This is a genomic window from Bifidobacterium vespertilionis (assembly GCF_008698145.1).
Classification (GTDB): Bacteria; Actinomycetota; Actinomycetes; order Actinomycetales; family Bifidobacteriaceae; genus Bifidobacterium; species Bifidobacterium vespertilionis.
Genome location: NZ_RZNZ01000006.1, coordinates 1 through 57671 on the forward strand (window position 1 = coordinate 1; position 57671 = coordinate 57671).

General features: G+C 64.8%; 44 protein-coding genes, 2 tRNA genes and 1 pseudogene (1 of these 47 running past the window's edge). 14 read left to right on the forward strand and 33 right to left on the reverse strand.

The window, feature by feature from the left end:
- A pseudogene (locus EMO90_RS12125) lies at positions 1-230 on the forward strand (glycoside hydrolase family 25 protein); the annotation flags it as partial.
- A gap of 1130 nt (positions 231-1360) precedes the next feature.
- Here the strand turns inward: EMO90_RS12125 and EMO90_RS05230 are convergent.
- The 8 genes from EMO90_RS05230 to EMO90_RS05260 all read right to left on the reverse strand — a co-directional run bounded on the left by EMO90_RS05230 (position 1361) and on the right by EMO90_RS05260 (position 13190).
- Positions 1361-2767: a Maf family nucleotide pyrophosphatase gene (locus tag EMO90_RS05230; RefSeq protein ID WP_150354497.1), complete on the reverse strand. Its 1407-nt coding sequence runs from the start codon at positions 2765-2767 to the stop codon at positions 1361-1363.
- 219 nt (positions 2768-2986) lie between these two features.
- Positions 2987-3985 (reverse strand): homoserine kinase, encoded by a 999-nt coding sequence (gene thrB / locus EMO90_RS05235; protein ID WP_150354496.1) that lies wholly within the window; start codon positions 3983-3985, stop codon positions 2987-2989.
- Between the two features lie 69 nt (positions 3986-4054).
- Entirely contained in the window at positions 4055-5365 is a 1311-nt protein-coding gene (locus EMO90_RS05240) for a homoserine dehydrogenase (RefSeq protein WP_150354495.1), read from the reverse strand.
- Positions 5366-6478: 1113 nt separating this feature from the next.
- Positions 6479-8104, reverse strand: a complete 1626-nt coding sequence (locus tag EMO90_RS05245) for a diaminopimelate decarboxylase family protein (RefSeq protein WP_150354494.1) — start codon at positions 8102-8104, stop codon at positions 6479-6481.
- A 151-nt stretch (positions 8105-8255) separates the two neighbouring features.
- Positions 8256-8420 carry a hypothetical protein gene (locus EMO90_RS12130; RefSeq protein ID WP_190972055.1) on the reverse strand — a complete coding sequence of 55 codons (165 nt, stop codon included), beginning with the start codon at positions 8418-8420 and terminating at the stop codon, positions 8256-8258.
- Between the two features lie 607 nt (positions 8421-9027).
- Positions 9028-10854, reverse strand: a complete 1827-nt coding sequence (argS, locus tag EMO90_RS05250) for an arginine--tRNA ligase (protein ID WP_150354493.1) — start codon at positions 10852-10854, stop codon at positions 9028-9030.
- A 442-nt stretch (positions 10855-11296) separates the two neighbouring features.
- Positions 11297-12643: an amino acid permease gene (locus tag EMO90_RS05255; protein WP_150354501.1), complete on the reverse strand. Its 1347-nt coding sequence runs from the start codon at positions 12641-12643 to the stop codon at positions 11297-11299.
- Between the two features lie 157 nt (positions 12644-12800).
- The gene (locus tag EMO90_RS05260; protein WP_150354492.1) at positions 12801-13190 is read right to left on the reverse strand and encodes a Rid family detoxifying hydrolase; all 390 of its coding nucleotides are present in this window, start codon (positions 13188-13190) and stop codon (positions 12801-12803) included.
- 1131 nt (positions 13191-14321) lie between these two features.
- Here EMO90_RS05260 and EMO90_RS05265 point away from each other — a divergent pair.
- Entirely contained in the window at positions 14322-14939 is a 618-nt protein-coding gene (locus EMO90_RS05265) for an NADPH-dependent F420 reductase (protein WP_150354491.1), read from the forward strand.
- Between the two features lie 66 nt (positions 14940-15005).
- On the opposite strand, the gene EMO90_RS05270 is transcribed toward EMO90_RS05265, so the two are convergent.
- Both EMO90_RS05270 and EMO90_RS05275 read right to left on the reverse strand, forming a co-directional pair.
- Positions 15006-15584, reverse strand: coding sequence for a GNAT family N-acetyltransferase (locus EMO90_RS05270; RefSeq protein WP_190972054.1), 579 nt, complete (start codon positions 15582-15584; stop codon positions 15006-15008).
- Positions 15585-15699: 115 nt separating this feature from the next.
- Positions 15700-15772: transfer RNA gene (locus EMO90_RS05275), tRNA-Arg, on the reverse strand.
- A gap of 487 nt (positions 15773-16259) precedes the next feature.
- Between EMO90_RS05275 and EMO90_RS05280 the strand changes: the two genes are divergently transcribed.
- Positions 16260-16880, forward strand: a complete 621-nt coding sequence (locus tag EMO90_RS05280; RefSeq protein ID WP_150354489.1) for a CYTH domain-containing protein — start codon at positions 16260-16262, stop codon at positions 16878-16880.
- A gap of 26 nt (positions 16881-16906) precedes the next feature.
- On the opposite strand, the gene EMO90_RS05285 is transcribed toward EMO90_RS05280, so the two are convergent.
- The 3 genes from EMO90_RS05285 to EMO90_RS05295 all read right to left on the reverse strand — a co-directional run bounded on the left by EMO90_RS05285 (position 16907) and on the right by EMO90_RS05295 (position 20378).
- The gene (locus EMO90_RS05285; RefSeq protein ID WP_150354488.1) at positions 16907-17878 is read right to left on the reverse strand and encodes a tetratricopeptide repeat protein; all 972 of its coding nucleotides are present in this window, start codon (positions 17876-17878) and stop codon (positions 16907-16909) included.
- Between the two features lie 186 nt (positions 17879-18064).
- Positions 18065-19090, reverse strand: coding sequence for a hypothetical protein (locus tag EMO90_RS05290; RefSeq protein ID WP_150354487.1), 1026 nt, complete (start codon positions 19088-19090; stop codon positions 18065-18067).
- Position 19091: 1 nt separating this feature from the next.
- Positions 19092-20378, reverse strand: coding sequence for a hypothetical protein (locus EMO90_RS05295; protein ID WP_150354486.1), 1287 nt, complete (start codon positions 20376-20378; stop codon positions 19092-19094).
- 91 nt (positions 20379-20469) lie between these two features.
- Between EMO90_RS05295 and EMO90_RS05300 the strand changes: the two genes are divergently transcribed.
- Entirely contained in the window at positions 20470-21444 is a 975-nt protein-coding gene (locus EMO90_RS05300) for an FKBP-type peptidyl-prolyl cis-trans isomerase (RefSeq protein ID WP_150354485.1), read from the forward strand.
- A gap of 1063 nt (positions 21445-22507) precedes the next feature.
- Here EMO90_RS05300 and nucS read toward each other — a convergent pair.
- From nucS to EMO90_RS05350, 10 genes are all read right to left on the reverse strand, one after another.
- Positions 22508-23251, reverse strand: coding sequence for an endonuclease NucS (nucS, locus tag EMO90_RS05305; protein WP_150354484.1), 744 nt, complete (start codon positions 23249-23251; stop codon positions 22508-22510).
- A gap of 300 nt (positions 23252-23551) precedes the next feature.
- Positions 23552-23836: a F0F1 ATP synthase subunit epsilon gene (locus tag EMO90_RS05310; protein ID WP_223849793.1), complete on the reverse strand. Its 285-nt coding sequence runs from the start codon at positions 23834-23836 to the stop codon at positions 23552-23554.
- Positions 23833-25320 carry a F0F1 ATP synthase subunit beta gene (gene atpD, locus EMO90_RS05315; protein WP_150354482.1) on the reverse strand — a complete coding sequence of 496 codons (1488 nt, stop codon included), beginning with the start codon at positions 25318-25320 and terminating at the stop codon, positions 23833-23835. Before atpD ends, EMO90_RS05310 begins: the two co-directional genes overlap by 4 nt.
- 8 nt (positions 25321-25328) lie before the next feature.
- A complete protein-coding gene (locus EMO90_RS05320; RefSeq protein WP_150354481.1) occupies positions 25329-26237 on the reverse strand; it encodes a F0F1 ATP synthase subunit gamma in 909 nt (302 codons plus the stop codon).
- A gap of 3 nt (positions 26238-26240) precedes the next feature.
- Complete coding sequence (gene atpA / locus EMO90_RS05325) at positions 26241-27887, reverse strand: F0F1 ATP synthase subunit alpha (RefSeq protein WP_150354480.1); 1647 nt, start codon at positions 27885-27887, stop codon at positions 26241-26243.
- Between the two features lie 57 nt (positions 27888-27944).
- On the reverse strand, positions 27945-28763 hold the full coding sequence (locus EMO90_RS05330; protein ID WP_150354479.1) for a F0F1 ATP synthase subunit delta: 819 nt from the start codon (positions 28761-28763) through the stop codon (positions 27945-27947).
- Between the two features lie 39 nt (positions 28764-28802).
- A complete protein-coding gene (locus EMO90_RS05335; RefSeq protein WP_150354478.1) occupies positions 28803-29306 on the reverse strand; it encodes a F0F1 ATP synthase subunit B in 504 nt (167 codons plus the stop codon).
- Positions 29307-29365: 59 nt separating this feature from the next.
- A complete protein-coding gene (atpE, locus tag EMO90_RS05340) occupies positions 29366-29596 on the reverse strand; it encodes an ATP synthase F0 subunit C (RefSeq protein WP_150354477.1) in 231 nt (76 codons plus the stop codon).
- Positions 29597-29653: 57 nt separating this feature from the next.
- Positions 29654-30463, reverse strand: coding sequence for a F0F1 ATP synthase subunit A (gene atpB, locus EMO90_RS05345; protein WP_150354476.1), 810 nt, complete (start codon positions 30461-30463; stop codon positions 29654-29656).
- A gap of 443 nt (positions 30464-30906) precedes the next feature.
- The gene (locus EMO90_RS05350; RefSeq protein ID WP_150354475.1) at positions 30907-31941 is read right to left on the reverse strand and encodes a homoserine O-succinyltransferase; all 1035 of its coding nucleotides are present in this window, start codon (positions 31939-31941) and stop codon (positions 30907-30909) included.
- Between the two features lie 414 nt (positions 31942-32355).
- Between EMO90_RS05350 and EMO90_RS05355 the strand changes: the two genes are divergently transcribed.
- The 5 genes from EMO90_RS05355 (at position 32356) to EMO90_RS05375 (ending at position 38434) form a co-directional block, all read left to right on the forward strand.
- Positions 32356-32432, forward strand: a tRNA-Met gene (locus tag EMO90_RS05355).
- A 373-nt stretch (positions 32433-32805) separates the two neighbouring features.
- Positions 32806-33519 (forward strand): NUDIX hydrolase N-terminal domain-containing protein, encoded by a 714-nt coding sequence (locus EMO90_RS05360; RefSeq protein WP_223849792.1) that lies wholly within the window; start codon positions 32806-32808, stop codon positions 33517-33519.
- A 787-nt stretch (positions 33520-34306) separates the two neighbouring features.
- The gene (locus EMO90_RS05365; RefSeq protein ID WP_395952889.1) at positions 34307-36625 is read left to right on the forward strand and encodes a maltotransferase domain-containing protein; all 2319 of its coding nucleotides are present in this window, start codon (positions 34307-34309) and stop codon (positions 36623-36625) included.
- Positions 36626-36742: 117 nt separating this feature from the next.
- Positions 36743-37237, forward strand: coding sequence for an inorganic diphosphatase (locus EMO90_RS05370; protein ID WP_150354473.1), 495 nt, complete (start codon positions 36743-36745; stop codon positions 37235-37237).
- Positions 37238-37858: 621 nt separating this feature from the next.
- Positions 37859-38434 (forward strand): manganese efflux pump MntP, encoded by a 576-nt coding sequence (locus EMO90_RS05375; protein ID WP_150354472.1) that lies wholly within the window; start codon positions 37859-37861, stop codon positions 38432-38434.
- Between the two features lie 132 nt (positions 38435-38566).
- On the opposite strand, the gene EMO90_RS05380 is transcribed toward EMO90_RS05375, so the two are convergent.
- Positions 38567-39319: a hypothetical protein gene (locus EMO90_RS05380; protein ID WP_150354471.1), complete on the reverse strand. Its 753-nt coding sequence runs from the start codon at positions 39317-39319 to the stop codon at positions 38567-38569.
- 134 nt (positions 39320-39453) lie between these two features.
- Between EMO90_RS05380 and EMO90_RS05385 the strand changes: the two genes are divergently transcribed.
- The 4 genes from EMO90_RS05385 to valS all read left to right on the forward strand — a co-directional run bounded on the left by EMO90_RS05385 (position 39454) and on the right by valS (position 45497).
- Positions 39454-40314, forward strand: coding sequence for a winged helix-turn-helix transcriptional regulator (locus tag EMO90_RS05385; RefSeq protein WP_317909001.1), 861 nt, complete (start codon positions 39454-39456; stop codon positions 40312-40314).
- 4 nt (positions 40315-40318) lie between these two features.
- Positions 40319-40978 (forward strand): endonuclease III, encoded by a 660-nt coding sequence (gene nth, locus EMO90_RS05390; protein ID WP_190972053.1) that lies wholly within the window; start codon positions 40319-40321, stop codon positions 40976-40978.
- A gap of 96 nt (positions 40979-41074) precedes the next feature.
- Complete coding sequence (locus tag EMO90_RS05395) at positions 41075-42661, forward strand: ABC transporter substrate-binding protein (protein ID WP_150354469.1); 1587 nt, start codon at positions 41075-41077, stop codon at positions 42659-42661.
- 79 nt (positions 42662-42740) lie between these two features.
- The gene (gene valS / locus EMO90_RS05400) at positions 42741-45497 is read left to right on the forward strand and encodes a valine--tRNA ligase (RefSeq protein ID WP_150354468.1); all 2757 of its coding nucleotides are present in this window, start codon (positions 42741-42743) and stop codon (positions 45495-45497) included.
- Positions 45498-45886: 389 nt separating this feature from the next.
- On the opposite strand, the gene EMO90_RS05405 is transcribed toward valS, so the two are convergent.
- From EMO90_RS05405 to EMO90_RS05415, 3 genes are all read right to left on the reverse strand, one after another.
- Entirely contained in the window at positions 45887-47914 is a 2028-nt protein-coding gene (locus EMO90_RS05405) for a hypothetical protein (protein WP_150354467.1), read from the reverse strand.
- Positions 47915-48048: 134 nt separating this feature from the next.
- Complete coding sequence (locus EMO90_RS05410) at positions 48049-48480, reverse strand: chorismate mutase (RefSeq protein WP_150354466.1); 432 nt, start codon at positions 48478-48480, stop codon at positions 48049-48051.
- A gap of 24 nt (positions 48481-48504) precedes the next feature.
- Positions 48505-48930 (reverse strand): Lrp/AsnC family transcriptional regulator, encoded by a 426-nt coding sequence (locus EMO90_RS05415; RefSeq protein WP_150354465.1) that lies wholly within the window; start codon positions 48928-48930, stop codon positions 48505-48507.
- A 231-nt stretch (positions 48931-49161) separates the two neighbouring features.
- On the opposite strand from EMO90_RS05415, the gene EMO90_RS05420 reads away from it, so the two are divergent.
- The gene (locus EMO90_RS05420; protein WP_150354464.1) at positions 49162-50412 is read left to right on the forward strand and encodes a pyridoxal phosphate-dependent aminotransferase; all 1251 of its coding nucleotides are present in this window, start codon (positions 49162-49164) and stop codon (positions 50410-50412) included.
- 147 nt (positions 50413-50559) lie between these two features.
- On the opposite strand, the gene rho is transcribed toward EMO90_RS05420, so the two are convergent.
- The 6 genes from rho to gatC form a co-directional block, all read right to left on the reverse strand.
- Positions 50560-52668 carry a transcription termination factor Rho gene (rho, locus tag EMO90_RS05425; protein WP_150354463.1) on the reverse strand — a complete coding sequence of 703 codons (2109 nt, stop codon included), beginning with the start codon at positions 52666-52668 and terminating at the stop codon, positions 50560-50562.
- A 272-nt stretch (positions 52669-52940) separates the two neighbouring features.
- Positions 52941-53255: a DUF2469 domain-containing protein gene (locus EMO90_RS05430; RefSeq protein WP_150354462.1), complete on the reverse strand. Its 315-nt coding sequence runs from the start codon at positions 53253-53255 to the stop codon at positions 52941-52943.
- Positions 53256-53259: 4 nt separating this feature from the next.
- Complete coding sequence (locus EMO90_RS05435; protein ID WP_150354461.1) at positions 53260-54291, reverse strand: GNAT family N-acetyltransferase; 1032 nt, start codon at positions 54289-54291, stop codon at positions 53260-53262.
- A 194-nt stretch (positions 54292-54485) separates the two neighbouring features.
- Positions 54486-55985 carry an Asp-tRNA(Asn)/Glu-tRNA(Gln) amidotransferase subunit GatB gene (gene gatB, locus EMO90_RS05440; RefSeq protein ID WP_150354460.1) on the reverse strand — a complete coding sequence of 500 codons (1500 nt, stop codon included), beginning with the start codon at positions 55983-55985 and terminating at the stop codon, positions 54486-54488.
- A 39-nt stretch (positions 55986-56024) separates the two neighbouring features.
- Positions 56025-57557: an Asp-tRNA(Asn)/Glu-tRNA(Gln) amidotransferase subunit GatA gene (gatA, locus tag EMO90_RS05445; RefSeq protein ID WP_190972056.1), complete on the reverse strand. Its 1533-nt coding sequence runs from the start codon at positions 57555-57557 to the stop codon at positions 56025-56027.
- A gap of 13 nt (positions 57558-57570) precedes the next feature.
- A protein-coding gene (gene gatC / locus EMO90_RS05450; protein WP_150354458.1) for an Asp-tRNA(Asn)/Glu-tRNA(Gln) amidotransferase subunit GatC crosses the window boundary here: on the reverse strand, positions 57571-57671 show its final stretch. 199 nt of this gene lie beyond the right edge of the window; the window shows 101 of its 300 coding nt (coding positions 200-300); its start codon lies off the right edge, out of view; its stop codon occupies positions 57571-57573.

Below are 57671 nucleotides of genomic sequence, written 5' to 3' on the forward strand. Positions count from 1 at the left end.
CGCACCATTTCACGCTGGACCCCGAGGAGTACGAGTATCTCAAGACCCAGGGCTGGACCCAGGAGGGCGAGGCCTGGTACGCGTCCGACACCCAAGGCTCCGACGTGTACCGTCTGTACAACCGGTACACGGGCGAGCATTTGTGGACCACGAGCCAAGGGGAGTACGACTACCTGGAGTCTCAGGGCTGGACGAAGGAGGGCGTGGCGTTCAAGGCCTACCTGGCCTAGCGTCCCGCTGATCCCGGAGTCCTGCTGAGGGGCCTGTGGTTGGTTGCCGAGCGCGGCCGGCCACGGGCTCCCTTTTCTTGTCATTGCGCGCGGGTCCACCGGGTGCGCAGGGTTAAGGATCCTTCGCTGCGCTCGGGATGACGAATCAGCAACCCCGTCATCCTGGGCGAGCGCGATGGTTTCCCGTGGGACAGATCAAGGGCGGGACACGCCACGTGTGGCGGTCAGTCATCCTGGGGGTCACCGCGCCGGCCGTCGTTTCCATTATCGCCGGTCGGCCCAACCGGTCTAACCAGTATCAACGTCATCCTGAGCGAGCGGAGCGAGTCGAAGGATCCTTGGCCATTTCGCACAAAGTCATAGTGCGGTGAGGTTAAGGATCCTTCGCTGCGCTCAGGATGACGTGAGGCTGCTTAGTCATCCTGAGCGAGCGTAATGGTTCCCCGTCATCCTGAGCACTGAGCCGTTAAGCGGACAGCCCGGTGGGCTGTCCGTAGGCAAGCCGAGCCGTGAAGCGAACGCCGGCGGCGTTCGCAGGCGAGGGCGAACGACAGTGAGCAAATACAACCGCGGCCGCAGGCCGACCGCAGTTGCGGTCGAGCCGCCGCCAAGGCGGCGACGGTCCGGCGCAGCCGGACACCGTCAGGGCGCAGTCGAAGGATCCTTAATTCCCGGCATTGTGACTTTGTGCGGAATGCCGAAGGATCCTTCGCTGCGCTCAGGATGACGAAGAACCCCCGTTCCGACTTTGCGCGTCACCGGGCGCGAACCGACCGTCACGCGGCGCGGATGGCGTCACAGGGTGCGACCGCTCCACGTGACGCCATCCGGGAGGCCTTGTGCCGCAACGGTTTTCGAGGTGCGTCACCGGGTGCGACCGCGCCGTGTGACGCAGGTCGCTCCCCGTGACGCATCATCCGCTCCCCGTGACGTCCAACGCGCCGCACGCCCAACCAGTCTGCACGCGCAACACCGCGCGCCCAGCCCCGTACCTCACCGGCACATACAAAATGAGCAGATCCGCTGCGGTTCGCACCCCCATAAGGAATCCCAGGGAATCCCACGGAACACCACAGGGGACGCTACGCAACGAATCTGCTCAATCTGTGTACTGTGTACGGACACTCGCCTTACCGCGCACCCTCGGCTGCAGAGGCGTTGGCGGCATCGGCAGCGGCATCAGCGGCGGCCTTGCGATCGCGCTCGGCCATCTCGGCGGAGATCTTCTTGAGGCGCTCCACGAACTGCGGCCAATCGCGCTGCATGGCGGAGATCAGCGTGTAGTTGCCGATCGCGTTGAGCGGCACCCACTTGACCTCGGTGCTTTCGTCGTCATTGGCCCTCGGATTCACGGTGTGACCGGGCTTCTCGAAGGCGAACACGGTGGTGTAGCCCCACGGGCCATGATCCTCAAGGTACGAGCCAACCACCTCGATGTCCTCGGGGCGGATGTTGGCTTCCTCATAGCTTTCGCGCAGCGCGCCCTCGAGCGGGCTCTCGCCGTCGGCCGTGGCGCCGCCCGGGGCTCCCCAGGTGCCGCCCTCGGCGCTCCACTCGGCGCGATGCTGCAGCAGCACCTCGGTCACGTCGCCGGTGTGCGCGTCTCGGCGGGCCAGCAGCACGCCGGAGGCGCCGTTGACGCCCCAGTGCCGCTTGCCGCACGCGCAGTCGATCCAGCCGTCACCCGGCTGGTGCACGTTGTCCTTGGGTGCCTTGGGATCGTTCGACTTCGGCTCGTCCTTCACCTCGCCGGTCTGGCGCGAACGATCGAGGTTCCATAGATCGGTGATGCTGTAGCCCAGCTGGCCCAGCAGCCGGCGCAGCGTGGGCAGGCTCAGACCGATGATCCCGGACGGGTCTCCCTGGATCGAATCGATGAACGATCCGCCGAAGCCCTCCAGCGTGAACGATCCGGCCACCTCCAACGGCTCGCCGGTGGCGATGTAGCGCCGGATTTCCTCCTCGGTGAATTCGCCGAAGCGCACCTCGGCGTGGCTCACGGCGCGCACGGTCTGGCCGGTGGCCGCATCGATCACGCAATGGCCGGTCCACAGCGTGCCGGTCTGGCCGCTCATCTTGATCAGACGCTCGCGGGCGTGCACGGCGTCATGCGGCTTGCCATATGCCACGTTGTTCATGCAGAACATCGAATCGCAGCCCACGATCACCGGTCCGCGCGCGGCCGCGGCCATGCCCCCGTGGCGCTCGATGGCCTGCTGGATCGGCTCCCGCTCGGCGATCACATCGAAGCCCTCCTTCAGAGGCCTGCACACATGCAGCTCGCCCGTCGCGGACGCCGCGGTCCCGCGGATCTCCCGGTACGTGTCGTAGACGGCCTGCGCCTTGGCCTGCGCCAGAATGAGCACCTGGCTCTGCACCGGCAGCTCGTCCACGGTCATGCCCAGTCGCGTGGCTTCGTGCAGCACCACGGCGGGTTCGTCCACGTGCGAGACGCGGATGGTCGGGCAAATACCCGCGCTGTACAGCACGTCCCGGCGCGGGCGCGACTTGGACGCGAGAATCAGCGGAACAGACATAGCAACACCAACTTCCTTGTACGTGAGTTCCTACCTGAACTTTATCGCACTCAAGGGCATATGTAACGATTGACGGCATGTCGGCAAGCCTTTTCGACACGTCTTCCGTCGCCAAGCCACCTAACCGTCGTCAAGCAGCCGAGCCAAAGCCGAGCCGACGCCAAACAGCCAAACAGCCAAACAGCCGCCAATCGCCATCTGCCCAAGGAGCGAGCCGGTTCAGGCCCTTTCGATCTGCACACCGGCCGCATCGATCGGCAGGTGCAGCATCCTCCAATGTCCGGAGACGAGTTCCTCGGCCGCCAGCGACTCGATCGCCGCCACGGCGTCCCCGTAATGCAGCACCAGAACGCACGGGCCGGCTCCGGAGACCGCGGCCGCGAATCCCGCGCGACGCAGCTTGGCGATCAGCGCGGTGGACGGGGGCATCAGGGGCGCGCGGTACGGCTGGTGCAGACGATCCTGCGTGGCCGCGAACAGCAGCGCGTTGGCCGCGTTCGGGTCGCCGATCGACGACGGGTTCATGGCCGCGGGCATGAGCCCCACGCGCGAGATGTTGTACACGGCGTCCGCATGCGCGATCTTCGCCGGCAGGGCCTCGCGCGCCTTCTCGGTGGACAGCTCGTAGTCCGGCACGAACACGAAGGCGTTGATGGCCGGATCGACCGGGTAGTTCACGGCATGGAACCCGCGGCGCAGCGGCTCGGATCCGGAGATGGCCACCGAGCCCACGCCCTCCGGGGTCTCGAAGTCGTAGGAGACCGTGAGCCCGCCGTAGACGGCCGGCGCCACGTTGTCCGGATGGCCCTCGATGTGGGCCGCAAGGTCGAAGATCGCCGCCCGGTTGAGCTCACCCCGATGCGCGAAACCGGCGGCCGCGGCGATGCCCGCCACGATCGCCTCGGCGCTGGAGCCCATGCCGCGCGCCTGCGGAATGCGGTTGTGGGCCACCATCGTGAAGCCGAACTTCCTCAGGCCGAACGTCTCGCAGGCCTTGCGGAAGGTGGAGACCACCAGATGCGTCTCATCGCGCGGCAACGTATGCTCGCCCTCGCCGTGGATCTCGATGTGCGCGGACAGGTCCTCCGGGTTCGCGTTCGTGGTGAACTCGATCTCGTCGTGGTAGTCGAGAGCCAGGCCCACGGTGTCGAAACCGGAGCCCAGATTGGCGCTGGTGGCGGGCACGCGGACCCGTACGGAATGGATGTCAGGCATCATGATGGTCTCCTCGATCAAATCGAATGCATTCGCCGCGAATCGGTCCGGACGATTCTATTCCGTCCGGCGTCAGTCCAGCACGCGCAGGATGGACGGCTCGCCGGTCACGAAATCGAGCTCCTGCACGGCCTTGACCGTGTTGCGCAGGGTCACCTCGTCGGTCGGGTGGGTCACGATGCGCAGCTGCTGGATCTCGCCGTCATAGCCCGGGTCCACCGCGGTGGGCTTCAGATCCTGATTGACGCCGTTGATCGACACGCCGTTCTTCGCGAACTCGGCGGCGATCGCGGCCAGCACGCCCGGCTTGTCGTGGATCAGGAAGCGCACGGCGAACGCGGCGCGGGAGGCGTCGGCCGGGGCGAACGGCAGGTTGTTGTACAGCGGGATCTCCGGACCGGTGCAGCCGGCCGCGATGTGACGGGCCTCGGTGACCACGTCGCCCACCACGGCGGAGGCGGTCGGATCGCCGCCGGCGCCGCGGCCATAGAACATAAGATCGTCGGCCGCCTCGGCCTTGACGAACACGGCGTTGAAGCTGCCGTGGACGCTGGCCAGCGGGTGGCTGTCCGGCAGCAGGGCCGGGTAGACGCGCGCGGAGACGCCGGCCTCGGAACGCTCCACCACGGCGAGCAGCTTGATGACCTTGTGCTCGGCGGTGGCGGCGGCGATGTCGTCGGCTGTGATCTTGGTGATGCCCTCAACGCTCACGTCGTCGATCGTCACGTTGGTGTGGAAGCCGAGCGTGGCCATGATCGCGGCCTTGTTGGCGGCGTCGTAGCCCTCGACGTCGCCGGTCGGGTCGGCCTCGGCGTAGCCCTTGGCCTGGGAGTCCTTGAGGACGTCTTCGAACTGGAGGCCCTTGGTGGTCATTTCGTCGAGGATGTAGTTGGTGGTGCCGTTGACGATGCCCAGCATGCTGACGACCTTGTCGCCCACCAGGGACTCGCGCAGCGGGCGCAGGAACGGGATCGCGCCGCCCACGGCCGCCTCGAAGTAGATGTCCACGCCCTTGTCCGCCGCGGCCTGGTAGATCTCCGGGCCGTACTTGGCCAGCAGGGCCTTGTTGGCGGTGACCACGGAGGCGCCCGATTCGATCGCCTTGAGCACGAAGGTGCGGGCCACGGTGGTGCCGCCGATCAGCTCGATCACGATGTCCGCCCTGGTGCACAGGCCGGCGGTGTCCGTGGTGAGCAGCGACTTGTCGATCCACGGGTAGTTGACCTCGTCCGGATCCAGGCAGGCCACGCCCACGAGTTCGATCTGTCGGCCGATGCGCTTGCCGAGCTCCTCCTTCTGCTCGACCAGCAGGCGGGCGGTTGCGGAACCGACGGTGCCGGCTCCCAGCAGTGCGACGCGAATAGGGGTGGTGTTCTCGGCCACGCGATCCTCCTAAAGTTGAAACGATGATAACCCCCTTCATCCTACGGGTTCCCCTTGTCAGGAGAACGATTGGGGTCCGCTTCCCGTTCCGCCCGCTCCTCCCACGCAAACTGGGCACGCTGGGCACGCTGAGCGCGCTGGTGGGCGCTAGGGTGCGACGATTCACGAAAGCGGTTCGCGGACAACTCGCGGGCCAGAAATACGGGCTGTGCGGACCGATTCCGGCTTTTCACAGCACTTTCGGGCCGAAATTCGCCCGAAAAACGACCCGATCGCGCTGTGAATCGCGGATTTCGGTCCGCGCAGCCCGTATTTTCGCGCGCATACCGCCGAGCACCGGAGCGCCAAACCCGCGAGCGCAGAATGAGCACATCCGATGCCTCACAAGACAACGACAGCCGGCATAGATCGAATAATGGCTTAATCATTCCAACCTACGCCCCAATTTCCGCAGATTGGAAGAAATCTGCAGATTGGAAACCCAATTGAGGCCATTAGACGCAGATTCCTTCCAACCTACGATTTTGAGAGCGCAGGTTGGAATGCAGATTGGGGCCAAACAGCATTCAGCAATGAATCTGCTCAATCTGCGCCGGACCTGTGGCAGAATGAGCAAATCAGATGGCGGCAGGACCCAGACCGAGCATCTCGAGACATGGCCGCCATCCAATCCACTCATCCTGACGCGCCGAATCCGCAAAATGAGCAGACCCAATGCCCTGAAGACCCAAACAGGGCTCCACCGCATCGAATCCGCTCAATCTGCGATAGTCGATGCGCAGAATGAGCAGATCCGATGCCTTAGTGGCCCCTAATGGGACCCACCGCACTGAATCCGCTCATTCTGACGCGCCGGACCCGCAGAATGAGCACATCCGATGGCAGCAGGATTCCGATCAGTCCCCGCTCGGGCACCCCAAGACACCGCCGCATCCGATCCGCTCATCCTGACGCGCCCAAATCGCAGAATGAGCAAATCCGATGTCCTGAAAGCCCAAACAGGGCCCAAACAGGGCTCCACCGCATCGAATCGCTCAATCTGCGACATGTCACACGCAGAATGAGCGGATCCGATGGCTAGGACTCCCCGCGCCCAGCCGGCCCGCGCCCGGCTCACTCGCTCACGTCGAGCGAGAGCAGGTCGTCGATCGTCTGGCGGCGGATCATCACATGCGCGCCGGACTCGGAAACGGCCACGACGGCGGGGATCAGCGCCTGGTTGTAATTGCTGGCCATCGTGCGCCCGTATGCGCCCGTGACCGGCACGGCCAGCACATCGCCGCGGCGAATGTCGGCGGGCAGCTGGACGTCGTGCACCACAATGTCGCCCGACTCGCAGTGCATGCCCACCACGCGGCACAGCATGGTCTGCTCATCCCCCGCGCGATTGGCCAGACGGGCCGTATAGGCAGCCCCGTACAGGGCCGGGCGGATGTTGTCGGACATGCCGCCGTCCACGGACACATAGGTGCGCGTGGTGCCGTCGGCCAGATGCACGGGCTTGACCACGCCCACGCGGTACAGGGTCACGCCGGCCGGGGCCACGATCCAGCGGCCCGGCTCGAAGCTGATGGACGGGTCGGGCATGCCGAGCGCGCGGTTCACATTGTGCACGGCGTCGGCGAGCCTGCCCAACTCGCGCTCGACGTCCATGGAATCCTCGCCGTCGGTGTAGGCCACCGAGTAGCCGCCGCCCAGATCGACCTCGGGCACGGTGATCGCGTCGGTGGCGTAGAAGGTCTTGCGCAGCAGCATCATGCGCTTGGCGGCCTGGATGAAGGCGTCGGCGTCATGGATGTTCGATCCGATGTGCGAGTGGATGCCCACCAATTCCAGGTCTTCGGAGCGCGCGGCGATGTCCTTGAGCACGGCGAGGGCGGGGCCGTCGGCCACCACCTCCATGGCCGCGGCGAGGGCGCGATCGGACGCGCTGACCTCCTCGTGGCTCAGATCGTACGGGTACTTGACGTCATAGCGCAGCGTGCGGCCGTGGTGCGCGGGCTCAGCGGCATCGGCCCGTCCGGCGGTATCGGCCCGGTCACCCGCATCGGTCTTCTCGGTCACGCGCGCGTTCGATCCGGCCGGGGTCACGTCCGTCAGATCATCCAAGACGCCCAGCACGGAGGCATCCGCCCCGGCGGGCATGAGTGGCACGCCGAACTTCTGATCCTCGTGCGCGGTGGAGATGTATTCGTGACCGCCGGCGTGGATGCCGGAGGTGACGCGCAGCATCACACGGGCGCGTTTGCCCAGCCTGTGCGCGATGGCGGCGATCCGGGCGGGCTCCCCCGGCTCGTCCACCACGATCTTGGCGAAGCCTTGTTCGATCGCCAGCGCGATCTCCTCATCCGACTTGTTGTTGCCGTGCAGCACCAGACGGCGACCGGGAACCCCTGCGGCGAGCGCGATGCGCATCTCGCCCATCGTGCAGGTGTCCACGTACATGCCGGCGGCGGTGACGATGTGCACGATCTCCTTGGACAGGAACGCCTTGCCGGCGAAGCTGACGTGCGTGGTGGAATTGCGGAAGGCATCCGCCGCCGCCCTCACAAAACGATGAGCCCTGTTGTTGACCTCGTCGACGTCGATAAGGTACAGGGGCGAACCGAATTCGTCCAGAAGGCTTTCGGCCGTGCGGCCATGGAAGGTCAGGGCACCGGTCGTGGCACTGACCGCGGTGGCTTGGGGCCAGATGGGACTTGGACGGGTCTCATCCGGGGTATGCTGCTGATCGCTCATCTTGCGCTCCTCTTGGTCGGGCCGCGTGAACGCGGTCGCATCAACTGCTTTGTGATACGACCAGAGTACGCGACACCGGCCTTCCAAGGGTTCATCCGTCCATTCGCGCCCGTTGCGCAAATGGAACCATGTACGATCAGCGTGAAATGATTCAGTTCTCAGCCACGGCCGGCTTCGGCTGCTTGCACTCCACCTGCTTGGCGGAAGGCAAACGAACCTGACCGTAGATCAGCGCCCTCGTAAAGTGCATCGGGCACAGGCCCTGCGACTCAACCGGCTCGCTGCAGCCGGCGATCCTGCATATGTGTTCCGCCATCGGAAGCTCCTCTCGCTTTCTTTTCGGAAGGTCCCGGGGCCTCTTCATTACGGCCCCGATCAACCCTTTCACTTATTGACGCTAGCCGTCTCACATGCCGGTCGCAAGCGCGAGTTGTCAAAAGTTTCCTCTTTTGTGAATCTGTTAGCGCTCACTGTGACAAATATCACAATTGTGCCACATTGTGGGAAAACGGGCTACAAATTGCACTTATATCGTCCTTGATAGTGGAACACTCAAGTTCATGGCGTTATAATACGCGATCTTGCGATTCTGTGTGTGACAAGTTAAGGATCCTTCGGCTACGCCCTGCGGGCTTCGCTCAGGATGACGGGGCGGGCCTTCCGTCATCCTGAGCGAGCGCAGACGCTCCCCGTCATCCTGAGCGAAGCGCGTAGCGCGAAGTCGAAGGATCCTTAATTCCCCGCACCAATCCACCCGCACGCCAATCCCCACACACAAGAAAAGGGCCCCCAATCGGGAGCCCTTTCAATCCGCCAGGATTCGCTACATTTTCTCGGGACGAACGGTCCAGTGGACCGTTCGTAGCCGGCGCGACACCACGGAGCGCCGCGCACAAACACAGCAGCGAATCCGAACGGATTCGCTACATCTTGGTCGGCGCGCTCACGCCCAGCAGATCCAAACCGGCGGCGATCACCGTGCGCACAGCGTCGTTGAGCTTCAGTCGGGCCGCCGCGCGCTCGGGCGACGGGTTCTTGGCGATCTCCAGCGCCTCACGATCGGCGTCGGACTGACGGTTCTCCAGTTCGGTCAGCGCCATCGGCACCACGCGCTCCACGTTGTACCACTTGTGGTACGCGGCGGCCAGATCCTCCAGATAGCGGGCCACACGGTGCGGCGCGCGCAGATCGCCGGCCTGCGCCACGGTGGCGGGCCACTGGGCGAGCGCGGCCAGCACCTCGCCGTCCACCGCGGTGTCCAGCAGGCTCGGATCGGCCTTCGAGGCGTCGATGCCGGCGTCGGCGGCGTTGCGGTCCACATTGCAGGAACGGGCGTGCGCATACTGCACGTAGTACACCGGGTTGTCATTGGTGTGGCTGGCGAGCAGGTTGAGGTCGATGTCGAGCGGCGAGTTGTAGTCGGAGCGGGCCAGCGAGTAACGCGCGGCGTCCACGCCGACGGCCTCCGTCAGATCGTCGATCGTGACCACGTTGCCGGCGCGCTTGGACATGCGCACGGCCTTGCCGTCCTTGAGCACGTTGACCAGCTGGCCGATCAGGATCACCATGTTCTCGCCCGGCTTGTCGCCGAACGCCTCGCACATGGCCATCATGCGGCCGATGTAGCCGTGATGGTCCGCGCCGAGCATGTAGATCGCCACATCGGCGGGGTTCTGCGGGCGGTGGCGCTTGTTCCAGTAGTACGCGATGTCCGCGGCGAAATACGCGAACTCGCCGTTGGACTTGATGATCACGCGGTCCTTGTCGTCGCCGTGCTTGGTCGACTCGAACCAGGTGGCGCCGTCCTTCTCGTAGATGTCGCCGCGCTCGCGCAGCTCGGCGATGGCCTTGTCCACCTCGCCGTCCTGGTACAGGCTGTTCTCGTGGAACCACACGTCGAAGTTCACCTTGAAGTCCTTCATGGACTTCTGGATCTCGGTGAACATCATCGGCACGGCGCGCTTGCGGAACTCCTCGCGCACCTCGGAATCGGACTCGCCCACCGGCTCGCCGTTCTCGTTGAGGCCCTGATCCTCATGCTGCAGCGCGGTCAGATCCACGCCGTCGGCCTCGGCTTCGGCCTGCACGCGGCGGGCGATCTCGTCGATGTACGCGCCCTTGTAGCCGTCGAACGGGGTTTCGGTCTGGTAGCCCTTGTCCCCCAGGTTGTTGTCGTGAGCCCAGGCGGCCACGAGCGACTTGGCGAAGCGGTTGATCTGCTCGCCGTGATCGTTGAAGTAGTACTCGCGCACCACCTTGGCGCCGTTGGCCTCGAGCACGCGGGCCATGGAGTCGCCCACGGCCGCCCAGCGGGTGCCGCCGATGTGGATCGGTCCGGTGGGGTTGGCGGAGACGAACTCGAGGTTCAGGGTCTGGCCGCCCAGATGATCATTGCGGCCGAACGCGGCGCCCTGTTCCAGCACGGTGTCCACGATCGCCGCGGCGGAGGCGGAATCGAGCGTGATGTTGATGAAGCCGGGGCCGGCCACCTCCACGGACTTGATGCCCGGATCGGCGGCGAGCGCGGCGGCGAAGGGTTCGGCCAGATCGCGGGGCTTGAGACAGGCCTTCTTGGCCAGCTGCATGGCGATGTTGGAGGCCCAGTCGCCGTGCGCGCGATCCTTGGGACGCATCACGGCTAACTTCTCGACGGGCGGGATCAGATCCTCGGTAAGCTGGCCGGCCTTTCCTTCGGCGACCAGCTCGTGCGCGATCTTGGAAATCAGTTCACTTAAAGCTTCAGGACTCATTCTTCCAAGGATACCGTCGCGTCTGACAGGCCGGGGACAAGGTTGGGACGCGGACGGAGCGATGCCGGAACGATGTCGAAGCGATGTCGAAGCGTCCCGGCCAAACCCGTCGTTTGCGTATACGTGTATACGCTTTTGACGGTTTCAACCCCTTCTCGGCGCCCTAAGCGTATACACGTATACGCACAAGACAGTTTCGGGCCTTCTTCAACGTCGTTTGCATATACACGTATACGCTTCCGACGATTTCGGCCCTCTTTTGCTGTCGTTTGCATATACATGTATATGCAAACGACGGACGGCAAATCGGCAGACGGGCATCGGCACAGCACCCGCACACGACCGGCATCGGTCCGCACGCCCGACCGGCACCAGCCGGCACGCACCCAGCCACCGCACCCAGCCGGCACGCACCCATCGCGCGCCGATCAGCCGCCTCGCCTCACGCGGCCCGATTCCGCCGCCGCTCCAGCGCCCAGTACCCCGCGTAGCAGCACGCCACGAACGGGATCATGCAGTACAGCGTCGATCGCTGCGTCTCATCGAGCACCACCAGCACCAGCGCGCCCAGGCACATCGCGATCGCCAGCCACGGCAGCATCGGATACCCCGGCGCCCGGTACCCCAGCTCGGAGGCATCATGCCCCGACGCCTCCCACTCGCGGCGGAACCGGATGTGGCACACGCACACCGAGAACCACACCACCAGCGTCGCCAGTCCGGAGACCGCCACCAGCACCAAGTACACGGTCGACGCGGCCACCACCGAGGACAGCAGCGCCAGAAGCGACCCGCACATGCTGAACAGCACGGCCCACACGGGCACGCCGCGGAAGTTGGTGCGGGCGAACCGTGCGGGGATCAGGTGCTCCTTGGCGAGCGACCACACCATGCGCGAGCACACGTACAGGCCCGAATTGGCGGCGGACAGCACGGCCGTGAGAACCACGAAGTTCATCACGTCGCCGGCGAACGGCATGCCGATCGACTGGAAGACCAGCACGAACGGACTCGTCTCCACGCCGGCCGCATGCCATGGGATCAGCGCGGACATCACCGCGATGGACCCGATGAAGAAGATCGCCAGTCGCAGCACCGTGGTGTGCACGGCCTTGGGGATCGCTTTGTCCGGATCCTTCGTCTCGCCGGCGGCCACGCCCACCACCTCGGTGCCGGAGAACGCGAACACCACGGTCAGCAGGGTGGAGAACACCGGCGCGATGCCGTTGGGGAACCAGCCGTCGGCCGTGAAGTTGGCGAACAGGGGCGCGGAATCGTAGCCGGAAATCGGGATCACGCCAAAGACCGCGAGCAGACCGATCACAATGAACGCGACGATCGCGAACACCTTGATCGACGCGAACCAGAACTCCGCCTCGCCGTACAGCCGCACGGACAGGATGTTGAGCGCGAACACCACCGCGATGAACACGGCCGACCACACCCACGCGGGCGAGTCGGGGAACCACCGCTGCATGAGCAGGCCCGCCGCGGTGAATTCGGAGGCGAGCGCCACGGCCCAGTTGAGCCAGTAGAGGATCGCGATGGTGAACGCGGTGCCCGGGCCGATGAAGCGCTTCGCATACATGTGGAAGCTTCCGGCGTACGGCATGGCCACGGACAGCTCGCCCAGCGATACCATCACGCAGTAGACCAGCACCGAGCCGACCGCGTACGCGAGGATCGCGCCGAGCGGGCCGGCCTGGTGGATGGTGTAGCCGGAGCTGACGAACAGGCCCGTGCCGATCACCCCGCCAAGGGAGATCATGGTCAGATGGCGGGATTCCATCTTGCGCTCAAGGCCGGTTGGGGCCGTGGGGCCGGTGGCGACCGGACTGGGTGCGGGCGGGGTGGATGCGCCCGGACTGGATGCGTTCGAATTGGATGGATGGGTTGGGGTGCCGGTGTTCGTCATGCCTGGAATGTTTGCGTCTTTCCCACCGGCCTCACTGGGCGGCGATCGCGTCGATCTCCACCAGCGCGCCCTTGGGGATCATGTTGTTGCCGAACGCCACGCGGGCGGGCTTGACGGAGCCGATGAACACCTCGGCGTACTCGGCGTCCACCTCCTTGAAGTCCTCCACATTGCGCAGGTAGATGGTCGCACGCACCACGTGCTCGATGCCGGTTCCGGCGGCGTCGAGGATGCACTTGATGTTCTTCAGGGCCTGGGCGGCCTGCTGCCTCGCGGTCTCGCCCGCCAGCTCGCCGGTGGCCGGGTCGATGCCCAGCTGGCCCGAAACGAACACGAAGCCATTGGCCTTCACGGCCTGGCTGTACGCGCCCAGCGCCGCGGGAGCCTGCGAAGTCGCCACTTCTTCCATCTTTTCGCTCATTGCATGCCTCATTTCCTTGCGGTCGAGCCTCCCGGCCCGGCCGGCCTTGCATATTTGGGCTTTTCTTGGGCGGCGGCGATCGCCACCGTTGCCCCTCACTGTAGCCGTTCGCGCGAAGCTGGGCGGAGGACGCGCCCGACTGACGGACGGTTCCGCGGACGTTGGCCGGAGTGGTGGCCCGCACACAACTGACGCCTATCTGGCTCCTATCTGCATAATCAGGGGTTGTTTTCGCCGTCGACGGGCGACTATTCGCATAATCAGGGGCCGCATGTCTTGCACCATCCTGAATTGAATCGACTCAATTCCGGATTGAATCATATTGCATCGATTCAATCCGGACTTCGGCGGGGCGAATGGTCCCCGATTATGCAGATGGATGCCCACACAGATAACCGCCCGTCCACGGAACTCGAATTTCCCGGGCCAAGCATCGGGACCATGCCCTTCCGGAAATAAAATTCGAGTTCCGTGGACGCGGGAAGTAGGACACGAGAAGTAGGACAACTCTGGAAGCATGCCCCAAGCCCAAAAAACACCGAAAGCCCGGCGGTTGGGCCGGGCTTTCGACGGAAGAGAGAGAAGAAGAGAAGGGGTTCAATTATGCGGGCCATTCGGCCTGTTGACTTCATATAACCGCGTCAACCTAGACGTTTGCCCGGCGGTTTGCTGAAAGAAGTCTGAAAGCGCATGACTTGCTCGGCGACTGAAGGGCTTGTGAGCCGGTGTGCGCATTAAGGATCCTTCGGCTCCGCTCAGGATGACGGAGGGGGAGCGCCTGCGAACGCGCTCAGGATGGGAGCATCGGAAGGCCGACTCCCACACAGCGCACGGGACGGCGAAGAGCGGGACTCTGCCGCATACAGGACGGAAGACCTTCCGCTTCACCTTCCGCCCCACTCGGGGTGCCAGGAAATCCAACCCCAAACATATTTCAGATCGAGATATCTCAGAACGACACGCCGAGAGTGACTCAATCCATTCATCCGCAAATCGGCGGAATTCCAAGGACCCACCACACACACCACACTCATCTCGGGATATTTCAACTTGAAATATCTCGGAAGGAAATGTATCTTGATGGCATCAACGCACAGCGCACGAAGCGCAACCACACGAAAGGACAACATCATGACCACCATCACCGTTCTGGGCGCAGGCAACATCGGCTCCGCCGTCGCGGGCATCGCCGCCAAGTCGGGCGAGACCGTCCAGGTCATCGACCGCGACGCCGCCAAGGCGCAGACCGCCGCGGGCAACGGCACCGGCTCCGTTTGGGGCGCCGCCATCGAGGGCGACATCGTCGTGCTTGCGCTGCCCTACCCGGCCTACGCCGACGCGATCGCCGCCTATGGCCCGCAGCTCGCCGGCAAGGTCGTCGTCGATCCGTCCAACCCGATCGACTTCTCCACCTTCGACTCCGTGGTCCCGGCAGAGTACGGCTCCGCGGCCGCCGAGCTCGCCGCCAAGCTCAAGGACGCCAAGATCGTCAAGGCCTTCAACACGAACTTCGCCGCCACCCTGGCCTCCGGCGAGATCGACGGCACGCCCACCACCGTGGCCGTCGCCTCCGATGACGAGGACGCCAAGAAGGCCGTTGCCGGCTTCGTCCAGGCCGCCGGTCTGCGCACCGTGGACGCCGGTCCGCTCAAGCGCGCCGCGAACCTCGAGGGCATGGGCGCGCTGCAGATCTTCCTCGGCATCACCGAGCAGACCCCGTGGCCCGCTGGCTTCAAGATCGTCAAGTAGCTTCAGCGATTCCTTTAGCCAAATGGGGCTTCATATCAATCGATATGAAGCCCCATTTTTCATTGTTCAGCGCACCGAACCGCGCCATTGCCCAGCGGCGATGCGGCGGATGATCTCATCGCGGTACACATCGCCGAGCAGCTCCAGATGCACATGGCGAGCCGTGCGCACCGGCTCAAGGCCGAGCTTGTCCATCACGCGCGCGGACTTGGCGTTGTCGACGTCATGCCTGCCCCAGATCGCGGACAGATGCAGATCCCCGAACCCATGACGCAGCATCTCGCGCCCCGCCTCGGGAATCAGGCCGCGCCCCCAATACGGCTCACCGATCCAGTAGCCGATCTCACGCTCATCCGCAGGTTCGCGCCGACCGGGATCGATCGCGTCGGACAGGGGCGACAGACCGATGCTGCCGATCGGTTCCCCGGTCTCCCTCAGCACGACCGCATACGTCTCGGGCGCGTTGAGCACGTTGCGGATCACCTGCTGACTGTCCTCCACGCTGGTGTGCACGGCCCACGCGGCCGCCGGCCCCACGTTCGGATTGCTCGCATACCGATACAGCGCGCGGGCATCGTCCATGTCACCCACCCGCCACGGGCGCAGCAACAGCCGTTCCGTGGACATGATTGTCGCCTCAGTCATTCCCATACCTCCATGCTCCAGCCACGCACTGTACCAGCCATGCACCCGATGGTACCCGATGAACGAAAAAGCGGAATCCCATGGGTTGAAAACCCGCGGAATTCCGCCATTCTTGTGGGCTCGAAGGGGTTCGAACCCTCGACCTTCTGTTCCGGAGACAGACGCTCTATCCACTGAGCTACGAACCCGGAGCGCATGCGGCTTGCCGCTCGCGCAACTTCTCCATCCTACGGCATCTTGCGCGCATCGGCAACTTGGCCCAGCGCAAACCGGGCAAATCCGGTCGCTGGCACCCTTTCTCGTCACCCGAAGTCCGTTCCGTATCACCCTGAGCGGAGGCCGAAGGCTTTTTCCCCGTGTCATCCTGAGCGGAGGCCGTAAGGCCTTCCCCCCGTGTCATCCTGAGCGGAGGCCGTAAGGCCGGAGTCGAAGGATCCTTAATTCGTGCGTACAGTTAAGGATCCTTCGACTCCGCCGTTCCGGTGTCCGGTTGCGCCGGACCGTCGCCGCCTTGGCGGCGGCTCCCTTCGCCTACGGACAGCCCACCGGGCTGTCCGCTTAACGGCTCAGTGCTCAGGATGACGTTGAGGATGACGTTGCGGGCATCCGCCCAAAACGCCGTCGAAACGCAGCAAAAAGACCGCGCATCGCCCCCTGCGCCCATAGAATGATGTTATGCGAGACGATTTCGAGTACGAGCGCCGGTTCTTCTGCCACGAGCTGCCGGCGGAACTGGACGACGGCGCCCCGCCCATCCTCATTGTGCAGAGCTACTACGTGCACGCGGACAATTACGCGCTGCGCATCCGCCTGAAATCCAATACGGTGCGGGAGGCGATGACGCCGCGCACCGATGCGATCGACGTGCTCAACAACCATCGCGACGCCTTCTCGCAGGCATGCGTCACGGTCAAGGGGCCGTCGGTGGGCGGCACGCGGTATGAGGTCGAAAAGGACATCGACCCGGATATCGCCGCGGAATTGGTGTTGCGTGGGGGCGCGCCGATCGTGAAGAACCGGTTCAACGCATGGATCGGCGAGGACGGCTGGAGCATCGACGTGTTCGGCGGCCGCAACGCCCCGCTGGTGGTGGCCGAGGCGGAGCGCAGCAGCCCGGTGACGAACCTCATCATCCCCAGGTTCTGCGTGAGCGAGATCACCGACGACGTGCGGTTCTCCAACGACGGGCTCGCCGCGCGGCCGTACGCCGACTGGGCGGCCGACTACGCGCGCGAGCTCGAGGAGGACGGGCCGCGCCTGCTCACGTTCTTCGGCAAGAATCGCCGGGAGGAGTAAGCCGGGCCCGGTCCGCCCGCATCCGATCAGTACATCAGCGTGGCGAGGCGGCGACGGGCCCGCTGCAGACGCGGATCGGCGGGCTCGGGGATGGCGAAGTACTCGAGCAGACGCTGGCGCACCTGGTCAAGATCGGCCTTGTGGCCGGAAGCCAGAAAATCGAGCAGACGATCGAACGCATCTTGGATCTGGCCGCCGATCATGTCCACATCGGCCACGGCCAGCTGCGCCTCCACGTCGTCGGGATGGGCCGCGGCGGCGGCACGCACCTCGCGCACGTTCGCGGAGCCGGAGCGGGCCAGCAGCAGGGCCTTGGAACGCTCGCGGGCGGCGATCTTGTCGTTCGGATCGGACTCCAGCACCTGCGCATAGGCGGCCGCGGCACCGGCGTAGTCGCCCTGCATGGCGAGCGCATGGGCCTGCTGATGCTCCGGCGGCACCTGATCGGCACCGGACGCCCCAGCCGCGCCCGAACCATCGGCGTCGGAACCGTCGGAAGGACCATCCTGACGCGGCGCGGTGCCGGTCACACCGGACTGCTGAGCCATCTGGATGACCTGCGGAATGAGCGTATCCGTGATCTGGGCCATCTCCTCGTCGCTCGGCAGGCCCTGCAGAATGGGCATCGGACGGCCGTTGATGAGCGCGAACAGCGCCGGCGCGCCCTGCACGCGCAGCGCCTGGGCGATGGACGGATTGGCGGAGATGTCGATGCGGGACAGCTGGATCTGGCCGTTGAGCTTGTTCACGGCCTCGCCGAGCTTGCGGGCCATGTCGAACAGGCGGTCATCGGTGGGGATCCACAGCATGAGCAGGATCGGGAACGTGGCCGACGTGGCGACCATGGACTGGAAGGACGCCTCGGTGGTGTCGATCACGTAGCCGCCGGCCGCGGGCGCTCCCCCGGCCTGCCCCGGCTCGGACTTCACCTGATGCTTGAGCGATTCCAGATCCACCGCGCCCGCGAGCGAGACGCCCGGCTTGAACGGTTCGGCCATAGTTTGCACACCTTTCCTTGGCGAATACCTTCGCGTTTTGCCTTCATTCTAATGCGCGGGCCCGTTTCCGGACCCGCGCAACGTCATTCGCCGGCCGTCTGACGGCCGCTCAGAGACCAGCCAGCCGCCAGCCGGGCCGCCGCGTCCCGCCGCGATCCGCCGCATCCCGCCAGCGACGGCAGCGCCTTACTGCGCCTCCACCTTGACGGTCTGGCGCTCCGAGGCCACGGCCTGGATCTTCGCACCGGACGCCGCCTGCGGCACATACAGCGCGATCAGGTTCACATAGGTCACCTTGAGCGTGCTGGTGGGCGTGGCCCCGCCGAACAGCGCGGTCTCGTCGTTGGAAGCGGGCAGCGACTGGCGTCCCTCGCCGGCCTGGCGCGTCCATTCGGAGTTGATCTGCGCCACCACAAGGTCGCCGCCGTCGCTCGAGCGCATCACCTGGATGGCGTTGGGCTCCACGGAGAAGGTCTGCGACTGCGTGCCCTTGTTGGCCTCCATGCCCTGCTGGACCGTGGCCGTGGTGTTGGCCAGAGAGGTGCGGAAATCGTCGTCCGCGAACTCGCCGGCGAACTGGCTGTTCGCCCCGTTCGCGAGCAGATCCGCATAGTGGGCCACCGCGTCGGCCGGCGTGGCCACCAGCCCGGTGTCGTCCGTGCGTCCCATGGACGAACCGATCTTCGGCACGGCGAACTTGGGCAGCTGGACCTTGTTGTGCAGGCGCACCACGCCCCACAGCTTGTAGTTCTGATGGGCGGATGTCTGGGTCATGACCAGCAGTCGCTGGGTCTGGCGGTCCTCGGTGGTGGTGGTGATGGAGTACACCGTGCGCGGCCAGCCGGAATCGGTGGGGATGACGGTCTGTTCAATCTCCGAAGGAATGGTGGCGTTCTTGGTGAGCGCATTGGTCGCCTTCGCGATGTTGATTTGACTCGTGCGCACCGCGAGCGCCGGTCCGGTCACGCTGGACGCCAGCAGGCCGGGATCGCGCGCGTCGTCGGCCTGCTTGATGGCGTTGAGGATGTTGGTGCGGATCTTCGCCTCCTGATCGACGGTCAGATCCGGAGTCTTGGCGCTGGCGGTCGATTGCTCGGACAGCTGCGGGACCGGCCCCTCGCACGCGGTGAGGGCGCCCATGGATGCGACGGCGATCAGTGCGGCGGCGATGCGCATGACGGCGCGGCGGCCGCGGTTGATGCGGATGTTCATGTCACTCCTCCCCTTCGTTGTGCTCCGGCTCGGTTCCCTTGAGCCCCTTCGTGCCCGAGCCGCGCCCCTCCTCGGCGGCCTGCTCGGCGGCGAAGCGCGCGAAGTAGGCGGCCAGATCGGCGGGGCTGATCACGGATGTGGCGTCGGCGTCGGCCGGCTTGGCATTCCGCGCCGGTGCGGGCTTCGTCCCGTCGGCGGCCGCATCGGCCTGTGCGACAGCGGCCACGGTCTCCGCCTGTGTCTCCGCGCTGGACACCTCGAACGACGGGGCCGGCACGCCCGCGGACGATCCCGAGGCCGCGGCCTGCTCGGCCACCATGTTCTTGGCGGTCACGTCCACCACCTTCGGCCCATCGGACTGCGATCCGGAGGGCTGCAGGCCGGAGGACAGCGACCCCAGGGCCAGCGATCCGGAGGACAGGCGTTCAGACGCCGGGGCGATCGACGTCCCGGCCCGCCGTGCATGCCGCCTGTGCCGCTTCGATCCGCCGATGTGCAGCAGGGATGCGATGGAGCCGAAGAAGGATCCGATCGCGCCGAACACCAGATGCGGGATGGTGACCTCGATCTCCTCCGCGATGGGCGTCCTGGGCTCGTTCGCGTTCTTCTTGCGGCGCTTGGACGGGTGCATGGCGAACAACGAGGCGCACAGCACGGCTGCGACCGCGCACATGCCGCCGATGAAGTACAACGGGGTGGCGTAGTCGGGCAGGGTGGAGCGGGTCCAGTGCAGGGTGATGTTGAGTTTGCCGCCATCGGTCACGTTGGAGGCGGCGTCCGCGTTGGTGTCGAACAGCAGCGGCGTGGTGTTGCTCTCGGCCGGCCGCTCGATATGCACCGAACCGGTGCCGCAGACCACGCCGGTCCACATGTCCGATTGTTCGAGCGTCACGTCGCCGTCCTGGGGCTGGGAATCCCCGGAGGCCTTGGCCGCCTCGGTGGAGATCTGCGTCCACGACGACAAGCCGGTCAGACGGGTGTAGGTGTGGCCGGCGATCCACCCGCTGATGTCGCGGGACAGACCGGAAACCACGCAAAGTTTGGCATCGGATTCGGAGGTGACGTCGATGGTCACCTGATCATCCACAAGAGAGAGCATGCCCGGATCGGTAACGACGTATCGCGTGTCGGTTGCCGTCGTCGCCGCGATCTGCGCACTCGGCTTCCACTCGGTCGCATTGAGGACGCCCAGGAAGATCAGGGCGGCGGCAAGCAGACCGAAGATGGGCGTGACGACGCCGCGCATGATGGTGGCGCGACGCGGGTTCTTACGTTCCTTATCAGTCATAGCATCCCCCATTCTACAATCCCTTCACCATTCATTCACTGCCCAGCCATACTCCACCACAAAATCAGCCATTACCGCTACTGTGGGGCGTATGATTCATGACTTTACCAAGAAGACCCTCGTCAAGGGTCTCGCCGCATGCTGCGGCCTTGCGATGATGATCGGCCTCGCCGCGTGCGGCGGCGACGCCTCGGCCACCGCCTCTTCGTCCGCGTCCTCCTCCAGCGCCACCCCGTCCGCCTCCTCCACGCTCGCCGAAATGACCGGCATCACCGCTTCCAACGAGATCGGGCAGAAGCCGGCCATCAAGCTGCCCACCGTGCCCTACACCGTGCCGGACGGCGGCTACCAGGTCCTTCAGCAGGGCAACGGCGAAGCCCTGCAGGACGGCATGCGCATGTGCATGCACAGCGTCGCGGTCAGCGCCAAGACCGGCGCGGAGATCTACTCCAGCTGGGAATCCGCCCCCGACTGCTCGGTCTCGCTTGAGCAGTCCTCCCTGCGCAACGGCCTGTACGACGTGCTCAAGAACCAGAAGGTGGGTGCGCTGATCGCCCTGGGCGTCAACGACACCACCGCCACGGACGATGCGCAGAAGTCCTACATCATGGCCACCACGATCGTCTCCGCCTCGCACGATCTTACGCGCGCCGAGGGCCAGACCGTCACGGACATCCCGTCCAACCTGCCCAAGGTCACGCTGGACGGCAACGGCAAGCCGTCGATCGACATGAATGGCTACCAGCCCGACGGCCAGCTCGTGGTCCAGCCGCTCATCAAGGGCTCCGGCGCCACGGTCTCCGAGTCCGGCAGCGTCAAGGTCAACTACACCGGCTGGCTCACCGACGGCACGCAGTTCGATTCGTCCTGGGATCGCGGCGAAGCCTCCGAGTTCGCCCTGAGCCAAGTGGTCACCGGTTGGAAGGAAGGCCTCGCCGGCCAGACCGTGGGCTCCCAGGTGCTGGTGATCGTCCCGCCGGACAAGGGCTACGGCAGCACCGCACAGGGCTCCATCCCGGCGAACTCCACGCTGGTGTTCGTGGTGGACATCCTCGCCACCTACTGATCCCCGGCGTCTTCGCCTAAGCAATGTGAACAGCTCCCCACCTCGGGGAGCTGTTTTGTTATGGCGGGGTGCACTGACGGGGCATGATGTCCCCCTCAATGGCGTGACGACAGTGCCGTGACGCGGCGTGTGACGCGGGATGTGACCCGGCGTGCGTTGTGACCGGGAGTGTGACCCGGCGTGGACACACCCGGTCACGGGGTGTCAAAACCGTTGAAATAAAGCCATTTCAAAACCCCTGTGACCGGGAATGGGCACACCCGGTCACGCCCCGCGTCACAACGCACACCATGTCACGCTCCCCGATCGCGCCTGACCACACCCGGCGACGTCCGGCCACTCCCGACTGCCCACACCCGACCACGCCCGGCCACAAACTGGGCAAAACGGGATCATCGCAACACAAACTGGGCAAATCAGGACGTTCGATTTGCAAACTGGGCAGACGTGGTCATCTAGAGCCCCAAATCGGCCCGCAGATGGCAGGATCTGCCCAGTTCACAAAATAACAGTCCCGATCTGCCCAGTCTGCGACACAACATGGGCACAAACTGGGCAAAACGGAACGAATCGGGGACGAATCTGGGCATCGGATGAGCATCGGACCACGAATCCCCCGCAAACCCTCACCGACCCCTCATCCAACCTCGCAAACTGGGCAAATCAGGACGTTCGATTTGTAAACTGGGCAGATCGGAACATCTGGAGGCCGATTTTGGCGTCCAGATGACCAGATCTGCCCAGTTCACAAAATAACAGTCCCGATCTGCCCAGTCTGCACGGGTCTTCGCGGCATGAATTGGCCGCAAACTGGGCAAATCAGGCCCTCCAATTTGCAAACACTGGCAAACTGGGCAGATCTGGTCTCGAAAGCCCCCAAATCGGCCCGCAGATGACCGGATCTGCCCAGTTTGCAAAACCTGAGACCCGATCTGCCCAGTTTGCGACACAACAGGGGGGCACAAACATTACAACCGGACGGAACCTGAAACCACCCCCAAACAAGAGTTGACAAAGTATAGGAATACCCCAGAATGAGGCAGACTCGGAAAACCAGCCCCGCTCAGAACAGACGCAGCTCGTCCGACTCGGCGCCGCGCATCTCGTCGTAGTCGAGGATCAGGCAGGTGAAGCCGCGATCCTCGGCAAGCACGCGGGCCTGCGGTGTGATCGTCTGCGCGGCGAAGATGCCGTGCACGGGGGCGAGCAGCGGATCGCGATTGAGCAGTTCGCAGTAGCGCGTGAGCTGTTCCACGCCGTCGATGCCGCCATGGCGCTTGATCTCGATCGCCACATGCTCGCCGTTGGCATCGGTGGCCATGATGTCCACCGGACCGATCGCCGTGGGATATTCGCGGCGCACAAGCTTGGCCCCCTCGCCGATGCGCTCAATCTGCTCCGCAAGGTAGCGCTGCAGATGATCCTCCACGCCCTCCTTGACCAAGCCCGGATCCTCGCCCAGATCGTACGTCTCGTCGGAATAAATGTGGAACAGTTTGACGTCCAGGATATCGTTCGACTTGTCCGCGGACACGCGCAGCACCTTGATCGGCTTGGGCTCAGCGGACTCCGCGGCCCCAACAGGTTCGGCGGGCTCAGCGGGCGCTGCGGCATCGCCATCGGCCGGCTCGATCTCCTTGAGCGTGCAGGGCGCGGCCATCCAGTTGAGTGGCTTGTACGACCCGAGCTCGGAGAAGATCAGCAGACTCGAATCGGCCTTGATGAGCAGGACGCGCTTGGCGGGCGGAAGGGATGCGGTGAGGCGGCCGGAGTATTCGGCGGCGCAGTCGGCAACAATGATTCGCACGGGGCAACACCCTACAGGTCCCCCTTGTCAGGGCTCGTCATTCTGGCCCCGCCGTCATCCTGAGCGTGTGCTCCCCTCGTCATCCTGAGCGAAGCGAAGGATCCTTGGCCACTGCGCATTACATCATTCGTGCGCAAGATTAAGGATCCTTCGACTTCGCCCTTCGGGCTTCGCTCAGGATGACAAAAGGGACGGCAGAGCTGCGCTCAGGGTGACGGGGGAAATCTCAGGCTGACCAATAGAGAAAGCATACAAAAAGGGGCTTCCCCGCATAGAGGGAAGCCCCAGAGAGACGGACGCTCAGTCCGCGCTCACCTCGTCGGAGCAGTGCTCCACGGCCACGGTGAGCTTGTTCGAATCGAAGGAGACGAAACCGTCCTCCACATCGAACGCGTGACGGCTGCCGTTGACATCCGCCACGACGACGCGGCCATTCCTGATGACCGCGAGCACGGACTCATGGTTCGGCAGGATGCCCATCGCGCCTTCAGAGGCGGGCACGGTCACGCTCGACGCCGTGCCCGACCACACCGGATGGTCGGAGGCGACGATCGTCACCTGCATGGTGGTCTTGTCGGCCATCAGGCACCGAGCTCCTTCTGCATCTCATGCCACTTCTTCTCGAGGTCGTCGATGCCGCCGATGCCCGAGAACGCCTGCTCCGGCACGTTGTCGTACACGCCGTCGCAGATGCGGGTGAAGGCCTCGATGGTCTCGTCGGCCGGCACATAGGAACCGGGGCGGCCGGTGAACTTTTCCGCCACGTAGAAGTTCTGGCCCAGGAACTGCTCGATGCGGCGGGCGCGGGCGACGGTGGTCTTGTCCTCCTCGCTCAGCTCGTCGATACCGATCAGGGCGATGATGTCCTGAAGTTCCTTATTGCGCTGCAGGATGGCCTTGACGCGGTTCGCGCACTCGTAGTGCGCCTGGCCCACGTAACGCGGATCCAGGATTCGCGAGGTGGAGCTCAGCGGGTCCACGGCCGGGTAGATGCCCTTCGAGGCGATGTCACGGGAAAGCTCCGTGGTCGCGTCGAGGTGGGCGAACGTGGTGGCCGGGGCCGGGTCGGTGTAATCATCGGCCGGCACGTAGATGGCCTGCAGCGAGGTGATGGAGTGGCCACGGGTTGAGGTGATGCGCTCCTGCAGAGCACCCATCTCGTCGGCCAGGTTCGGCTGGTAACCCACGGCGGAAGGCATACGGCCCAGCAGCGTGGACACCTCGGAACCGGCCTGCGTGAAGCGGAAGATGTTGTCGATGAACAGCAGCACGTCCTGGTTCTGCACGTCGCGGAAGTACTCGGCCATGGTCAGGGCGGTCAGCGGGACGCGCAGACGGGTGCCCGGCTGCTCATCCATCTGACCGAAGACCAGGGCGGTCTTCGCCAGAACGCCGGCCTCCTCCATCTCGCCGATCAGATCGTTGCCCTCACGGGTGCGCTCGCCGACGCCGGCGAACACGGAGACGCCGCCGTGGTTCTGCGCCACGCGCTGGATCATCTCCTGGATCAGCACGGTCTTGCCGACGCCTGCGCCGCCGAACAGACCGATCTTGCCGCCCTGCACGTACGGGGTCAGCAGATCGATGACCTTGATGCCGGTTTCGAACATCTGGGTCTTGGACTCCAGCTGGTCGAAGGGCGGGGCCTGACGGTGGATGGGCCAGCGCTCAGTGACGGTGATCTGCTCATCGGCCTTCTTGTTGAGGATGTTGCCGGTCACGTCGAACACGTGTCCCTTGGTCACATCGCCGACCGGGACCTCGATCGGGCCGCCGGTGTCGGTGACCGTGGCGCCACGGACCAGACCGTCGGTCGGCTTCAGGGCGACCGCACGGATGATGGAGTCGGCCAGGTGCTGCTCCACCTCGAGGGTGATCTCGCGGTTGGCGCTCTCGCCCTCCTCGCTGCTGCCGCCGCTGATCCGGACCTTCAGCGCGTTGTAGATCTCGGGCAGGTGTCCCACCGGGAATTCGACGTCGACGACCGAGCCCTGGACACGCGTGACGCGGCCCTTCGCCGGTCCTTCGACCGAGGCGTCGGTCGCATTGGTGTGAACCTGATCAACCATATGCGTTCCTACTCTTCCTTCTTGTTCAGCGCGTCGGCGCTGCCGATGATTTCGGTAAGTTCCTGAGTGATCGCGGCCTGACGCGAGGCGTTGAGCTTGCGGGTCAGATCGCCGATCAGATTGCGTGCGTTGTCCGTGGCGGTGTGCATGGCGTTCTGCCTACAAGCCGTCTCCGACGCGGCGGAGGTCAGCAGACACTCATGGATGCGCGACTGGATGTACTTGGGCAGCACCATGTCGAGCACCTCGTCGGCGCTCGGCTCGAAGCGGTACAGCGGGGCGGTTTTGTTCGCCTCGATCTCCTCGGCCTCGGTTTCGGCCTGCACAAGCTCCACCGGCAGCATGCGCAGCACGCGCACCTTCTGCACCACCATGTTGACGAACTCGGTGAACACGATGTACAGCTCACTGACTCCGCCCTGGTCGGCCGGCTTCATGTAGGCGTCCAGCAGCGCCTTGGAGATCTCCTCAGCGATTTCAACGCCGGGCTTGTCGGTGTCACCTTCCCACGTGTCGGCGATGTCGCGGCTGCGGTACTTGTAGTACGTCACGCCGCGACGGCCATACACATAGAGGCTGGGGCGCTTGCCCTCCGCATCGAGGCGGGAGAGCAGGCCCTCGGTCTCGCGAATGATGGATGAGGTGAAAGCGCCAGCCATGCCACGATCCGAGGTAAGAGCGAGGACGGCAACATGGTTGTTGCCCTCTTCGCTCTTGAAGATCGGATGCGTGATATGGGTATGGGCCACCAAAGCCTGCACGGCATCGAAAATCGCATCGGAGTACGGCTTCGCATCCATGGCGACCTTACGCGCCTTGGCGATGTGCGAGGACGCAATCATCTCCTGGGCGTTGAAGATCTTCGCCAACGATTCGGTGGAGGCGATCCTGCTCTTGAATGCGAGTTGCGATGCCATGGCTTACTGAGCTCCCTTGGACTTCTTGTCGGTGGCTTCCAGCTTCTCCTGCTCGACCTCGGCGTGGGCTTCCACCTGCGGCTTCTGGTCGACCAGCGGCTTGCCGGCCACGGACACATACGTGGTGCGGAACTCCTCGATCGCCTTGTCCAGGGCCTTTTCGGTCTCGGGCGTGAAGTCACCGGTCTCGCGGATCGTCTTGAGGATGTCGGTGTTGTGGTCGATGTAGTCCAGCATGCCGTGTTCGAACGGCAGCACATCGGCGATCTCAAGATCGTCGAGCTTGCCGTGGGTGCCGGCCCACACGGAGACCACTTCCTGCTCCATCGAGTACGGGGAGAACTGCGGCTGCTTCAGGAGCTCCGTCAGACGGGCGCCACGGGCCAGCTGTGCCTTGGAGGCCGCATCCAGATCGGACGCGAACATCGCGAAGGACTCCAGCGAGCGGTACTGCGCCAGCGAGATCTTCAGCGTGCCGGAGACCTTCTTCAGCGCCTTGGTCTGCGCGGCGCCACCGACGCGGGACACGGAGATGCCCACGTCCACGGCCGGGCGCTGGTTGGCATTGAACAGGTCGGACTGCAGGAAGATCTGACCGTCGGTGATGGAGATCACGTTGGTCGGGATGTAGGCGGAGACGTCGTTAGCCTTGGTCTCGACGATCGGCAGACCGGTCATGGAGCCGCCGCCCAGATCGTCGGACACCTTCGCGCAGCGTTCGAGCAGACGCGAATGCAGGTAGAAGACGTCGCCCGGGTAGGCCTCACGCCCTGGCGGACGACGAAGCAGCAGGGAGATCGCACGGTAGGCCTCGGCCTGCTTGGACAGATCGTCGAACACGATGAGGACGTGCTTGCCGTGGTACATCCAGTGCTGGCCGATGGCCGAGCCGGTGTACGGGGCGATGTACTTGAAGCCGGCGGAGTCGGAGGCCGGGGAGGCCACGATCGTGGTGTACTCCATGGCGCCCGCGTCCTCGAGGCTCTGACGCACCGAGGCGATGGTCGATCCCTTCTGGCCGATGGCCACGTAGATGCAGCGCACCTGCTTCTTGGGGTCGCCGGACTCCCAGTTGGCCTTCTGGTTGATGATCGTATCGATCGCGATGGCGGTCTTGCCCGTCTGGCGGTCGCCGATGATGAGCTGGCGCTGGCCGCGGCCGATCGGCGTCATCGCGTCGATGGCCTTCAGACCGGTGGACAGCGGCTCGTCGACCGGGTGGCGGTGCATCACATCGGGGGCCTGAGCCTCCAGAATGCGCCTGCCTTCGGTCTTGATCTCGCCGAGACCATCGATGGGCTCGCCCAGCGGGTTCACGGTACGCCCGAGGTAGCCATCGCCGACGGGCACGGACAGCACCTCGCCGGTACGACGCACTTCCTGGCCCTCCTCGATGCCTGCGAAGTCGCCGAGGATAACCACGCCGATTTCGCGAGCGTCAAGGTTGAACGCCAGACCGAGTGTGCCGTCCTCAAAGGTGAGCAGCTCGTTGGCCATGCAACCAGGCAGTCCCGTCACGTGCGCAATGCCGTCGCCGGCCGTGGCCACGTAGCCCACTTCCTGGGTGGGGGTGTCCGACGGCTTGTACGAATCGACGAAATCGTCGAGCGCCTTGCGTATCGTGGCGGGATCAATGGTTAATTCTGCCATGATCACTCCTTATTGTTGATAAAACTTGAAAGCAAGATCCTGCGGGGATCCCGGGTGTCAGCCCACCGAGCGCCTGAGGCGCTGCAGCTGGGCGACGACGGTGTGGTCGGTGACCTCGGAGCCGTACTGGATGCGCATGCCGCCCATGACCGAGGGGTCCACCACCGAGTTGATGTGGATCGGACGGTTGAGCTTGGCACTGTACGTGGTCACGAGGCGCTTGACCTGCTCGCCGGTCAGCGGAACGGCCGTGGTGACGGTGACCATCGTCTCGCCCATATGCCTGGAGAGCTTGTTGATCAGCCACTGGATGATGGTCAGGTAGCGGCGGTTGCGCAGTGCGCGCGTCGCATGGATGGCCAGGATCATCGTGACCGGATCCAGCTTCTGGCCGGCGAGGACGGTCTTGAGGAACTCCACGCGCTTGGCCTCGGGCATATAGACGTCGGACAGCTTGGAACGCACCTGCGGCAGGTTGAGGAAGGCGGAGTGCAGCTGCGCGAGCTCGATGGAGACGCGAAGCGTGACGTTTCGGGCGTCCGCGAGGTACATCACGGAATCCACGCCGAAATCCTCCACCGCATTGGCCAAGTGGCTCATGCGGCTCCAGCGGCGTCCCACCACATCATGCAGGATCTGCACGGTCAGCGGGTGGGCCTTGCCTTCCAGCAAATCGTCCACCAGCTTGGCCTTGTCCTCGACGGGACGTGAAGGATCGGTGAGCGCGCGCTGCACGCGCGGGTTGTGATCGAGCAGACCGGCGAAGCTGAACAGCTCCTCGTAGATGCGCTCGTTCTCCAATCCCGCGGCCCTCAGCTTGGGCGCGAAACTGTCTCGGGACTCGCGGTCCGAGAGCAGCGATGCCTCTCCTTGCATGTCACCTCCTTGACGTGATTGACGTGATTAACGGGGTAGTCACTCGGCCTTGTCCTTGTCGAGATCGTTGATCAGGGAATCGATCATCGACGACTGGACATCGCCATCCTGCAGCTTGGCGCCCAGAATCTTGCCGGCCAGGGCGGTGGCGATCACGCCGACTTCACCCTTGAGGCTGACCAGGGCCTGCTGCTGCTGGGACTCGATGGAACGCTGGGCGTTGGCGGTGACCTGGGCGGCCTCCGTTTCGGCGCGGGACCGGGCGTCTGCGATGATGTGCGAAGCCTCGGCGCGGGCGTCGTCGCGGATCTTGGCCGCCTCGACGCGGGCGTTGCTCAGCTGGGCCTCGTACTTCTCCTTGGCCTCGTTGGCGTCCTTCTGTGCCTGCTCGGCCTTGGCGATACCGCCCTCGATCTTGGCGGCGCGCTCATCGAAGATGGCCTGGAACTTCGGCAGGAAGAACTTGTAGAAGAATGCGGCGACGATGACCAAGATGATCAGCGACCATACGATGTCATAGCTTTTGGGCAGAAACAGCTCCATGCCGTCTTCCTCCTTTCATTTCCCTTGGAAAGTCGTTGTGCTGTGTCGGTTGAGCGGTCTTACTTGAGGACGAAGGCCAGCGCAAAGCCGAGCAGCGCAAGCACCTCGACGAACGCCAGACCAAGGAACATCAGCGTCTGCAGACGGCCGCCGAGCTCGGGCTGACGAGCGGTGCTCTCGATGGTCTTGCCGATCAGGATGCCCAGGCCAACGCCAGGGCCGATGGCGGCGAGACCGTAGCCAACGACGTTCAGGTTGCCGGCAACCTCAGCGAGGGTAACGATATCCATGGTTGTTTCCTTTCTGAATTATTGCTGTAGTAGCAACAGTTGTGTTCCCGGCCGCCGTCAGTCGGCTTCCGGATAGCTCATATTGATGTATGCGGTGGTGAGGATCGCGAAGATGTACGCCTGCAGGCAGGCGACCAGAGCCTCGAACAGGAACATGAACATGCCGGCGGCGAACGTGACGACGCCGTACGGGGCCAGGAGCTTGTTCTCCACATCAATCAGGAAGAACTGCGTCGCGGACAGGCACAGGGCCAGAATGAGGTGGCCGGAGACCATGTTGGCGAAGAGTCGGATGGTCAGCGAGAACGGGCGGATGATGAGCAGCTCGAGCAGCTGAATGGGGGACAGCAGGATGTAGATCGGCCACGGGACGCCCTTCGGGAAGAGCTCGTCGCGCAGGAAGTGGCCGAGGCCCTTCTCGCGGATGCCGGCGATCCAGTACTGGAAGAAGCACCACATGGCGAACACGAGCGGCAGGGTGATCGTGGCGGAGGCCGCGATGTTCATGCCGGGGATGATGCCGCACAGGTTGAAGACCAGCAGCGTGCAGAACACGGTGGTGATCATGGGCACGTAGCGCCTGCCGCGCTCCTCGCCCATCACCTGGTACACGATGCTGTCGCGCACGAACTCGATGAGCCATTCGACGGCGCCCTGCCAGCGGCCGGGGATCAGCTTCGCCTTCTTGGCGGTGATGCCCAGCACCAGCAGCATGATGATCGTGGCGATGATGCGCACGAGGATGATGCGGTTGATGGCGAACGGGGTGTTCGCGAATACGAACGGATCGGGGAGAAAATCGTCAACGCTCGGGTACTCCGGTTGCGTCGCCCCGGCCAGCGTCAGCGAGTGCACTGCATCAATCATCCACGCCTCCTGCTTCTTTCCAACAGCTGTCAGTCTAGCCCACAGGGCGGGTCAAATGTGACGTTCCCGTTACTTCGCTCCCCATGTGCGAAGCCGGCCATAATCGACGCGGAGTCGACGTTTGGCCTTCGGCTCCGAATGGCTGAGAAGGATTATTGGACCGCGTGGGGACAACCCTTGAAAGGCCTTGTGCCGACTGGATTCCGTCGGCGTTTCGCAGCCGATTTCAACGGTTTTGTTAATTCAACGAATGGGCGTGATCTGTCTCACAGGACTGTCCGAATAGCGGTCCACTATGTGACCACGACACGGACAGCCGGTCCGTATTGTGAGCGCTCACACGATCATTTCCACTGTGCGATCCATCGCACGCGACATCTGGGACAACGCCCGCCCAGCCGACACGGCCGAGCCGGATGACGATCATGCGACGATCGCGACGGTCAATCTACGATCAGGCCATAGCCGTCATTCAGTAGCGGCTTGTAATCATCCCCGCGCGGGCCTCCCGGCTCGTGACGGATCGACCGGTCCGTGCCAAGCCGCTTCTCCGCGCGCAGTTGGGGAACCTCGGTCAGATCGTACGGTGTGGTCTGATACACCCAGTTGAGCCAGTTGCGCCACAGCAGGTTCGCATGCGCGCGCCAGGCGAACAGCGGCTCCAGCGCAGGATCGTCGTGCGGGAAATAGTTCTTCGGGAAGGGCACGTTGGTCAAGCCCTTCTTCATATCGCGCTCGTATTCCTCGGCCAGCGTGTACTTGCCGTATTCCCAGTGGCCCAGCGCGAAGACCTCGGAGAAATCACGCGTGGCGATCAGCCCCGGCCCCGACTCGGGCCCCCAGGTGAGGATCTGCAGGTCCGGCTTGGCGCGCACGTCGTCCTCATCCACGCCGGCCAGACGCGAATGGGGCTGCAGGCTGATCTCGTCGAACCCATTGGTCAGGAAGCAGTACTCGTCCTCCAGATACTGAGGGAAGACGCCGAAGATCTTCTCCGGCAGATCGACCTTCCTCACACCGTAGCGGTAATACAGCGCGCCCATCGCGCCCCAGCACAGATACATGGTGGAGAACACGTGCGTGGAGGCCCAATCAAGGATCGACTTGAACTCATCCCAATAGTCCACGTCCTCGAACGGCATGTGCTCCACAGGCGCGCCGGTGACCACGAAGCCGTCGTAGTAGTTGTCGCGCAGGGCATCCAGATTCTCGTAGAACTTGACCAGATGGTCGGCGCTCACATGCGTGGCCTCATGCGTGGAGGTCTTCATGAAATCGATCTCCACCTGCAGTGGGGACTTGGAGATGAGGCGCAGCAGCTGGGTCTCCGTCTCGATCTTCTTGGGCATGAGGTTCAGGATCACCAGCTTGAGCGGGCGGACGCGCTGACGCTCCGCCTCGGGCTTCTCGAGCGCGAAGATGCGCTCCGAGTCGAGGATGGCTCTGGCCGGAAGGCCGCTGGGAATCTTGATAGGCATGCTTACATTATGGCAACAATGCGCGCTCGGCGACACGCGATGGGCGGAATCGGGCATCAATCGTGGTTATGGCCGGCTATCAGGCTGGAGCGACCGGCCATAGGCGGGACCGGCTGGCGGGACCGGTCGGCGGGGCCGGTCGGCGGGACCGGCGCGCAAACTGGGCAGATCCGGTCGACGAATTTGCAAACTGGGCAGACTCGGTCATCTAGAGGGGAAAATCGGCCCCCAGATGTTCCGATCTGCCCAGTTTGCGAGAGACATGGCCCGATCTGCCCAGTTTGCAGCCCGGTTTCGGAGCCCGCTTGCGCGTAGGACCGCCAATATTTTCGCTCTGAGCGAATTAAACGCGCCGAGCTTGACTTTCATCAAAATCCTCGTATCTTAGAGTGAGCTGTCTGAAAGACAAGCCGACGCGGGGTGGAGCAGCTCGGTAGCTCGCTGGGCTCATAACCCAGAGGTCCTAGGTTCAAATCCTAGCCCCGCTACCAATACAAACCCGGAAGCCAATCGCTTCCGGGTTTTTGTTTTTCTTGCCATGCATCGCATGGTTTCAACCTGCGATCCACCGCATATCCACAACAGCGTTCCGACCTTCACCCGGGTTATCCCCAGACCGATCCCCATATGTGTGCCGTCGCCTCGCAACGCAAAGCGGGTTATGCACATGCCCGCTCTCGCGAAGCCAACCGAAAGCCCGCCATGCACCCTGCAATCCACAGCGGACGCACGCCATCGCCCGCCATCCACACCCATGCGCCGCCAAAGTCCGACTTGTCCACGATCGGATTCACATATGCACACCGCACCACACGATTCCATTAATCTAGAGAGCGACATGGCATATTCAGCGAAAGGAACGCCATGGAACCCAAAGCCAATGAGTCAGGCACCATAACATCGGGCGCCACCCCCGCAGTTCCGAATGCGCGACCGGCCGCAACCCACCCGGGCGAAGAGCATCCTGGCGACCCGATGCTCGACTGGGCGATCGAGCTGCAAAGCCTTGCGCAGGCGGGTCTCGCCTACTGCATGAGCCCGTACGACCAGGAGCGCTACGAACGCATCCGCAGCATCGCCGCGCAGATGCTCGCCGCCCGGAGTGATCTGCCGCTGACGAAGGTGAAGGATCTGTTCTGCAACGAGATCGGCTACCAGACGCCCAAGCTCGACACCCGCGCGGCCATCTTCGAGGACGACCGCATCCTGCTGGTGCGCGAAAACGACGGGACGTGGTCGCTGCCGGGCGGCTGGGTCGACGTCAACCAATCGGTGCGCGAGAACACCATAAAGGAGGCCAAGGAGGAGTCGGGGCTGGACGTGACCGCCGATCGGGTGATCGCCATCCAGGACCGCGCCAAGCACAATCTGCCGCCCTACGCGTACGGCATATGCAAGATCTTCGTGCTGTGTACGCGCATCGGAGGCCATTTCGAGGCCAACATCGAGACCACCGAGGCGCGGTACTTCGCCGAGGACGATCTGCCCGCGCTCGCCGAGGCGAAGAACAACGCCGAGCAGATCGCCATGTGCTTCGCCGCCCATCGCGATCCCGACTGGATCACCCTCTTCGAGTAACCGGGAGTGCCCCTCCGGCATCCCGAGCGGGCCGGATGGTTCTCCACGTCATCCTGAGCGGAGGCGAAGCCGGAGTCGAAGGATCCTTAACCATTCACACTCACTGGAACCGCTGATCCGCGCGCAATGGCCAAGGATCCTTCGCTGCGCTCAGGATGACCGAAGAGACACCCCGCCATCCGAGCCGGCCCATCTTTGCGTCCGTTTTCGTATCGCCCGATATAAAAACGGACATATGGAAGTGCCGCCACCTTAGCCGTCATCCTGAGCGGAGGCGAAGCCGGAGTCGAAGGATCTTTAACCATTCACACTCATTGGAACCGCTGATCCGCGCGCAATGGCCAAGGATCCTTCGCTGCGCTCAGGATGACCGAGGAGGCACCCCGTCATCCAAGCCAGTCAATCTTCCGACTCGCCCGACTTATGGTCCGACTTACAGCCCAACTTACGGGCTGCGCGGGCCGAAATCCTGAATTCGCAGCATTATCGGGCCGAAAAATCGCCCCAAAACGGCCCGATAGTGCTGTGAATCGCAGAAATCGGTCCGCACAGCCCGTATTTCGACCATCGCATTTCGGCCAGAACCCATTCCGATCAGCCGGAACAAGGCCAGCGCCCGCGGCTCCGCCTCCCACGCCATCCCACCAGCCGCCCATCCCACAATATGAACGCACGGTAATCGCATCGTGACCTCACCGAAACCCGGGATTGAACGTCAGCCAAACCTGCATCCCCGCATTCCAAAATTAACAATCAGCGAAACACAAAACGATTGACATGGCCTACGATGGGGATTATGGCTACACAACACAGCGCCTCAGAGCGCACAGAAGAGAAGAACACCGCCATCGCCCCCGGCACGACGACCGACGCGTCAACGAAGACCGCCAAGGCCACGTCCGCCGCCAAGACGACAGGCGCCACCAAGCGGAGTGCGACGAAGCGCGCCGCCGGTACCGCGGCCAAGCGCACCACGCACACCCGCAAGACAGCATCCACCGCCCCGGAACCCGTGATCGACGAGAACGGCGAGGCCGCGGCGCCCACCATCCCCACCACCGAGCCGTACCAGTTCGGCCGCACCGTGGTGCTGGACATCACGCCCGGCGAGGAGGCCAACCGCTTCCCGGCCCGCGTGGAACTGGGCGAAACCTTCCACGTGACCGCCGAGGTCTTCGTGGAGGGCCGCACCAAGGCCGGCGCCACCGCGATCCTGCGCAACCCGCGCGGCCGCGAGATGATGCGCCGCCAGATGGTGTGCACCAACCCCGGCCTGGACCGCTGGGAGACCGACCTCAAGGCCGGCGAGCGCTCCGACGTCAAGCCGTGGGAGGCCGATTTCGCGCAGGTCAAGCGCCAGCTGGGCGACTGGACCGTCACCGTGCAGGGCTGGGAGGACACCTACGCCTCCTGGCTGCACGACGCGCGCATCAAGGTCGAGGTGAACGACGACGTGGAGAACGCCCTCAAGGAGGGCTCCGCGCTGCTTCGCCGCTGGGCCAAGACCGCCGACGCGCAGCTCAAGGCCCCTCAGCGCGGCCTGCTGCAGGACGCGGCAGACGAGATGGACGACCAGTCCTTCTCCCCCGCCGAGCGCCTGGCTGCCGGCGACAACCCGGAGATCGCCGCCCTGCATGAGTCCAACCCGCTGCGCGACGCCCTGTCCGAGGGCACCGAGCGCACCTTCCGCGTCCAGCGCCCGAAGTCGACCTTCGCGGCCTGGTACCAGTTCTTCCCGCGCTCCGAAGGCGCGTACGTGGATCAGGCGACCGGCAAGATCGTCCAGGGCACGCTGAAGACCTCCGTGATCGGTCTGGAACGCGCGAAGAAGGAGGGCTTCGACATCGTCTACCTGCCCCCGATCTTCCCGATCGGCGTGACCAACCGCAAGGGCAAGAACAACGCGCTGGTCGCCGGGCCGGACGATCCGGGCTCGGTGTTCGGCATCGGTTCGGCGGAGGGCGGCCACGACACGGTCGACCCGAAACTCGGCACGATGGACGACTTCAAGGCGCTCACCGCCAAGGCGCATGAGATGGGCCTGGAGATCGCGCTGGACTTCGCGCTGCAGTGCTCGCCCGATCACCCCTGGGTCGCCGAGCATCCGAACTGGTTCCGCCACAAGCCGGACGGCACGATCGCGTTCGCCGAAAACCCGCCGAAGAAGTATCAGGACATCTACCCGATCGACTTCAACGCCGATCTGCCCGGCATCGAGAAGGAGGTCGAGCGCATCCTCGATCTGTGGATCAAGGCCGGCGTGACGATCTTCCGCATCGACAACCCGCACACCAAGCCGGTGCGCTTCTGGCAGGACGTGATCGCCGCGGTGACCAAGCGCCACCCGGAGATCCTGTTCCTGGCCGAGGCGTTCACCCGCCCGGGCATGATGCGCGCGCTGAGCTACGCGGGCTTTACGCAGTCGCACTGCTACTTCCCGTGGCGCAACACCAAGGAGGAGCTGGAGAAGTACCTCGCCGAGACGAACGGCGACGAGGGCTACTACCAGCACAACACCTTCTGGCCGTCCACCCCGGACATCCTCACCGCCTACCTGCGCGACAACGGCATCGCCGGCCATGCGGTCCGCGCGGTGCTCGCATCCATGGGCTCGCCGAGCTGGGGCATGTACTCCGGCTACGAGCTGATCGAGAACGTGCAGCGCCCGGGCTTCGAGGAGGCCATCGACAACGAGAAGTACGAGATCAAGGTGCGTGACTGGGCCGACGCCGAGAAGTACGGCATCGCCGGCCTGCTCACCAGCCTGAACCGCGTGCGCCGCGAGCACGCAGGCCTGTTCGGCTACCACACCCTCACGGTGCTGGACAGCAAGGATCCGAACATCCTGGCCTTCGCGCGCCACACCCCGGCCGAGCTCAACGAGTCCGGCAAGCCGGAGACGCTGATCGTAGTGGTGAATCTGGACGGCCACAACGCCCACCAGTCGCTGATCCACCTTGAGCTGCCCGACTTCGGCATCGATCCGGACAAGGGCGCGCACCTGCGCGACGAACTCACCGGCCGCGAGTTCGACTGGAGCTGGGACAACTACGTCTCGCTCGCCCCGTGGGCCGATGTGGCGCACGTGCTGACGGTCGAGTACTGATCGGACCGCCGAACAGCACTTCATCCAACCTTGCCGCAATGCGCGACATGAATCGCGCTTTGGGGCAAGGTTGGGTATTGTTGGTGCTGTTAGCGCCAATCCACAAAGGAGACTGAAATGGCAGAAACCTTCAACGTCGTGGTGGAGATCCCCCGCGGCTCCAAGAACAAGTACGAAGTGGACCAGGAGACCGGTCGCGTGTTCCTGGACCGCGAGCTGTTCACCGCCATGGGCTACCCGGACGACTACGGCTACATCGAGGGCACCCTCGGTGAGGACGGCGATCCGCTGGACGCGCTCGTGATGGTCACCAACTCCGTGTTCCCGGGCTGCGTCATCGAGTGCCGCGCCGTGGGCCTGTACCACATGGAGGACGAAGAGGGCGGCGACGACAAGGTGCTGTGCGTGCCGGCCGACGTGCGCTACGACGGCGTTCAGGACGTCAAGGACGTCAACGAGTACCACCTGAAGGAGATCAAGCACTTCTTCGAGCAGTACAAGGCCCTGGAGCCCGGCAAGGAAGTCAAGCCCGGCGACTACTGGACCGGCGCTGACGCCGCCGAGAAGGAAATCAAGGAGGCGCGCGAGCGTCTCGCGAACGCGGCGAAGTGATTTCCTTCAGGAAAGCCCGGTGGGCTTTCCGACGGCGGCGTGCGAGGGCGACACTACGGAGCCCGAGCCAACGATGAGCCGGCCGTAGGCCGTCCTCAATTGCAGGACCGGCGCGGAAAAGGAGATCGTCGAGGCCCGTCAGCGTCTCGCCGCTTCCCAGGCCAAGTGATCCTAGCCGCGTAAACGGCTGATCCAAGCCAACTTACAAGGGTGGCTGACCGCACACACGCGCGGTCGGCCACCCTTTCGCATTCTGCTCAGCATTCCAACCTGCGCCCCGATTTTCGCAGGTTGGAAAGAATCCGCGTTTTGGCGGCCGATTCAGGCCGATTCGGCGTTCCAATCTGCAGAATTGTTCCAATACGCCATTGCGGGCGCGCAGGTTGGAAAGAATGGAAACGATCGGGATGGGCGGGCGTGCGCAATGTCGGTGAAGATGCTACAATCATGCCTCGTAATTGCGTACGACTGGCGAACAGCATTCGTATGGGGATTCAAAGCCGGCTTCAGGCCGGCAGTTTGAATGTCGGCGCGCGGCTAGGCGTAGGCGGTCGGGAAGACTGGTCGAGGCCCATCCCGCGGGGCCACATGGTTCAACGGGATGAACCATTCAACACACACATGATCATTGAAATACTGCTCATTGCCATTTCCGTGTCCATGGATGCCTTTGCCGTCTCCATCGGCAAGGGCCTGACCGTGGCACACAAGGTCCGCTGGCAGGATGCCACCAAGACCGGCCTGTGGTTCGGCGGCTTCCAGGCGCTGTTCCCGGTGCTCGGTTTCCTCGCGGCCTCCACGTTCAGCCAGTACGTGACGGCCGTGGACCATTGGATCATCTTCGCGCTGCTCGTGTTCATCGGCGGCAACATGATCCGCGAGGCGATCTTCGAGGACGACAAGGAGGATGCCGAGGAGACGGCCGACTTCGATTGGAAGCACATGCTCCCGCTGGCCATCGCGACCAGCATCGACGCCTTCGCGGTGGGCGTGAGTTTCGCGTTCATGCCAATCAACATCGTGCTGGCGATCGTGCTGATCGGCATCACGACCGGCCTGTTCTCCATCGCCGGCGTGTACATCGGCCACTTCTTCGGGGCGCGCTGGCAGAAGCCCGCGCAGATCGCCGGCGGTGCGGTGCTGGTCCTCATCGCCTTCAAGGTGCTCCTCGAGCACCTAGGCATCCTCGCCCTCTAACTTCCGCGCTCATCTCACACAAAGCGGAACGTTTGGTACGTTTTCGGCCTCCAAAAGGGCTCGAAAACGTACCGATCGTTCCGCTTTGCGCATTCCGCCCGGGCAGGGCAGGGCGGCCGGACCGGCGGCCGGCTACCAGTTCAGGGGGAACATCATGGCTAGCGTGCCCATGAAGATCGGAATGCCGGCGAGCATGACCGGCATCAGGCCAAGGCCCACCCACCGGCGCGGGGCGGTCAGATCCATGTCGCCGCGCCACCGCGGACCGATCGCGCCGATAGCCACCACCAGCACCACCACGAACACGCAGGCGGCCGTGTATTCCAGGACCAGACCGCCGTCGATGGCGTCCCCGCCCTCCAGAAACAGCAGCGGCAGAAAGCACCAGCCGCCGGCCGCCGCCGAGGAGACGCCGCTGATGATGCAGCGCGAAAGGGTGACGATCAGATGCGAACGATCGTGGCGCAACATCTGCCGGCCGAATCCCACGATGACCAGAACGGTCATGAGCACGCCGAACAGGCAGGCCCACAGCACCGAGGCGCTGCGGTAGGTGACGTAGCGATCGGCGACGGTCAGCACGCGCCACCCGAAGAGCACGGACGTCAGACCCACGGCCAGCGAGAACAGGCGGCTGAACCAGCCGAGTCCGGGCAGTCCGTCGAACGGCCAGCACCAATGGAACACCAGCACCAGCAACGTGCCGCCGATCACCGGGCACAGCGTACCGGCGTCGAACGCGCGATCCATGCTCAGCCCAGCCACCGCCGGCAGCAGCGACACGATCACCAGAACCACATAGGCGACCGCCTGCACCCCAACAATGCTCCAGAAGGAGGGCTTGCGCGTCAACGGCTTCGGATTGCTCTTGCTTGTCTCGTCCACATCGCAATACTCTATCCGCAAGTGTCCACAACATAAATTACAAATGAACCAACACTGCGCAGGCACGCTAAAATGCTGCTTGGAAGCAGGGAACGGTCAAGTAAAAGGGGCTCGTCGTGACGGATTTGACTTTGATGACGGTCGCGAGCGATCCCGCGTCCGTGCTACCTTCTCTGGCGTTGCTTTCCCACCGGGTGCGTGTGCTGCCTCTGGATGCCGCATCGCTGGTGAAGATGCCGGAGAACACCATTCTGTTTTTGGACGCGCGAGACGATCTTGCCTCCGCGAAGACGCTGTGCCGTCTCATCCACGCGTCCGGACTGTCCACGCCGATCGTGCTGGTCCTCACCGAAGGCGGCTTCACCGTGGTGAACGCCGAGTGGGGCGTGGCCGATGTGATCGTGGCCACCGCCTCCCCCGCCGAAGTGGAGGCCCGCCTGCGCCTGGTCTCCGAACGCGGCGCCTCCTACGCCAGCGCCTTCGACGGCTCGGCGGCCGGCGGGACGAACGGAGCGAAGAGGGATGCCGAAGACGGGCAGATCCGCTCCGGCGATCTGGTGGTGGACACCAATGGCTACACCGCCTCGCTGCACGGCCATCCGATCGATCTGGCGTACAAGGAGTTCGAGCTGCTCAAGTACCTGATCCAGCACCCGGGCCGCGTGTTCACCCGCGCCCAGCTGCTGCAGGAGGTCTGGGGCTACGACTACTACGGCGGCACGCGCACGGTGGACGTGCACATCCGTCGTCTCAGGGCCAAGCTGGGCGGCGAATACGAACATCTGATCGGCACGGTGCGCAACGTGGGCTACCGCTTCGATCCTCCGGAGGACGAGCAGCAGGCCGACGACGCCCGCGCGCAGGCCGCGCAGTCCAAGGCGCGTCTGAACGCCCGCATGTCCGCATCCGGCGATGCCGACGGCACGGCGGTCGACCCGGTTGCCAACCCCGCGGACGATGCCGGCGCCACTTCGGCCCCGCATCCGGCCGACTGACGGCATGCCCCGCGAATCCAAATCGGCGCGGCTGGAACGCATGCACGCCGAATACGCGCTGCTGTGCGCGGAGATTCCCGCTCCCAAGTGCGCGCTGGATTTCTCCAACCCGCTGCAACTGCTCATCGCCACGGTGCTGAGCGCCCAGACCACGGACAAGCGCGTCAACACGGTCACGCCCGCCCTTTTCGCCGCCTACCCCACGGCCGCCGCACTGGCCGCCGCACGCCCCGAGGATGTGGAGGACATCATCCACCCGCTGGGCTTCTACCGCTCCAAGACCAAGAATCTGCTGGGTCTGGCCGCCGCGTTGGACGCGGATTTCCACGGCGAGGTGCCGCGCACGATGGACGAGCTGACCACGCTGCCCGGCGTGGGCCGCAAAACCGCGAATGTGGTGCTGGGCAACGCGTTCGGCATACCGGGCTTTCCGGTGGATACGCATGTGATCCGCGTCACGGGCCGATTGCGCTGGCGGTCCGATTGGAACGGTTCGCATCCCGATCCGGTGAAGATCGAGCGCGAGATCTGCGCGTGCTTCCCACCTGCGGAATGGACCGATCTGTCCCACCGGCTGATCCTGCACGGCCGGGCCGTCTGCCATGCGCGCAAGCCCGACTGCGGCTCCTGCCCATTGGCCGGCACCTGTCCCTCCGCCGGCTGAGGGACGATCGGGCGGCGGCCATCCAAAGCGCCTCTCAGAGCGTCTTCCAAAGCTCTTCCCGGAGCCGACATCCGGCCAACAGGTAGACTGGCCGGTATGCAGAGGAAATCCGGATTCCGCCTGCCCAACGGCGGCGTCGCATCGTTCATCGTGTTCATCGTCATGCTCGCGATTCTGTCCGGTCTGGTCTGGGGCGGCTGGACGATCATGCGCGGCGGCGCGGCGGCCATCCCCGGACTGGGCCGCGTGATCGCTGGCGACCATGCACCGGCGGACGACGGCAGCGGCGGCGAGGTCACCGTGGCCGTCACCACCGGATCCCCGCAGTCGCTGGACATCCGCACGGACGCCTCCGACGCCGTGGAGCAGGCCCTGCTCGGCAACGTGTACGAGACGCTGGTGGGCCGCGACGGGAACAACAAGCTCCAGCCGTCCATCGCCTCCGGCTGGGAGGCATCCGACGACGGCCTGACGTACACCTTCCATCTCAACGGCGGCATGAAATTCTCCAACGGGCACACGCTGGACGCGGGCGATGTGGTCTGGTCGCTGCAGCAGACCGTGCAGAACAAGTACGTTCAGGCCGCGAAGCTGGCCAATCTGGCCTCGGTGTCCAACCCGGACCCCTCCACGGTGACGATCACGCTCACCGCCCCGAACCCCGACCTGCTGTGGCTGCTCTCCGGCCGCGACGGGATCGTGTACGATTCCGAGGCCCAATTCGACTACGCCACCCAGGCCATCGGCTCCGGCCCGTTCACGCTGGAATCCTTCACCAAGGACGATGCGCTGGTGCTCAAGCGCAACGCATCCTACTGGAACGCGCAGGCCAAGGCGGCGGCCGCGAAGGTCACGCTCAGGTACGTGTCCGACGGGACGGCGGCGGCCAAGCTGCTTACGGACGGCACCGCCGACGCGCTCGTGCAGGCGCCGGTCTCCTCGCTCGACGCCCTGCGATCGGACGGCCAAATCACCCTCGCGCAGGGCGAAAGCAACCATCGCGTGATGCTCGGCTTCAACGGCAAGGCCGATTCGATCTTCTCCGAGGTGCATCTGCGTCAGGGATTCGGCTACGTGATCGACCGGCAGCGCATTGCGGACGAGCAGGGGGCGGCCGAACCGATCGGCAGTCCGATCGGCAAACTCGACCCGGGCTGGGAGGATCTGACCGGCCTGTACCCGCACGATTCGGCCAAGGCGCACAGCGTGCTCGACTACTTCGGCTACCGGTACAGGCTGCGACTGGTCTATCCAGACCGATTCGGCGAGCGCATCGGCCAGACGATCGCCGATGAGCTCAAATCGTTCGGATACCCGAACGTGAGCGTGCAGATGGTGGACGAGGACACCTGGCAAACGCAGGTGGTCCAGAACCGCGACTTCGACATGACGATCCTGTCCCTGGACGAGGCGCGGGACGTGTTCGATCTGGCCGATCCGAACCTGTACCTCAACTACACGGACGCGCAGGCCGAGCAGCTCGCCGCGCAGGCGAAGGCCGCCGTGAACGACCAGCAGTACGATGAGCGGCTCAAGGCGCTGGCCCGCAGGCTGTCGGAAAACGCGATCGGCGACTTCCTGTACGCCGAAAAGCCGTGGGTGGCCTGGCGCGGCGGTGCGAGCGGCATGCCCGTGAATTTCACCGATTCGTTCCTGCCTCTGCGGTCCGTCTCCAAAGCCTGATTTCGGCGCGATTCAGCCCGTTTGGACCGTCTGGACGCCGCCAGCCCCCTTGTCAGCGAGCTTACCTAAACTAGCGGCTATGACCGAACAGCATGAAGAAGGCGCCATCAAGGCCAACCTCACCCCGCTGCCCGACAAGGTCGGCGTGGAGGGCTTGGAAGACAAGTGGCGCGAGACGTGGGACGAATCCGGCGTCTACAAATTCCAGAACACCCGCGACCGCAAGGCCGTCTATTCCATCGACACCCCGCCGCCCACCGTGTCCGGGCACCTGCACGTGGGCCACGTGTTCAGCTACACCCACACGGATGTGATCGCGCGCTACAAGCGCATGCAGGGCTACGACGTGTTCTACCCGATGGGTTGGGACGACAACGGCCTGCCCACCGAGCGCCGCGTGCAGAACTACTACGGCGTGCGCGTGGATGTGTCGCTGCCGTACGATCCCGATTTCAAGCCCCCGTTCGAGGGCACCGACGGCAAGAAGATCGACGCCAAGGATCAGGTGCCGGTCAGCCGCAAGAACTTCATCGAGCTGTGCGAGAAGCTCACCGCCCAGGACGAGAAGCAGTTCGAGGCCCTGTGGCGCTCGCTGGGCCTGTCCATCGACTGGTCCCAGACCTACCACACCATCGGCGAGCACCCGCAGCGCGTGGCCCAGAAGGCGTTCCTGCGCAATCTGGCCCGCGGCGAGGCATACCAGCAGGACGCCCCAGGCCTGTGGGACGTGACCTTCCAGACCGCCGTGGCCCAGGCCGAGCTCGAATCGCGCGAGTACCCGGGCTTCTACCACAAGGTGGCCTTCCGCTTCGAGGACGGCACCCCGATCTACATCGAGACGACCCGTCCCGAGCTGCTCGCGGCCTGCACCTCGCTGATCGCGAACCCGGACGACGACCGCTACAAGCCGTACTTCGGCCAGTACGTCTACTCCCCGCTGTTCAAGGTCAAGGTGCCGATCCTCGCGCACCCGGCAGCGGAGATGGACAAGGGCGCCGGCATCGCCATGTGCTGCACGTTCGGCGACGTGACCGACGTCCAGTGGTGGCGCGACCTCAAGCTGCCCACCCGCCCGATCATCCAGCGCAACGGCCGCATCATCATGGGCGTGCCGGACTGGATCACCGACGAGGGCGGCAAGGCGATCTTCGAGGAGACCGAGGGCAAGACCACGTTCTCCGCCCGCAAGATCATCGTGGACCACCTGCGCGAGTCCGGCGATCTGGACGGCGAGCCCACGCCCACGAAGCGTATGACGAACTTCTACGAGAAGGGCGACAAGCCGCTCGAGATCGTCACCTCCCGCCAGTGGTACCTGAAGAACGGCGGCACGGACGCGGACCTCAACGCGCAGCTCATCGCGCGCGGCAAGGAGCTCAACTTCCACCCCGACTTCATGCGCGTGCGCTACGAGAACTGGGTTCACGGCCTGAACGGCGACTGGCTGATCTCCCGCCAGCGCTTCTTCGGCGTCCCGTTCCCGCTGTGGTACCCGGTGAAGGAGGACGGCTCCGCCGACTACGATCACCCGATCACGCCGAGCGAGGACGTGCTGCCCATCGATCCGACCATCGACGTGCCTGCCGGCTACACCGCCGAGCAGCGTGACGTCCCCGGCGGCTTCACGGCCGAAAAGGACATCATGGACACGTGGGCGACCTCCTCGCTCACCCCGCAGATCGTGACCCACTGGGCCGAGCCGGACGAGGCCTCGAAGGCCCTGTTCAACGCCACGTTCCCGATGGATCTGCGCCCGCAGGGCCAGGACATCATCCGCACCTGGCTGTTCAGCACCATGGACCGCGCGCATCTGGAGAACCACTGCCTGCCGTGGAGCCACACCACGCTGTCCGGCTGGATCCTCGACCCGGACCACAAGAAGATGTCCAAGTCCAAGGGCAACGTCGTGGTCCCGAACAAGCCGATCAACCAGTTCGGCGCGGACGCCGTGCGCTACTGGGCCGCCTCCGCCCGTCTGGGCCTGGACGCCACGTACGACGAGGGCCAGATGAAGATCGGCCGCAGGCTCGCGATCAAACTGCTCAACGCCACCAAGTTCGCGCTGGCGATCGGCCGCGAGGACGAGAACCACCACGTGGGCGCCCCCGCCGAGGCGGTCTGGAACCCGGCCGATGTGACCGAGCCGCTGGATCGCGCCGCGATGGCCAAGATGGCCCTGGTGATCCGCCAGACCACCGACGCGATGGAGGCGTACGAGCACTCCAAGGCGCTGGAGGTCATCGAAAGCTACTTCTGGCAGTTCTGCGACGACTACATCGAGCTGGTCAAGAACCGCGCCTACGGCACGCCGGACGAGCACGGCAAGACCCCGAGCGAGAAGGCCGTGAAGTCGGCCCGCACCACGCTGGGTCTGGGTCTGGACGCCTTCGCGCGCCTGCTGGCCCCGTATCTGCCGTTCGCCACCGAGGAGGTGTGGAGCTGGATGCACGCCGGTTCCGGCTCGGTGCACCGCGCCGCATGGCCCACCCCGGAGCTCTACGTGGCCGCCGCCTCTGGCGTCTCCCCCGAGACGCTCGCATGGGCGGGCAAGGCCGTGGAGCAGCTGCGCAAGATCAAGTCCGAGGCGAAGGTCTCCATGAAGACCCCGATCCTCTCCGTGGCCCTGTCCGCCGTGCACGAGGGCGCCGAGGCGATCCGCTCCGCCATCGACGACATCGCGCAGGCCGGCCGCGTGGTCGGCAAGTTCGACCTCGTGGAAAAGCACGCCGAGGAGGCCGCCGCGACCGACGACTCCGACGCCTCCACCGAGGCCGAGACTGTGGCCATCGAGTCCAGCGAGCTGGGTGAACCGCCGGTCAAGGCCAAGAAGGCCTGACACGGCGGCCGTCGCCGCCGGACGCCAATAGGGCGAAGGATCCTTCGCTCACGCTCAGGATGACGGCGTGATCTTTTTGTCATCCTGAGCGAAGCGTAGCGAAGTCGAAGGATCCTTAACTCACGCACACAGTCATCGCGCGGAAAGGTTAAGGATCCTTCGCTTCGCTCAGGATGACCGAAGAGGCACCCTCATCCTGAGCGAGCACAGCGAGTCGAAGGATCCTTCGCTCATGCTCAGGATGACTGAAGAGGCACCCTTTGTCATCCTGAGCGAGCACAGCGAGTCGAAGGATCCTTAACACTACCGCACACAGTCATCGTGCACAAAGGTTAAGGATCCTTCGCTACGCTCAGGATGACCGAAGAAGCACTCCCCGCCTTAACGGCTCAGCCCATGAATTTGCCGACGATGGCGCCGAGGCCGGGGATCTGCGAGGCCGCATCGCCGTCGGATGCGGATGCGGCGCCGATCGAATCGGCATCGCCCACGGCGGGCAGCACCATGAGGAAATCCGCGGAAACGGTATGCGTGTTGTCCGGTGAGATCACATCGCCTCCCCCATCGCCATACCGCACGCTGGCCGCACTGGAGGAGATCGCGCGCAACACCGAATCGGAGGCCGCCTTGTCCGCGGGCATCAGCGCGTCGATCGCCGCCCCCAGATCCGTGGAGGCGTCACCGATCGTCGCGCTCTGGTCGATCACCGTCCCCTCGCCGGCGTGCAGGGCCGTTGTCTCGTCGGCGGGTTCGAGCGGACCGGACGCCGCGCCGATCATGGCGAATGGCGCATCAACGCCCACGGAACCACTGTGGAAGACGGCCCCGCCACCGACCGAATCGTCCGCAGCCCCGGCAGAGGCCCCGGCGGAAGCAGCAGCGGAAGCCCCGGCCCCATCCGAATCCCCAGCCCCGCTGTTCTCCATCTGCGCCCCGAACCGGTCGATGATCGTGCCCAGCATATCCGCCGCGCCCGTGTGCTCGCGGGCTCCGGCCATGGTCTTCAGGGCCGCGGAGATCTGCCCGGTGTACTTCTGCATATCCTCATCGGAACCGAACGCCTGATTGGTCTGGTCGATCGCGGTCTGCTCGCTGCCCGCCACGCTGCCGCCCTGGTTCACCAGATCGTTCAATCGGGCGGTGTACGTGTCCGTATAGGCCATGGAGAAGGGGATCATCGCATTGGCGAGCTGCCCCTGACCGGCGGAATAGCGCGATTTGCCGGTGTTGGCCTCCTTGGCCTGCCGCGTTTTGAGATCGGCGAGCAGACCCGTGGTGCCGCGGCGCTGGATCTGCCGGATCACCTCGTCGATGATGTTCGCCGCACCCGTATGACCGTGCGCGTCGCTCATCGCGTTGACCGCGTTCGCCAGATCGGTCACGGACTGCGACAGGGGCGTATCCCCCGTCAACTCGCCGGTCATGCCGATCAGCGCGCCCATCTGCGTTTTGGTGCCGGGCTGGCCGGAAATGTGGCTGGAATACGATCGCACGTACCGGTCGATGTAGATGCCGAATTGTTTGACGTAGGCATCGTGTTTGGCGGCGATTTCGGCGTCCACCGCGGCCTTCTCCTGATCGCGCATGGCGGAGAGCTGGTCGATCAGCGCCTGATGCTCGCCGCTGCCCGCATTGGTCATGCCGCCCGACAATGCGTTCGCGCCGCTGGCGAGCGCGGCGAGTCGATCGCGCATCACGGACTGATCGGCGTCGCGTCCGTCGTCGGTGCGATCGGCGGGCACGGCGGCGATGACGAGCCGGCCCATGCGGAAGGCCTTCGCGTTCATGAAGCAGTCCCACTCGTTCGTCCGCCCGGCCACGCCCACGGCGCTGATGCGGTACGAATCGCCGTCATCCGTGACGACGGCCGTGTCCGGAACCGCCACATTGTCCGTGACGTCGTGGGGGATGGTGAAGGTGACGATCGGCATCGCATCGCGGAAATAGCGCGTGTCCGACAGCGGATTGGCCTCGAGGCGGATGCGCACACCCACCAAGCCGTCCGCGCCCTGAACCGCCGATCGATCGGCATCCGGGCCGTTGAGGCTGTAGGTGATATGCACGGCCCACGGCAGCGCCTTGGAACCGGCGGGCAGCACGGATTGCGATGAGGCCGGCCCGGCCTGCGCGGCATCGATGATTGTGGGATGACCGCCGGCCGAGTCATCGTAATCGACGATCGTGCCCGCCGCGGTCACATTGAAGCTATTGCCGACGATCCATTCGCCGGGTCGCCCGTCATCGCCGAACAGGGTGTACACCCGCTGGGTTTTGGCATATGACGCGGTCTGCTGCGCGACCTCGTTCTTCCGCCACCCGTAGCCTGTGTCCGAAGGCACGGCGATCATCAGACCCGTGCACGCCACGGCGGCCAATGCGGCCACCGCCCTGCGCGCAACAGCCCCGAATGAAGACATCCGAACCGCCCTTCGATCAACCAATCGGCGCCGATCGGCGCAACTCGGGTCCACTTTACGCCATTGCGGTGCACAGGCAGTGCAACAGACCACCGGTCAGGTGTCTAGCGGACGGGTCGGATTATATGGTCCGATCAGGCGAATACGTCGAGCACGCCCGGGTCGCCGCCGGCATCGGCGATGCGCTGATGACGCTTCTTGGCCTCGGTCACCACGAACTCACGGTACATTTCGGCGATGTCCGGATCCAGTCCGGCATCCACAGCGATGCGGTGCAGGCGTTCGATCTGGTAGTCCTCGCGCTTGTAGTCGGCGGGGGCGAAACCGGCGCGGGCCTTGAGCACGCCCACCTGCGACGTGTATTTGAACCGTTCGGCCAGCAGGGAGACGATGGCCGTGTCCACATTGTCGATGGACTGGCGCAGCGCCTTGATCTTGGCCACGGTCTCGGCGATTTCGGGGTGCGCCTCGGCGGCGGCCGAATCGATCACCGTTTCGGATTCATGCGCTTCATTGTCGGTGTGCTGATCAGGCCGAAGCCAGTCGCTGTTCTCGGTTTCGCTCATGATCCCAAGGGTATCGCAACACGACTACTTGGAAAAGTACCGCTTAAGGATCATCGTGGTTTCCGTGCTCACAGGGACCGTGCGATGGATCAGATTGAGCAGTTCCTCGAGCTTGCCGGGACTGGCCACGCGCACCGTCAGCATGAAGCTGGGCGCGCCGGCGATCGAATCGCATGAGACGATGCCATCGATGTCCTTCAGCTTTTCGGGGATCAGCGCCTCCTGCGCGTAGTCGAGCGGGGTGACGGCCACGAACGCGCCGATCTCCAGGCCTCGCTTCTCCGGGTCCACCACCGCCTTATATCCACCGATCACCCCGCGCTTCTCCAGCTTCTGCACGCGCGACTGCACGGCGGAGACCGAAAGGCCCGTGGCCGCGGCCAACTCCGACAGCGTCGCGCGTCCATCCGCCTCCAGCAGGTCGAGGATCTTCCCGTCCACCGCGTCCATGTCAGCCTCCCGTTCGCCTTCGATTCCCTCCAGATTACCGCGCGCCCGCCGCAAGCGCACGCCGATCGCGCTGAGCACACTGAACGCACGCCGATCGCCTTCGCCTGCATATGATCATAAATTATTCGTTGCAAATTAACTTTTCCAGTAATATTTACTGCATATTATATGATTAATAGTAGTTTTCACAGCATTGCATAGTTGAAGCAGGATCGGAGAATCATCATGACCATGACACAGCCCTTCGCATCGCAGCCCACCACAGCGCAGCCCGCCGCCATCCACCCGCAGCCCACCCTCGCCGCGAGCGCCCTCGCGATCCCCCGCTCCGGCATCCGCGACATCTTCGACCGCGTGGAGCGCGTGCCGGACGCCATCTCCTTCGCCGTGGGCGAGCCCGGCGAGACGGCCGCGCCGCACATCGTCGAAGCCGGATGCCGCGCGATCATGGACGGCGACACGCACTACACCAACGTGCTCGGCACCGAGGCGTTCCGCGAGGCCGCGGCCGGCTACACGCGCCGCATCAAGGGGCTCGACTACGACCCGTCGTGCGAGATCCAGGCCATCGACGGCGCCACGATCGGCCTGTATCTGGCATTGAAGGCCGTGATCGACCCGGGCGACGAGGTGCTCATCCCCTCCCCCTACTTCACCTCGTACGATGCCGAGGTCATGCTGTGCGGCGGCGCGATCCGCACGGTCCCGCTGCGCCCGGAGCACGGCATGCGGCTGAACGCCAGGGACATCGAGGCGGCGATCGGCCCGCGCACGCGCGCGATCATCCTCAACTCCCCCGGCAATCCCACCGGCGCGGTCACGCCGATGGACGAGCTCGAGCGGATCGGCGAAGTGTGCGCGAGGCACGGCATCTGGGCCATCTCCGACGAGGTCTACCACCCGTTCGTCTTCGGAGACGAAGATCTGCACGGCCCCGACTGCATCGGCAGCACGGCCCCGTCGATCGCCGCCGCGCCGGGCATGCGAGGACGCACGATCGTCGTGGAGAGCCTGTCGAAGACCTTCGCGATGACCGGTTGGCGCATCGGCTACCTGCTCGCCCCGCACGCGGTGATCGAGCAGACCAGCAAGATCGCCGAGCTCATGCACTCCTCGGTCAACTCGGTGGCCATGGCGGCGGGCGTGGCCGCGCTGAACGGCCCGATGGACCATGTGATCGCCATGAAGCACCACTACGCGCTCAACCGCCGGATCATCCTGGATGAGCTGGCCAGATGCCCCGTGCTCTCCCCCATCACGCCCGAAGGCGCGTTCTACGTGTTCGTCGACGTGCGCGCCACCGGACTGGACGACGTGACGTTCTGCCATCGTCTGCTCGGCGAGGAGAAGGTGGCCGCGGTGCCGGGCAGCGCGTTCGGCGCGGCGGGCGCGGGCTTCGTGCGCCTGTCCTACGCGGGGCCGATCGAACCGACCCGCGAGGGCGCGCGACGCATGCGCCGATTCGCCGAGCGCATCGCATAGCGGGCTCGCACGCCCGCACGCCCGCGCGCCCCAGAACGCACAAAGCGGAACGATTGGTTTGTTTTCGGCCTTCAAAATGGCTCGAAAACGGACCAAACGTTCCGCTTTGTGTTATGCGTGTTATGCGCGTTATGCGGGTGGGCCGCGCTACTTGTTCTGCGGGATGGTGGACGTGATGGCCGCCAGGAAGTCGCGGTTGGTGGCGGTCTTCTTGAGACGCGGCACCAGCGTCTGGTACGCCTGCTCGGGCTCCATGCCGCCCAGCGCGCGACGCAGACCGTAGATGACGGCCAGTTCGTTCGGCGGGGTGATGAGCTCCTCGCGGCGGGTGCCGGAGGCGTTGATGTCGATGGCCGGGAAGAGGCGCTTGTCCGCAAGGTCGCGGGACAGGCGCAGCTCCATGTTGCCGGTGCCCTTGAACTCCTCGAAGATCACCTCGTCCATCTTGGAGCCGGTTTCGACCAGCGCGGAGGAGATGATGGTCAGGGATCCGCCGTTCTCGATGTTGCGGGCGGCGCCGAAGAACTTCTTGGGCGGGTACAGGGCCTGGGCGTCCACACCGCCGGACAGGATGCGGCCGGAGGCGGGCGCGGCGATGTTGTACGCGCGGGCCAGACGTGTCATCGAGTCGAGCAGCACCACCACGTCCTGGCCGAGCTCCACGAGTCGCTTGGCGCGCTCGATGGCGAGCTCCGCGACCGTGGTGTGATCGGAGGCGGGACGGTCAAAGGTGGAGGAGATGACCTCGCCCTGCACCGTGCGCTCCATGTCCGTGACCTCCTCGGGACGCTCGTCCACCAGCACGACCATGAGGTGCACCTCGGGGTTGTTGGTGGTGATGGAGTTGGCGATGTTCTGCAGGGTGATGGTCTTGCCGGCCTTCGGCGGGGAGACGATCAGACCGCGCTGGCCCTTGCCGATGGGCGCGACGATGTCCATGATGCGGCCGATCAGCTTGTTCGGCGTGGTCTCCTGCTTGAGGCGCTCCTGCGGGTACAGCGGGGTCAGCTTGGCGAACTGCGGGCGGTTCTGGGCTTCCTCCACGCTCATGCCGTTGATGGAGTCGATGGACTGCAGCGGCACGAACTTCTGGCGCTGGTTGCGGCGATCGTCGCGCACCGCGCGGATGGCGCCGTGCACCGCGTCGCCCTTGCGCAGGCCGTACTTCTTGACCTGTCCCATGGAGATGTAGACGTCGTTCGGGCCGGGCAGGTAGCCGGAGGTGCGCACGAAGGCGTAGGAATCGAGCACGTCCACGATGCCGGCCACGGGGACCAGCTCCTCCTGCTGCTGGTAGTCGTCGCGGCGATCGACGCGCTCCGGGCGGTCGTCGCGATCGAAATCGTCGCGGCGGTTGCCATTGCGGCGGTTGACGCCGCGGTCACGGCGATCGTCGTGGCCGTTGCTGCGGTCGCGGCGGTTGCGGCGCGGGAAGTCGTCCCCGTCCTGCTGGCCGTCTGCATTGCGCGACGGCAGATTGGCGAGGATGTCGTCCAGATCGCGCACATTGCCGTGCTCGTTCTCGCGCGGAGCAACCTCCGGACGGCGACGGCGGCGAGGCAGCTGGATGGGCTCGTCGCTCTTCTCCGTGCGGTCCTTGCGGCCGGCGCGGGCGGAGTTCTCGTCGATGCCCAGCATGTCGAACAGGTCGCCGGTGGGCTTGGCATCGGACTTGGAGGGACGGCCGGCCGGACGATCGGCGCGGCGCGGGCGGGAGTCCGCGGACGGCAGATCAAGATCCAGATCCAGGGACTTGCGACGCGGGCGGCGGACCATCGGGGTCTCCAGCAGCGGGTTCGGAGCCGGCGCAGGGGCCAGCGGCTCATTGTTGGACGGCACCACGCGGGTCGGGCTCGGCGCGGAAACGGGCGCGGTGGGCACCGGTGCGGGCGCGGCCTGCTGCGGGGCTGCCGGCGCGGCCGGGGTCTCCGGCTCGGAAATCTGCGCGGCGGGAGCGGCGGAAGCGGCGGGCTCCGCGATGGCGGCCGGCGCGGCGGCCGGCTCGGCAGACGCGGCGGGAGCGTCCGACTGGGTCTCCGGCTTGGAAACGGGCGCTGCGGCATCCGCGGTCTTCTTCGCGGTCTTCGGGGCGCGAACGCTCACACCCGCAGGCGCCTCGCCGCCGGAACGGGCAGCTTGGATGGTGGCGAGAAGTGCGGGCTTACGCATCGTCGACGTGCCGCGCAATCCCATCTGCTTGGCGAGCTCCTTGAGCTCCGGCAGCTTCATATCTTCAAGATTCTGGCTCGTTGCCACTGTGGTTTTGCCTTTCTTCGGCCTTCAGCCACAACGAACGTGCGGCATACGGCATAAGAATGATTGCGGAATGATTTCCGCACATGAATACCGTTCGCTACCTTCAGCGAACCGGACAACGCTCACAATACAACCTTTTGCCGACCAACGCAAAATCGACCCGCGGTGCGCCCAAAGATGCTTGGAATTCCAACAAAAAGAGGCTCCCACTGCCGCTGTTGCAGCAAAGGGAGCCTCTACACGCGGACGAAACCGCCCGCGCAAGGAATGCGTCAGCGCATGCTGTCCGGAATGTCGATGTCCGAGTGCTGGACCTCCTCCACATTCACATCCTTGAAGGTCACGATGCGCACATTCTTGACGAATCGGCTGGAGCGGTACACATCCCAGACCCACGCATCGGTGAGCTGCACATCGAAATACACGTCCTGTCCGGCGGACCGCACGTTGAAATCAACCTTGTTGGCCAGATAGAAACGACGCTCGGTCTCCACCACGTAGGTGAACAATTTGATGACATCGCGATACTCGCGGTACAGGGCGAGCTCGGCGTCGGTCTCGTAATTGTCCAGATCTTCGGCGCTCACGGAATCAGTCCTCCTCGTTGTCTCTCTTGCGTCCGCGGCCCAGATTACGCCACCAGGCCTGCTTGGACGACTTGCCGGAGTTGCCCGAGCCATACGCCCACGACTGCGGGCGGCCATCGGTCTCACCGGCGTTCTCATGTTCGGGCGTCCCGGCCGCTGCGGAACCATCGGTCTTGGGGTTCTGGCCCGTCTGGATGTCCCTGCCGGCATTCCGTTCCTTCGGGGCGAGCGCGTCGGCGATGTTCTGATGGATCGCGATCGAATGCTCGCGCGCCGCCAGAGCCTCCTGCACGCCCGGGTTGTCCGTGATCAGATGCAGGCCGAACGCGTCCAGCGAGGCGACCGGATCGTACTCGTCCACCAGGGTGCCCATGACGATCTGATCCATGTACTTGTTGTTCTGATCGTCCCACAGCGCGTCGCGCGAGGTGCCCTCCGGCACGAAGCCGAGCGACTGGTAGACCGAGCGCGAGCGGGTGTTCTTCTCCGGAACGGCCACCCAGATGCGGTGCAGGCCCAGTCCCGCGGGCACCGGCGCGAAGCCGTAGGTCAGCACGCGGGGCATGGCGTCGCGGGAGTAGCCGCGGCCGCGATAGTCCTTGCCGAGGATGATCTGGATGCGGGCGGACTTGCCCCAGCCGTCGATGTCGATCAGGAAGATCATGCCGATCATATTGTCCGTGGCGGAGGCGTCGCGGCGGCCATCGCCATCGTGGTCGGCGTTGGTCAGCACGGCCCAGGCCATGGTGCGGCGGGCCTCGGGATCGCCCACGCCGGACTGGGCGGGCGTCTGGCCCTGCTCCCAGGCGACGGAACGGTGCACCCATGCGTGGACCACCGCGCGCTCGGCGGCGGCATCCTTGCCGGTGATGCCCGAGGCGTTGTGGTAGGCGTCAAGCTCGTCCATGCGGACGAGGTCGTCGATCGTGGCCGGCCTCAGCGTGACCATTTCGCCCCGAATGCCGGGGACGACGACGCTGGTCGGAAGTTCACGGGAATCGGCGATGTTGGGAATGATCTCACCGGCTTGTGACATTGGTTTCAACCCCCGATTACTGCTCTGGTCTTCTTGCATCATTATCAAGCCTTTTGGCATGGTAGCGCAGGGTCCTGAACATCAGCTGGGAACCGTGTGAAGACGGCGCGCACGATCCGCGCCACGATCCGCGCCGGGACGGGCATGAAAAAGGGCGGCACCCGCATGGGATGCCGCCCGATCGAGTCGGCGGGTCAGGACTTGATCTTTGACATCACGATCTTGGTGACGGCCTTCGCGTCGGCCTGACCGCGCGTGGCCTTCATCACCGCGCCGATGATGACGCCCATCGGCTTCATATTGCCGCTCTTGAGCTTCTCCACCACATCCGGGTTGGCCTCGAAGGCGGCCTCGACGGCCGATTCGATGGCGCCGGAGTCCTCGACGATCTTGTAGTTGTGCTTGGCCACAACCTCGTCCGGGGTGCCCTCACCGGCAAGCACGCCGGCGATGGTCTGCTTGGCGAGCTTGTCGTTGAGCTTGCCGTCGGCGATGAGCTTCTCCACCTGGGCCACGTCGGCCGGGGTGACCGGCAGCTCCTCCAGGGAAACGCCCTTGGCGTTAGCCTCGCGGGACAGCTCGCCCAGCCACCACTTGCGCGCGCCGGCCGCGGTGGCGCCGGACTTCACGGTCTCCTCGATCAGGTCGAGGGCGTCCGCGTTGAGGATGTCGCGCATCTGCAGGTCGGTGAGGTCCCACTCGGCCTTGAGGCGGTTGCGGCGCTCGCGCGGCATCTCCGGCATCTGGGCCTCGATCTCGGCGATGTGCTCCTTGGTGATGTGCAGCATCACCAGATCCGGATCCGGGAAGTAGCGGTAGTCGTCGGCGTCGGACTTGACGCGGCCGCCGGCGGTGGTCTGCGTGGCCTCGTCCCAGTGGCGGGTCTCCTGCAGGATCTCGCCGCCTTCGGAGAGGATGGCCGCCTGACGGCGGATCTCGTACTGCAGCGTCTTCTCGATGCCGCGGAACGAGTTCACGTTCTTGGTCTCGGAACGGGTGCCGTACGGATCGTTCGGGCTGCGGCGCAGCGACAGGTTGACGTCGGCGCGCATGTTGCCCTGCTCCATGCGGGCGTGGGAGATGCCCAGCGCGCGCACGATGTCGCGGATCGCACGCATGTAGGCGCCCGCGATCTCAGGGGCGCGGTCGCCGGCGCCTTCGATCGGCTTGGTGACGATCTCGATCAGCGGCACGCCGGCGCGGTTGTAGTCGACCAGCGAGTGGTCGGCGCCCTCGATGCGGCCGTCGGCGCCACCCACGTGGGTGTTCTTGCCGGCGTCGTCCTCGATGTGCGCGCGCTCGATCGGCACACGGAACACGGTGCCGTCCTCAAGCTCCACATCCAAGTATCCGTTGCCGTTGGTCGGCTTGTCGTACTGGGAGATCTGGTAGTCGCGCGGCATGTCCGGGTAGAAGTAGTTCTTGCGGGCGAACTGGCTCCACTCGTTGATCTCGCAGTGCAGGGCCAAACCCAGCTTGATCGCGTAGTCCACGGCGGTCTTGTTGACCACCGGCAGGCTGCCCGGCAGACCCAGCGACACGGGGGTCAGCTGGGTGTTGGGCTCGCCGCCGAACTCAATGTGCGCGGGGCAGAAGAGCTTGGTGTTGGTGCACAGCTCCACGTGGGTTTCCAGACCGAAGACAGGATCGAACTGCTTGCAGGCCTCGGAGTACTTCATCAGTTTTTCAGCCATGATGTTTTCCTTATGCTTTCCGCTTGTCGTCTCGTCCAGTCACTCGCCCAGCCACGGGGTCTTGAGGCTCGTCCAGATCGGGCCGCCCCAATCCTCCTCAAGCGCGGCCTCGAGCGCCGCCGCCGGCTTGTACATGACCTCGTCGCGCTGCTGCGGGGCGATGAGCTGGAAGCCGACCGGCAGGCCGTCGTCGGACAGGCCGGCCGGGATGGACATGGCGGGCACGCCGGCGAGGTTGGCCGGGATGGTCGCGATGTCGTTCATGTACATGGCCAGCGGATCGTCCATCTTCTCGCCGAACTTGAAGGCGGTGGACGGGGACGTCGGGGACACCAGCACGTCCACCTTCTCGAAGGCGGCCTTGAAATCGTTGATGATCAGCGTGCGGACCTTCTGGGCGGAGCCGTACCAGGCGTCGTAGTAGCCGGCGGACAGGGCGTAGGTGCCCAGGATGATGCGGCGCTTGACCTCGTCGCCGAAGCCGGCCTCACGGGTGTAGGCCATCATGTTGGCGGCGGTCTGCGGCACGCCGTCCGGCGGCATCACGCGAAGGCCGTAGCGCATGCCGTCGTAGCGGGCCAGGTTGGAGCTGACCTCGGAGGGCATGATGATGTAGTAGGCGCCCAGCGCGTAGGGGAAGTGCGGGCAGGAGACCTCGGTCACCTCGGCGCCCATCTCCTTGAGCTTGGCCACGGCTTCGTTGAAGCGGGCCTCGACGCCGGGCTGGAAGCCCTCGCCGTCGAGTTCCTTGACCAGACCCACCTTCAGGCCCTTCAGATCGCGCTTCAGGCCCTCGCGGGCGGCGGCGACCATCGGGCGCGGCCCCTCGGGGATGGACGTGGAGTCGCGCTCGTCATGGCCGCCGATGACTTCCTGCAGCAGGGCGGAATCGAGCACGGTGCGGGAGACCGGGCCGATCTGGTCCAGGGAGGAGGCCATGGCGATCGCGCCGAAGCGGGAGACGCCGCCGTAGGTGGGCTTGACGCCCACGGTGCCGGTCAGCGAGCCGGGCTGGCGGATCGAGCCGCCGGTGTCCGTGCCCAGCGCAAGCGGGGCCTCGAACGCGGCGACCGCGGAGGCCGAACCGCCGCCGGAGCCGCCGGGGACGCGCTCGGTGTCCCACGGGTTGTGGGTGGTCTGGTAGGCGGAGTGCTCGGTGGAGGAGCCCTGGGCGAACTCGTCCAGGTTGGTCTTGCCCAGGATCGGCATGCCGGCGGCCTTGAGCTTCTCGATCACGGTGGCGTCGTACGGCGGCACCCAGCCCTCGAGGATCTTCGAGGCGGCGGTGGTCTCGATGCCCTTGGTGACGATCATGTCCTTGATGGCGATCGGCACGCCGGCCAGCTCCGGGAGCTTGGCCTTGTCCTCGGCGGACTTGGCGTCGAAGGCGTCGGCCTGCTCGAGGGCCACGTCGCCGGAAACCTTCAGGAAGGCCTTGATGGACGGCTCGGCGGATTCGATGACCTGAAGATGGGCCTCGACCAGCTCGCGGCTGGTGACTTCGCCGGCCTTGACCTTGGCGGCCTGCTCGGCGGCGGACAGCTTGACCAGCGCCGCGGTTTCGGTGGAAATGCTCATTGCCTTCTCACTCCTCGCTTCCAAGAATTCGCGGTGCCACGAACATGCCGGCCTCGGTCTTCGGAGCGCCGGACAGCGCCTCGGCCTGGGTCAGCGGCGTCTGTGCGA

Coding starts and splice junctions, on each gene's coding strand:
- EMO90_RS05230 (WP_150354497.1), bottom strand. CDS start 2,767: ATGTCTGTTCCGCTGATTCTCGCGTCCAAGTCGCGCCCGCGCCGGGAC.
- thrB (WP_150354496.1), bottom strand. CDS start 3,985: ATGATGCCTGACATCCATTCCGTACGGGTCCGCGTGCCCGCCACCAGC.
- EMO90_RS05245 (WP_150354494.1), bottom strand. CDS start 8,104: ATGAGCGATCAGCAGCATACCCCGGATGAGACCCGTCCAAGTCCCATC.
- EMO90_RS12130 (WP_190972055.1), bottom strand. CDS start 8,420: ATGGCGGAACACATATGCAGGATCGCCGGCTGCAGCGAGCCGGTTGAG.
- argS (WP_150354493.1), bottom strand. CDS start 10,854: ATGAGTCCTGAAGCTTTAAGTGAACTGATTTCCAAGATCGCGCACGAG.
- EMO90_RS05255 (WP_150354501.1), bottom strand. CDS start 12,643: ATGGAATCCCGCCATCTGACCATGATCTCCCTTGGCGGGGTGATCGGC.
- EMO90_RS05260 (WP_150354492.1), bottom strand. CDS start 13,190: ATGAGCGAAAAGATGGAAGAAGTGGCGACTTCGCAGGCTCCCGCGGCG.
- EMO90_RS05265 (WP_150354491.1), top strand. CDS start 14,322: ATGACCACCATCACCGTTCTGGGCGCAGGCAACATCGGCTCCGCCGTC.
- EMO90_RS05270 (WP_190972054.1), bottom strand. CDS start 15,584: ATGACTGAGGCGACAATCATGTCCACGGAACGGCTGTTGCTGCGCCCG.
- EMO90_RS05280 (WP_150354489.1), top strand. CDS start 16,260: ATGCGAGACGATTTCGAGTACGAGCGCCGGTTCTTCTGCCACGAGCTG.
- EMO90_RS05285 (WP_150354488.1), bottom strand. CDS start 17,878: ATGGCCGAACCGTTCAAGCCGGGCGTCTCGCTCGCGGGCGCGGTGGAT.
- EMO90_RS05290 (WP_150354487.1), bottom strand. CDS start 19,090: ATGAACATCCGCATCAACCGCGGCCGCCGCGCCGTCATGCGCATCGCC.
- EMO90_RS05295 (WP_150354486.1), bottom strand. CDS start 20,378: ATGACTGATAAGGAACGTAAGAACCCGCGTCGCGCCACCATCATGCGC.
- EMO90_RS05300 (WP_150354485.1), top strand. CDS start 20,470: ATGATTCATGACTTTACCAAGAAGACCCTCGTCAAGGGTCTCGCCGCA.
- atpD (WP_150354482.1), bottom strand. CDS start 25,320: ATGGTTGATCAGGTTCACACCAATGCGACCGACGCCTCGGTCGAAGGA.
- EMO90_RS05320 (WP_150354481.1), bottom strand. CDS start 26,237: ATGGCATCGCAACTCGCATTCAAGAGCAGGATCGCCTCCACCGAATCG.
- atpA (WP_150354480.1), bottom strand. CDS start 27,887: ATGGCAGAATTAACCATTGATCCCGCCACGATACGCAAGGCGCTCGAC.
- EMO90_RS05330 (WP_150354479.1), bottom strand. CDS start 28,763: ATGCAAGGAGAGGCATCGCTGCTCTCGGACCGCGAGTCCCGAGACAGT.
- EMO90_RS05335 (WP_150354478.1), bottom strand. CDS start 29,306: ATGGAGCTGTTTCTGCCCAAAAGCTATGACATCGTATGGTCGCTGATC.
- atpE (WP_150354477.1), bottom strand. CDS start 29,596: ATGGATATCGTTACCCTCGCTGAGGTTGCCGGCAACCTGAACGTCGTT.
- atpB (WP_150354476.1), bottom strand. CDS start 30,463: ATGATTGATGCAGTGCACTCGCTGACGCTGGCCGGGGCGACGCAACCG.
- EMO90_RS05350 (WP_150354475.1), bottom strand. CDS start 31,941: ATGCCTATCAAGATTCCCAGCGGCCTTCCGGCCAGAGCCATCCTCGAC.
- EMO90_RS05360 (WP_223849792.1), top strand. CDS start 32,806: ATGGAACCCAAAGCCAATGAGTCAGGCACCATAACATCGGGCGCCACC.
- EMO90_RS05365 (WP_395952889.1), top strand. CDS start 34,307: ATGGGGATTATGGCTACACAACACAGCGCCTCAGAGCGCACAGAAGAG.
- EMO90_RS05370 (WP_150354473.1), top strand. CDS start 36,743: ATGGCAGAAACCTTCAACGTCGTGGTGGAGATCCCCCGCGGCTCCAAG.
- EMO90_RS05375 (WP_150354472.1), top strand. CDS start 37,859: ATGATCATTGAAATACTGCTCATTGCCATTTCCGTGTCCATGGATGCC.
- EMO90_RS05385 (WP_317909001.1), top strand. CDS start 39,454: ATGACGGTCGCGAGCGATCCCGCGTCCGTGCTACCTTCTCTGGCGTTG.
- nth (WP_190972053.1), top strand. CDS start 40,319: ATGCCCCGCGAATCCAAATCGGCGCGGCTGGAACGCATGCACGCCGAA.
- EMO90_RS05395 (WP_150354469.1), top strand. CDS start 41,075: ATGCAGAGGAAATCCGGATTCCGCCTGCCCAACGGCGGCGTCGCATCG.
- valS (WP_150354468.1), top strand. CDS start 42,741: ATGACCGAACAGCATGAAGAAGGCGCCATCAAGGCCAACCTCACCCCG.
- EMO90_RS05405 (WP_150354467.1), bottom strand. CDS start 47,914: ATGTCTTCATTCGGGGCTGTTGCGCGCAGGGCGGTGGCCGCATTGGCC.
- EMO90_RS05410 (WP_150354466.1), bottom strand. CDS start 48,480: ATGAGCGAAACCGAGAACAGCGACTGGCTTCGGCCTGATCAGCACACC.
- EMO90_RS05415 (WP_150354465.1), bottom strand. CDS start 48,930: ATGGACGCGGTGGACGGGAAGATCCTCGACCTGCTGGAGGCGGATGGA.
- EMO90_RS05420 (WP_150354464.1), top strand. CDS start 49,162: ATGACACAGCCCTTCGCATCGCAGCCCACCACAGCGCAGCCCGCCGCC.
- EMO90_RS05435 (WP_150354461.1), bottom strand. CDS start 54,291: ATGTCACAAGCCGGTGAGATCATTCCCAACATCGCCGATTCCCGTGAA.
- gatB (WP_150354460.1), bottom strand. CDS start 55,985: ATGGCTGAAAAACTGATGAAGTACTCCGAGGCCTGCAAGCAGTTCGAT.